General features: G+C 67.9%; 53 protein-coding genes and 1 pseudogene (1 of these 54 running past the window's edge). 30 read left to right on the forward strand and 24 right to left on the reverse strand.

Annotated features, from left to right (window positions below; translation table 11 throughout):
* On the reverse strand, positions 1-405 hold a 405-nt coding region (gene mftE, locus ON20_RS15340), incomplete at its 3' end, for a mycofactocin biosynthesis peptidyl-dipeptidase MftE (RefSeq protein ID WP_040836388.1).
* 100 nt (positions 406-505) lie between these two features.
* Between mftE and mftR the strand changes: the two genes are divergently transcribed.
* The 7 genes from mftR to ON20_RS15375 all read left to right on the forward strand — a co-directional run bounded on the left by mftR (position 506) and on the right by ON20_RS15375 (position 6,491).
* Positions 506-1,099 (forward strand): mycofactocin system transcriptional regulator MftR, encoded by a 594-nt coding sequence (gene mftR / locus ON20_RS15345; RefSeq protein WP_040836282.1) that lies wholly within the window; start codon positions 506-508, stop codon positions 1,097-1,099.
* Positions 1,100-1,224: 125 nt separating this feature from the next.
* Positions 1,225-2,127, forward strand: coding sequence for an STAS domain-containing protein (locus tag ON20_RS15350; protein ID WP_040791003.1), 903 nt, complete (start codon positions 1,225-1,227; stop codon positions 2,125-2,127).
* Between the two features lie 13 nt (positions 2,128-2,140).
* On the forward strand, positions 2,141-2,530 hold the full coding sequence (locus ON20_RS15355) for an STAS domain-containing protein (protein WP_040836283.1): 390 nt from the start codon (positions 2,141-2,143) through the stop codon (positions 2,528-2,530).
* Positions 2,531-2,534: 4 nt separating this feature from the next.
* Positions 2,535-2,933 (forward strand): anti-sigma regulatory factor, encoded by a 399-nt coding sequence (locus tag ON20_RS15360; protein ID WP_040836391.1) that lies wholly within the window; start codon positions 2,535-2,537, stop codon positions 2,931-2,933.
* The gene (locus tag ON20_RS15365; protein WP_040836284.1) at positions 2,926-3,555 is read left to right on the forward strand and encodes a SpoIIE family protein phosphatase; all 630 of its coding nucleotides are present in this window, start codon (positions 2,926-2,928) and stop codon (positions 3,553-3,555) included. The genes ON20_RS15360 and ON20_RS15365 overlap by 8 nt, the downstream gene beginning before the upstream one ends.
* Before the next feature lie 16 nt (positions 3,556-3,571).
* Entirely contained in the window at positions 3,572-5,887 is a 2,316-nt protein-coding gene (locus ON20_RS15370) for a SpoIIE family protein phosphatase (protein ID WP_040836286.1), read from the forward strand.
* Positions 5,888-6,152: 265 nt separating this feature from the next.
* Complete coding sequence (locus ON20_RS15375; protein WP_051162549.1) at positions 6,153-6,491, forward strand: STAS domain-containing protein; 339 nt, start codon at positions 6,153-6,155, stop codon at positions 6,489-6,491.
* 116 nt (positions 6,492-6,607) lie between these two features.
* Here ON20_RS15375 and ON20_RS15380 read toward each other — a convergent pair whose 3' ends face one another.
* Positions 6,608-7,648 carry an LLM class F420-dependent oxidoreductase gene (locus ON20_RS15380; protein ID WP_040836393.1) on the reverse strand — a complete coding sequence of 347 codons (1,041 nt, stop codon included), beginning with the start codon at positions 7,646-7,648 and terminating at the stop codon, positions 6,608-6,610.
* Between the two features lie 124 nt (positions 7,649-7,772).
* Here ON20_RS15380 and ON20_RS15385 point away from each other — a divergent pair, with 124 nt between their 5' ends.
* From ON20_RS15385 to ON20_RS15430, 10 genes and pseudogenes are all read left to right on the forward strand, one after another.
* Entirely contained in the window at positions 7,773-8,435 is a 663-nt protein-coding gene (locus ON20_RS15385) for a cyclodeaminase/cyclohydrolase family protein (protein ID WP_040836288.1), read from the forward strand.
* A 254-nt stretch (positions 8,436-8,689) separates the two neighbouring features.
* Positions 8,690-9,064, forward strand: coding sequence for a hypothetical protein (locus tag ON20_RS15390; RefSeq protein WP_157228865.1), 375 nt, complete (start codon positions 8,690-8,692; stop codon positions 9,062-9,064).
* 280 nt (positions 9,065-9,344) lie between these two features.
* Positions 9,345-10,508 carry a glycosyltransferase family 4 protein gene (locus ON20_RS15395; RefSeq protein ID WP_051162577.1) on the forward strand — a complete coding sequence of 388 codons (1,164 nt, stop codon included), beginning with the start codon at positions 9,345-9,347 and terminating at the stop codon, positions 10,506-10,508.
* 2 nt (positions 10,509-10,510) lie between these two features.
* Positions 10,511-12,622 carry an amylo-alpha-1,6-glucosidase gene (locus tag ON20_RS15400; RefSeq protein ID WP_040836396.1) on the forward strand — a complete coding sequence of 704 codons (2,112 nt, stop codon included), beginning with the start codon at positions 10,511-10,513 and terminating at the stop codon, positions 12,620-12,622.
* A gap of 103 nt (positions 12,623-12,725) precedes the next feature.
* Positions 12,726-13,481 (forward strand): L,D-transpeptidase, encoded by a 756-nt coding sequence (locus tag ON20_RS15405; RefSeq protein WP_040836291.1) that lies wholly within the window; start codon positions 12,726-12,728, stop codon positions 13,479-13,481.
* 431 nt (positions 13,482-13,912) lie between these two features.
* A complete protein-coding gene (locus tag ON20_RS33165; protein ID WP_157228866.1) occupies positions 13,913-14,788 on the forward strand; it encodes a DUF8176 domain-containing protein in 876 nt (291 codons plus the stop codon).
* Positions 14,789-14,937: 149 nt separating this feature from the next.
* Complete coding sequence (locus tag ON20_RS15415) at positions 14,938-15,930, forward strand: Acg family FMN-binding oxidoreductase (RefSeq protein WP_051162553.1); 993 nt, start codon at positions 14,938-14,940, stop codon at positions 15,928-15,930.
* Positions 15,931-16,006: 76 nt separating this feature from the next.
* Complete coding sequence (locus ON20_RS15420) at positions 16,007-16,873, forward strand: universal stress protein (RefSeq protein ID WP_040836292.1); 867 nt, start codon at positions 16,007-16,009, stop codon at positions 16,871-16,873.
* 53 nt (positions 16,874-16,926) lie between these two features.
* Positions 16,927-17,579, forward strand: a pseudogene (locus ON20_RS15425) (ATP-binding cassette domain-containing protein); the annotation flags it as partial.
* Positions 17,580-17,716: 137 nt separating this feature from the next.
* A complete protein-coding gene (locus ON20_RS15430; protein WP_040836293.1) occupies positions 17,717-18,211 on the forward strand; it encodes a hypothetical protein in 495 nt (164 codons plus the stop codon).
* 7 nt (positions 18,212-18,218) lie between these two features.
* Here ON20_RS15430 and ON20_RS15435 read toward each other — a convergent pair whose 3' ends face one another.
* From ON20_RS15435 to ON20_RS15500, 14 genes are all read right to left on the reverse strand, one after another.
* Entirely contained in the window at positions 18,219-19,484 is a 1,266-nt protein-coding gene (locus ON20_RS15435; RefSeq protein WP_245547253.1) for a cytochrome P450, read from the reverse strand.
* Positions 19,485-19,789: 305 nt separating this feature from the next.
* Positions 19,790-21,016 carry a cytochrome P450 family protein gene (locus ON20_RS15440; RefSeq protein ID WP_040836294.1) on the reverse strand — a complete coding sequence of 409 codons (1,227 nt, stop codon included), beginning with the start codon at positions 21,014-21,016 and terminating at the stop codon, positions 19,790-19,792.
* A gap of 11 nt (positions 21,017-21,027) precedes the next feature.
* The gene (locus tag ON20_RS15445; protein WP_438803414.1) at positions 21,028-22,149 is read right to left on the reverse strand and encodes a cytochrome P450; all 1,122 of its coding nucleotides are present in this window, start codon (positions 22,147-22,149) and stop codon (positions 21,028-21,030) included.
* Between the two features lie 146 nt (positions 22,150-22,295).
* Positions 22,296-22,916 carry a GTP-binding protein gene (locus ON20_RS15450; protein ID WP_040836295.1) on the reverse strand — a complete coding sequence of 207 codons (621 nt, stop codon included), beginning with the start codon at positions 22,914-22,916 and terminating at the stop codon, positions 22,296-22,298.
* Positions 22,891-23,238 carry a DUF742 domain-containing protein gene (locus ON20_RS15455; protein WP_040836296.1) on the reverse strand — a complete coding sequence of 116 codons (348 nt, stop codon included), beginning with the start codon at positions 23,236-23,238 and terminating at the stop codon, positions 22,891-22,893. The genes ON20_RS15450 and ON20_RS15455 overlap by 26 nt, the downstream gene beginning before the upstream one ends.
* Positions 23,235-23,666 (reverse strand): roadblock/LC7 domain-containing protein, encoded by a 432-nt coding sequence (locus ON20_RS15460; protein ID WP_051162555.1) that lies wholly within the window; start codon positions 23,664-23,666, stop codon positions 23,235-23,237. Before ON20_RS15460 ends, ON20_RS15455 begins: the two co-directional genes overlap by 4 nt.
* A complete protein-coding gene (locus ON20_RS15465; protein WP_040836298.1) occupies positions 23,666-25,243 on the reverse strand; it encodes an ATP-binding protein in 1,578 nt (525 codons plus the stop codon). The genes ON20_RS15460 and ON20_RS15465 overlap by 1 nt, the downstream gene beginning before the upstream one ends.
* 1,027 nt (positions 25,244-26,270) lie before the next feature.
* A complete protein-coding gene (locus ON20_RS15470; RefSeq protein WP_040836299.1) occupies positions 26,271-26,657 on the reverse strand; it encodes a metal-sulfur cluster assembly factor in 387 nt (128 codons plus the stop codon).
* Positions 26,654-27,139: a Fe-S cluster assembly sulfur transfer protein SufU gene (gene sufU / locus ON20_RS15475; protein WP_040836300.1), complete on the reverse strand. Its 486-nt coding sequence runs from the start codon at positions 27,137-27,139 to the stop codon at positions 26,654-26,656. The genes ON20_RS15470 and sufU overlap by 4 nt, the downstream gene beginning before the upstream one ends.
* 3 nt (positions 27,140-27,142) lie before the next feature.
* A complete protein-coding gene (locus ON20_RS15480; protein WP_040836301.1) occupies positions 27,143-28,396 on the reverse strand; it encodes a cysteine desulfurase in 1,254 nt (417 codons plus the stop codon).
* Position 28,397: 1 nt separating this feature from the next.
* Positions 28,398-29,168 (reverse strand): Fe-S cluster assembly ATPase SufC, encoded by a 771-nt coding sequence (gene sufC, locus ON20_RS15485; protein WP_040836302.1) that lies wholly within the window; start codon positions 29,166-29,168, stop codon positions 28,398-28,400.
* Positions 29,169-29,205: 37 nt separating this feature from the next.
* On the reverse strand, positions 29,206-30,384 hold the full coding sequence (gene sufD / locus ON20_RS15490) for a Fe-S cluster assembly protein SufD (RefSeq protein ID WP_040836303.1): 1,179 nt from the start codon (positions 30,382-30,384) through the stop codon (positions 29,206-29,208).
* Entirely contained in the window at positions 30,384-31,844 is a 1,461-nt protein-coding gene (gene sufB / locus ON20_RS15495) for a Fe-S cluster assembly protein SufB (RefSeq protein WP_040836304.1), read from the reverse strand. Before sufB ends, sufD begins: the two co-directional genes overlap by 1 nt.
* A complete protein-coding gene (locus tag ON20_RS15500; RefSeq protein WP_438803416.1) occupies positions 31,841-32,719 on the reverse strand; it encodes a helix-turn-helix transcriptional regulator in 879 nt (292 codons plus the stop codon). The genes sufB and ON20_RS15500 overlap by 4 nt, the downstream gene beginning before the upstream one ends.
* Before the next feature lie 294 nt (positions 32,720-33,013).
* Here ON20_RS15500 and mptB point away from each other — a divergent pair, with 294 nt between their 5' ends.
* The 4 genes from mptB (at position 33,014) to ON20_RS15520 (ending at position 37,514) form a co-directional block, all read left to right on the forward strand.
* Positions 33,014-34,717, forward strand: a complete 1,704-nt coding sequence (gene mptB, locus ON20_RS15505; RefSeq protein WP_498043795.1) for a polyprenol phosphomannose-dependent alpha 1,6 mannosyltransferase MptB — start codon at positions 33,014-33,016, stop codon at positions 34,715-34,717.
* 26 nt (positions 34,718-34,743) lie between these two features.
* Positions 34,744-35,646 (forward strand): ABC transporter ATP-binding protein, encoded by a 903-nt coding sequence (locus tag ON20_RS15510; RefSeq protein ID WP_174361892.1) that lies wholly within the window; start codon positions 34,744-34,746, stop codon positions 35,644-35,646.
* Positions 35,643-36,434 (forward strand): ABC transporter permease, encoded by a 792-nt coding sequence (locus ON20_RS15515; RefSeq protein WP_040836306.1) that lies wholly within the window; start codon positions 35,643-35,645, stop codon positions 36,432-36,434. The genes ON20_RS15510 and ON20_RS15515 overlap by 4 nt, the downstream gene beginning before the upstream one ends.
* A gap of 75 nt (positions 36,435-36,509) precedes the next feature.
* A complete protein-coding gene (locus ON20_RS15520) occupies positions 36,510-37,514 on the forward strand; it encodes a COX15/CtaA family protein (protein WP_083864941.1) in 1,005 nt (334 codons plus the stop codon).
* 25 nt (positions 37,515-37,539) lie between these two features.
* Here ON20_RS15520 and ON20_RS15525 read toward each other — a convergent pair whose 3' ends face one another.
* On the reverse strand, positions 37,540-38,772 hold the full coding sequence (locus ON20_RS15525; RefSeq protein WP_040836307.1) for a PucR family transcriptional regulator: 1,233 nt from the start codon (positions 38,770-38,772) through the stop codon (positions 37,540-37,542).
* A gap of 159 nt (positions 38,773-38,931) precedes the next feature.
* Positions 38,932-39,285: a hypothetical protein gene (locus ON20_RS15530; protein WP_040836405.1), complete on the reverse strand. Its 354-nt coding sequence runs from the start codon at positions 39,283-39,285 to the stop codon at positions 38,932-38,934.
* A gap of 126 nt (positions 39,286-39,411) precedes the next feature.
* Here ON20_RS15530 and ON20_RS15535 point away from each other — a divergent pair, with 126 nt between their 5' ends.
* Positions 39,412-40,386 (forward strand): quinone oxidoreductase family protein, encoded by a 975-nt coding sequence (locus tag ON20_RS15535; RefSeq protein WP_040836308.1) that lies wholly within the window; start codon positions 39,412-39,414, stop codon positions 40,384-40,386.
* Between the two features lie 77 nt (positions 40,387-40,463).
* Here ON20_RS15535 and ON20_RS15540 read toward each other — a convergent pair whose 3' ends face one another.
* Positions 40,464-41,453 carry a heme o synthase gene (locus ON20_RS15540; RefSeq protein WP_040836309.1) on the reverse strand — a complete coding sequence of 330 codons (990 nt, stop codon included), beginning with the start codon at positions 41,451-41,453 and terminating at the stop codon, positions 40,464-40,466.
* Between the two features lie 534 nt (positions 41,454-41,987).
* Between ON20_RS15540 and tkt the strand changes: the two genes are divergently transcribed.
* From tkt to ON20_RS15575, 7 genes are all read left to right on the forward strand, one after another.
* The gene (gene tkt / locus ON20_RS15545) at positions 41,988-44,135 is read left to right on the forward strand and encodes a transketolase (protein ID WP_040836406.1); all 2,148 of its coding nucleotides are present in this window, start codon (positions 41,988-41,990) and stop codon (positions 44,133-44,135) included.
* Positions 44,136-44,141: 6 nt separating this feature from the next.
* Positions 44,142-45,272 (forward strand): transaldolase, encoded by a 1,131-nt coding sequence (gene tal, locus ON20_RS15550; RefSeq protein ID WP_040836310.1) that lies wholly within the window; start codon positions 44,142-44,144, stop codon positions 45,270-45,272.
* Between the two features lie 5 nt (positions 45,273-45,277).
* Complete coding sequence (gene zwf, locus ON20_RS15555) at positions 45,278-46,855, forward strand: glucose-6-phosphate dehydrogenase (RefSeq protein ID WP_040836311.1); 1,578 nt, start codon at positions 45,278-45,280, stop codon at positions 46,853-46,855.
* On the forward strand, positions 46,852-47,763 hold the full coding sequence (gene opcA, locus ON20_RS15560) for a glucose-6-phosphate dehydrogenase assembly protein OpcA (protein ID WP_174361893.1): 912 nt from the start codon (positions 46,852-46,854) through the stop codon (positions 47,761-47,763). The genes zwf and opcA overlap by 4 nt, the downstream gene beginning before the upstream one ends.
* On the forward strand, positions 47,753-48,511 hold the full coding sequence (gene pgl, locus ON20_RS15565) for a 6-phosphogluconolactonase (RefSeq protein ID WP_040836313.1): 759 nt from the start codon (positions 47,753-47,755) through the stop codon (positions 48,509-48,511). The genes opcA and pgl overlap by 11 nt, the downstream gene beginning before the upstream one ends.
* 212 nt (positions 48,512-48,723) lie before the next feature.
* Positions 48,724-51,027 (forward strand): thiamine pyrophosphate-dependent enzyme, encoded by a 2,304-nt coding sequence (locus tag ON20_RS15570; protein ID WP_040836314.1) that lies wholly within the window; start codon positions 48,724-48,726, stop codon positions 51,025-51,027.
* A 215-nt stretch (positions 51,028-51,242) separates the two neighbouring features.
* Positions 51,243-51,719 (forward strand): SRPBCC family protein, encoded by a 477-nt coding sequence (locus ON20_RS15575; protein ID WP_040836315.1) that lies wholly within the window; start codon positions 51,243-51,245, stop codon positions 51,717-51,719.
* A gap of 66 nt (positions 51,720-51,785) precedes the next feature.
* Here the strand turns inward: ON20_RS15575 and ON20_RS15580 are convergent, their stop codons facing one another.
* Entirely contained in the window at positions 51,786-52,751 is a 966-nt protein-coding gene (locus ON20_RS15580) for an alpha/beta fold hydrolase (protein WP_083864950.1), read from the reverse strand.
* 76 nt (positions 52,752-52,827) lie between these two features.
* Here ON20_RS15580 and ON20_RS15585 point away from each other — a divergent pair, with 76 nt between their 5' ends.
* Positions 52,828-53,676 carry an SDR family NAD(P)-dependent oxidoreductase gene (locus tag ON20_RS15585; RefSeq protein WP_040836317.1) on the forward strand — a complete coding sequence of 283 codons (849 nt, stop codon included), beginning with the start codon at positions 52,828-52,830 and terminating at the stop codon, positions 53,674-53,676.
* A gap of 19 nt (positions 53,677-53,695) precedes the next feature.
* Here the strand turns inward: ON20_RS15585 and secG are convergent, their stop codons facing one another.
* The 4 genes from secG to ON20_RS15605 all read right to left on the reverse strand — a co-directional run.
* A complete protein-coding gene (gene secG / locus ON20_RS15590) occupies positions 53,696-53,929 on the reverse strand; it encodes a preprotein translocase subunit SecG (protein WP_040836318.1) in 234 nt (77 codons plus the stop codon).
* Between the two features lie 38 nt (positions 53,930-53,967).
* A complete protein-coding gene (locus ON20_RS15595) occupies positions 53,968-55,560 on the reverse strand; it encodes an MFS transporter (RefSeq protein ID WP_040836407.1) in 1,593 nt (530 codons plus the stop codon).
* Positions 55,561-55,877: 317 nt separating this feature from the next.
* Positions 55,878-56,663 carry a triose-phosphate isomerase gene (tpiA, locus tag ON20_RS15600; protein ID WP_040836319.1) on the reverse strand — a complete coding sequence of 262 codons (786 nt, stop codon included), beginning with the start codon at positions 56,661-56,663 and terminating at the stop codon, positions 55,878-55,880.
* Positions 56,663-57,671 carry the 3' portion of a phosphoglycerate kinase gene (locus tag ON20_RS15605; RefSeq protein ID WP_040836320.1) on the reverse strand. It continues 218 nt past the right edge of the window, so only the last 1,009 of its 1,227 coding nucleotides appear in the window; the start codon falls outside the window, past its right edge; it ends in the stop codon at positions 56,663-56,665. The genes tpiA and ON20_RS15605 overlap by 1 nt, the downstream gene beginning before the upstream one ends.

Here is a 57,671-nt window from a genome sequence, read left to right on the forward strand (position 1 = left end):
GTGCAGGCGGACGTCCCGGGATTCGGCGCGCAGCAGTTCGACAGCGCGGTGCAGCGGTTCGAGGTTTCCGCCGTGCCCGTTGACGAGCAGTATCCGTTCGAAGGTGGCGGTGGCCGAGCGGCAGAGCTCCACGATCAGCAGTTCCAGCGCGCGCTGCCCAATGGACAGGGTGCCGGGAAAACCGGCGTGTTCCCCGCTCGAGCCATAGGGGATCGCCGGGGCGACCAGGACGCCGGAACGCCGCCCGGCCAGGCCGGCGCACAGCGCGACGGCGAGGTCGGTATCGGTGGACAGCGGGAGATGCGGACCGTGCTGTTCGGTCGAACCCACCGGCACCGCCAACAGCGCGTCCGCGGCCGCGGCGTGTTCACCCGCCTCCGGCCATGTGAGATCCGCCACCAACATGCGCCGAGATTAACGTCAGCGACTGACATAATCAATAGCTCGCCGCCGTTATGCCCCGAAGTCGGGTACCGGCCACCCGAAGGGCAGATAATCGACTGCCGTGACGGCACAGAGCACCCGCGGGCGCCCGCGAGGCACCACCCAACGCGAACTCGAACTCATCGCCATGCGGTTGTTCAGCGAACAGGGCTTCGACCGGACCACGGTCGAACAGATCGCCGCCGCGGCGGGAATCAGCGGACGCACATTCTTCCGCTATTTCACCGGCAAGGCCGAGGTGCTGTGGTACTCGTTCGACGACGAGGTCGCGGCTCTGCGGGCGGCCTTCACCACCGTGGCCGCCGACGAGCCCATGATGGCCGCGGTCCGTCGCGTGGTGGTGAACGCCAACCGCTACCGCGCCGAGGACGTCCCCGAACTGCGCACCCGGATGCGACTGATCGCCACGGTCCCGGCCCTGGCCGCCACCGCCGGCCCGCACTACGACGCCTGGGAACGCGCCGTCTCCGACTTCGCCGCCTCCCGGCTGGGCGAACCCGCCGACGGCCTGATCCCGATGGCCGTCGGCCGCACCACCCTGGCGGCCGCCCGCGCCGCGTTCGACGCCTGGCTGGCCCGCGCCGACGCCGACCTGACGGTCTACCTCGACCGCGCCTTGGCCGCCCTCGAGCGCGGCTTCGCGCCGCCCAGGTGAATCCCCAGTTCGGGAATACCCCCCGCAGGTTTTACCACCGCTGGTGGTGGGGTATGACTAGGCTCGGTATCGGCACGCCGCCGAATACGACGAATCACCGACCGTCCGGAAGGGGCACAAGTTTTATGTCCGAGGTGTCCATGAGCCTTTCGGCGGACTCATTGGCCGCGGAACCTGTCGACAACCTGCTGCCACAGCTGGTCGAACATCTGCGCCAGAACCGCACTGCCCTCCGCGAGGAATGGGCCCGACGCATCACCGACGCCCGCCTGCTCACCGCGATGACCCCGGAAGAGGTCTTCTCCGAAGCGACGTCGATCTACGACAACTACGTCGAGGTACTGCAGACCGGTAGCGTCGAGGCACTGCAGGCCTATGCGCGCGATCTGTCCGAGCGCATTATTCCGCGCGGTGTCGAAACCGACGAGGTCCTCGGCATGGTGCTGTTGCTGCGCGATGTGCTGGCGCGGTCGCTGTTCGAGAAGTATCAGACCAACTTCGAACTGCTCAACGCGGTACTCGACGCCTACGAACCGGCCGCCAATCGCATCGCCAACACCGTGGGTGTCTCCTTCGTCCAAGAACGCGAGCGCATCATCCGCCAGCAGCAGGAGGCCATCCGGGAGCTGTCCACCCCGGTGCTGCAGGTACGCGAGCAGCTGCTGATCCTGCCCATCATCGGCGTGCTGGACAGCCAGCGGGCGCGCCAGCTCACCGAACAGTTGCTGCGCGCCATCCGCGACAACCGAGCCAAGGTGGTCGTGATCGATATAACCGGTGTGCCGGCAATCGACTCCACCGTGGCCAACCACCTGGTACAGACCGTCGACGCGTCCGGGCTCATGGGCGCCAGCGTCATCATGACCGGTCTGTCCTCGGAGATCGCGCTCACCCTGGTGACCATCGGTCTGGACCTGTCCAAGATGAACGCGGTCGGCGACCTGCAGGGCGGGATCGAGGAAGCGGAGCGTTTACTCGGCTACGAGGTCTCCAGAGTGACCGAACGCGGCGAACGCGACAACCGGTGACCGGGCCCCAGACATGCCGGTACCCATCCTCAAACAAGGCACATATCTGATCGCGTCGGTACAGTCCGCACTGACCGATGCCGATACCGAGCGATTACAGGACGACCTGATGAAGCAGGTCAGCAAGTATCGCGCGCAGGGCATCATCGTCGATGTGACCGCCATCGATGTGATGGATTCCTTCGCCGCCAGATCGCTGCGCACCATCGCCCATATGACCCAGCTGCGCGGCGCCGAGACCGTCATCGTCGGCCTGCAGCCCGAGGTGGCCTTCGCCATGGTGCAGCTCGGGCTCACCTTCGAGGACATGCACACCGCGTTGGACCTCGAAGAGGGACTCGCCTGGTTGAACCGCAAAGTCCCCACCCGGCACCAACGGGACGGTCGTGACAGTGGCCGCTGAGAACATGGTGATCGCGGTGAAGATGTCGAACGACATCGTGACCGCACGGCAGGCCGGGCGGGAGCTGGCGGAGGAGCTCGGTTTCTCGCTCACCGACCGAACCATGATCTCCACCGCCATCTCCGAGGTGGCGCGCAATATCACCAGTTACGCCGGCAGTGGCGAGGTCCGATTACTGGTGGACGAGCGCGACGGGCGACGGGCCCTGGTGGTACAGGCCCAGGACCAGGGACCCGGCATCATCGACGTGGCCCGTGCCATGGAAGACGGATATTCGACCGGATTGGGCCTGGGTCTCGGCCTTCCCGGCGCCAAACGGCTGATGGACGGCCTCACCGTCGACTCCGCACCCGGACACGGCACGTTGGTGGAAATGTGGAAGTGGGTACCCGACAGTGCATGAGGACGGGTTCATCGGTCGAGTCGAATGGGCGATGGCGGGCCGGGCGCTACCGGGACAGGACGTGTCCGGCGATCGATGCGCGGTCTTCGACACCGGCCGCGGAACCGTGCTGTTCGCGGTGCTCGACGGACTGGGCCACGGCGCCGCCGCGGCCGCCGCGGTCGACCGCGCCACCCGGGTGCTGTCCCAGAACCGCACCGCACCCTTGGACGAGCTGATGGTGCTGTGCCACCGCGCCATGGCCGATACCCGCGGCGCCGCGGTCTCGCTGGCGCTGTTCGGGGCGCAGGAAACCCAGTGGCTCGGCGTGGGCAATGTGGAATCGCAGGTGCTCACCGCCGGACCGACCGGGCCGACGGTGCGGGCCACCGCGCTGCTGAACGGCGGAATCGTCGGCTACCGACTACCCGCGAACCTCCAGCCGCAGACCATACCGATACGGCCGGGCGATCTGCTGCTGATGTCCACCGACGGGGTGGTCACCGAACCGGGCGAGGGGGTGGACCTGTCCAGGTCGACCGCGGATATCACCATGGATCTGCTGGACCGCAACGCCAAGGACACCGACGACGCCCTCGTACTCGCCGCCCGGGTGCGCGGTACGTCGAACGGAACGCCGTGATCGCGGGCGGTATGCGATGAGCGCCGTACTCGCGGCATTCCTCGACGACTACACCGACGCGCTGCGCCGGCATCTGGCCTCGCCCGCCCTCGACGGGCTCGCCGAGGGCCACGAACTGGGACGGCGGGCGCTGGTCGAGGGCATCAGTCTGCTCGATCTCACCGAGCACCACTTCCGCGTCGTCAAACAGGTGCAGGCCGAGGATGCGAAGACCCGCGCCGACCGCACGGTTTCCGAGGCCGGAACCGAGCCGGACAGCGGCATCGAGGAGAACGCGCTCGAATTCCTGCTGCAGACCCTCATCACCCTGGATGTCGCCACCCGTGGTTACCTCGACGGCACCCGACGTTACGAACAGCAGCGTTCCCGCGCCGACGACCTCGGCCGACGCGACGCGTTCCGTACCGCGCTCGTCGAATCCCTGCAGGACGGCTTCTTCGTCGCCGACGGTCGCGGCACCATCGTCGAGGTCAACACCGCGTTCGGGAAGATAACCGGCTACGGCGCCGCCGGGGTCCCCTATGCGCTGCCGCATCCGTGGTCGATACCCGCCGGCCCGCGCTACCCCGATCTGGGTACCGAGGCACTGCGCTTCGTCCTGCCCATCCGGCACCGCGACGGCCGCCAACGCTGGCTCGGGGTGAGCACCAGTGCCCTGGTCAAACCGGACGGGGTCGAGCAGATCTTCGTCGGTACCGTGCGCGATGTCACCGCGGAACACGATGCGCAGGCCCGCGACCAGGCGGCGTCCCGGCTGGCCACCGCGGTCGCCTCGGCCACGAGTGTCGCCGAGGTGCTGGAGGTGGGCCTGGACGAGCTGCGCCGCACGGTCGGCGCCGAGACCGCGGTGGTCTCGGTGTGGACCGGCCGGCACACCGACCCCGAGGTCTATATCTCCGGCGCGGTGGTGGACAGCGAAACAGTGGCCACCGGCACCGCCCGGTCCATTCTCGACGCCCCCACCCAGGCGCTGCTGGACCGCGCCCGGCTGCGGCCGGGACGGACCCTCATCGCGATCCCCGAGGGCGCGGAGCTCGCGGAGGGGATGGTGGCCCCGCTCGGCGAGACCGGCGATGCCGCGCTGTGGTTGCGCTTCGCCGCGCCGCGGGTCGTCGACGCCGCCGACTGGACCCTGTTCTCCCTCCTCATCGGACATCTGAGCCTGGCGGTACAGCGGGCCCGGCATTTCGACCAGGCCCGGTCGACCTCGCTCACCCTGCAGCGGGCCATGCTCGGGCCGATCGATCTCCCGCCGCGGTTCTCGGTGCACTACGAACCCGCGCTGCCACCGCTGGAGATCGGCGGCGACTGGTACGACGTGGTGCCGCTGCCGGACGGGACCATCGGCGTGGTGGTGGGCGACTGCGTCGGCCGTGGCCTGTCCGCCGCGGTCGTCATGGGACAGTTGCGCACCGCCGCCCGGGCGCTGCTGCTGCGCGGCGCGGGCCCGGCCCAGCTGCTCACCGAGTTGGATCCGGTGGCGGCCCGAATTCCCGGCGCGGTGTGCACCACGGTGTGCGCGGCGGTACTCGACCCGGTGCGCGGGCTGGTGCGCTACAGCAACGCCGGTCATATGCCGCCCATACTGGCCGATGCGCGGGCCACCGGACGGATTCTGGAGGGTGGCCGATCGGTGCCGCTGGCGACCTTCGAGATCCCGCGGCGCCCCGAGGCCACCACTCCCCTGCCTCCCGGCTCGACCCTGGTGCTGTTCACCGACGGACTGGTGGAGCGGCGTGGTGAGGACATCGACGACGGTTTCGCCAGAATCGCCGCGGTGCTGGCCGAGACCCCGGAACGGCTGCCGCGGGAGGTCGCCGACGCCGTCTTGTCGGAACTGCGTCCGGCCGGCGGATACGACGACGACATCGCCATGGTGGTCTACCGACAACCACCCGCCCCGCTGCACCTGGATCTCCCGGCGCGACCGGAGCAGTTGGCCGCCCTGCGTCGCACGCTCATGGCCTGGCTGACCGCCGCCGCGGTGCCGTACGATCTGGCCGGCGATCTGGTGTCGGCCACCAACGAGGCGTGCAGCAACAGCATCGAGCACGCCTATCGCGGCGCCGACGACGGGCGGGTGGAGCTCACCGCGGAATGCGACACCGAGACCGTCGTCATCCAGGTCACCGATACCGGCGTCTGGAAGCCGCGCTCCTCCGACCCGGGGCCCCGCGGGCGCGGGATCGATATGATGCGTGCCCTCACCGAGGATCTCGAGATCGACCACGGCGATACCGGTACCCGGGTACGGATGTCGGTGACCTTACCGGCGATCACGTTCCCGGTGGCCAATGCGCTGCGCGGGACGCCGCAGCGGAGTTCGGTCTGACGGGATATCGACCGGGCCGCTACCCGGCGGGCTGCGCCGCACGGCACAGCTTCCGAAGGGGGCGTCCTCGTATACCCGCTCCGGTGTCTCGGTGGGCCCGCGACCCTTCCACCAGGGCGGATTCATCCGATGACTCGCGCCCGACCGTACCATCCGACCGGCCGGCACAAACTGTGCACCCGCCGAGCTTGCGATTTCGCCGTCATTTGTGTGTTGTGAAGATGTGACGAACACATCCGGAGACGCGTATCCCCTCACGGACACAATGACCACATCCGTCGCGGACCACGACGGCGCGACCGTGCTCACGGTGACCGGGGAGGTCGACCTCGCGACGGCCCCGGCACTGGAGACCGCGATCGACGCGGCGCTCGGCGCAGAGCCCGCCGGACTCATCATCGACCTGTCCGCGGTCAGCTTCCTCGCCTCGGCCGGAATGGCCGCGTTGGTCGCGGCGCATCAGCGGGCGGGCGAGGCGACGAAGATCGCCGTGGTCGCCGACGGACCGGCGACCAGCCGCCAGCTCAAGATGACGAGTCTGGACAAGGTATTCGCGCTGTACCGCACCCTGGACGAAGCCCTGACCGGTTTCCGCGACAACTGACGGGCCCGAACCGAGGTCACCACCCCGGCCGCTCCGCCGATACCCGACACCTCGGGGCCACCGAACACCTCGGCGGCCCCGAGGCGAGACCTTGGACGTCGCCGAGGCCCGAGCGGTCAGTCGCAGAGCGTACGCAGCCGTTCGATCAATTCCACCCGCTCGGCGGGCGTGGCGGCCAGCGGCGAGACGTTCAGCACGGTGACACCCGCCTCCGCGAAGGCGGCGATCCGCTCCTTGACGAAGCTCTCCGGGCCCACCAGCGAGATATCGCGGACCAGGTCGTCCGGAACGACCTTGGCCGCCTCGTCCTTCTTGCCCGCCAGATACAGCTCTTGGATTCGATCGGCTTCCGCGCCGTAACCGTACTTGGTGGCCAGCGTGTGGTAGAAGTTCTTACCTTTGGCGCCCATCCCGCCGATGTACAGCGCCAGGACGGGTTTCACGAAGTCCAGCAACGGGGTCACGTTCTCGCCGATGGCCAGCGCCGGCCCGGCGTACACGTCCAGCGGGCCCAGGGCCGGGTCACGGAGTTCGAGGCCGGCGCGCAGCGAATCACCCCAGATCTGCTCGGCCTTTTCCGGCAGGAAGAAGATCGGCTGCCAGCCCTCGGCGATCTCGGCGGCCAGTCGGACGTTCTTGGGGCCGAGCGCGGCGAGCAGCACCGGAATCCGCTCCCGAACCGGATGGTTGATCAACTTCAGCGGTTTGCCCAGGCCGGTGCCCTGTCCCTCGGCCAGTGGGATCTGATAGTACCTGCCCCGGTATTCCAGCCGCTCCCGCCGCCACACCGCGCGGCAGATCTCCACGACCTCTCGGGTCCGTCCGATCGGCGCGTCATAGGGGACTCCGTGGAAGCCCTCGATCACCTGCGGCCCGGAGGCACCCAAACCCAGGACGAAGCGACCGTCGGAGACGAAGTCCAGACCGGCCGCGGTCATGGCGGTCAGGCTCGGAGTGCGGGTGTAGAGCTGCATGATGCCGGAGGCCAACTGCAGGCGCGTTGTCCTGGCCGCGAGATAGCCCAACGCGCTCACCGCATCGAACGAGTACGCCTCGGGCACGAACACAATGTCCAGCCCGGCGCGTTCGAGGTCGGCCACCTCGGCCGCCGCCTCGGTGAACCCGCCCGAATAGTTGAGACCCAAACCGATACGCATAGCGATCAACATAACCGCGGTGAGGAGGTGACCTTACACCGGCCACGCCGTCGGAGCGGGTAGGTTGAATTCCGAGCCCTATTGAGGCTAATACTGAGCTAATGAAATAGAGAAAGGCCAGACCGTGTCGCAGCCCACCGCGCCGCCGCAGCAGACGTCCACCGCGTTCGGCAGCAGGCCGCTCGGCGACTACCTGGGCGAACTCGCGGCGAAGGTCCCCGCCCCCGGTGGCGGCGCGGTCGCCGCCCTGCACGCGGCGCAGGCCGCGGCCTTGGTCGCCATGGTCGCCCGTTACACCATGCGCGCCAAGGATGCCGAACACCGGGAGGCCGTCGACCGCGTCGTCGCCGCCGCCGACGCCGCCCGGGAGCGGTCGCTGGCCCTGGCCGACGCGGACGCCGCCGCGTTCACCGCCGTCGGCGCGGCCTACCGGCTGCCCAAGGACACCGAGGCGCAGACCGAGCAGCGCTCGGCGGCGATCACCGCGGCACTGCTCGAGGCGGCCCGCGTCCCGGCCGCGGTCGTCGATGAGGCCGACGAGGTCCTCACCCTCGCCGCGGAACTGTTGCCGATCGGAAACCCAAATGTGGTAACCGATATCGGCGCCGCCGCCGACGCCGCCCGCGCCGCGGCCACGAGTTCCCGACTCAATATCGAGATCAATCTCGTATCCCTGCCCGATGAGCACGGTTCCGAGTTCACATCCACGCTGGACCGAATCGAACAAATCAGCGCACGGGCCGATGCCCTCCATGCGGATGTATTGCATGCGGTACGCGGCGATTGAGTCACGGTCGGATTACTCGGCCGAAAACGCAATTGACGGAACGCGATCGGGGCGATTACCAACGGCCCGGCAGGCGGGGAATTCGGCGTAGAATGGGCCCCGGTCCCCTGACCACACATTTCGCATTGTTCGACACGACCAGTTCCACCGAGCAAGACGAGTTACCAGCTGGATGCGTCACCCGCTGTACCGGTCGAGCGCAGTACCGTCGGCCGGAGCTGTTTGCCCCAGCTCTACAAGTGCAGGAGGTAACGGTGAGGATCGGGTATACATCGGTGCCGGACACGTTCGAGCCGGACGAACTGATCCACGAGGCGCCCGACGCCGCCGACACGGGAGAGGACGACACCTCGGTGGCGACACTCTCCCCGAAGGACGGATTCTCCTGGGCGCAGAGCGACGAGCAGGGGATCGATGCCGTCTCCGAGCGAAAGGTCTTTTCCAATATCGCGGATTGTTCCGCCGACCCTGGAGTGTTGACCTTCGGACAGGCGTATCGCGCCCACGACATCCATCGCTACTGTTCCTCGGAATGTCAGGTCCGCAGACGGGCCGTGTCGACCTTGACCGCGGCCGAAAGACCAGGTTTCGACATTTCCCCGGGCGTTCCCGCTCCCACTGTCGATTGATTTCGTCTTCGGCGCGTTATCTGTTTGCGCTGCCGCTTTCTTCGCCATCATGCCGGATATTCCGGTGTCGGGCGGTCGGTCCCACCGGCCCGCCGCTTCATCGAATGTGATCCATCGCTTCACCGAATGGTTCTTATCAGCTCCACCCTTGGCCGGGCGGCGATTTCGGCGTGCCGTATGGCCACCAGTAGAGGAGGAAAAGTTGAGTACCATTTTCACGCGCGAGCCGGTTGAATCGAATATTTCCGCACGAAAACCCAGGCATGCCCGGCTCGGTGGAATCGGCCGCAACCACCGGCTCAATATCGTGCTGGTGGCCCCGCCCTACTTCGACGTTCCCCCCGCCGGTTACGGCGGTGTCGAGGCAGTGGTGGCCGAACTCGCCGACACCCTGGTCGCCCGCGGGCACCGGGTGACCTTGTTGGGAACCGGGAAGCCGGGCACCGCAGCGGAATTCGTCCCCGTCTGGGAGCATATCCAGGCCGACCGACTCGGTGACCCGTTCCCCGAGGTCGTCAACGCCCTCAAGGTGCGCCGAATCGTGGAGAAACTGGCCCGCTCACGGCATATCGACATCATCCACGACCACACCTTCGCCGGACCACTCAACGCCCCCGCCTACGAAGCGCTCGGCATCCCCACCGCCGTGACCGTGCACGGCCCGGTCGACAACGATATGTGGGAGTACTACGGAGCCCTGGACGAACACACCCGGCTCATCGCGATCAGCGACCGGCAGCGGGAACTGGCACCGAATTTCAACTGGATCGCGCGGGTGTACAACGCACTGCGCCCCACCGAATGGCCTTTCCGCACCGAGAAGAAGGACTACGCGCTGTTCCTCGGCCGCTATGCGCCGTACAAGGGACCGCATCTGGCGTTGCGCGCCGCGCATGAGGCCGGTGTGCCGCTCATCCTGGCGGGCAAATGCAACGAACCTCCGGAGAAGGCGTTCTTCGCGCAGGAAATCGAGCCGCTGCTCACCGAGAACGACACCGTCTTCGGCGAAGCCGACGCGGTGGCCAAGCGGGAACTGTTCGCCTCCGCGCGCTGCCTACTGTTCCCGATCCAGTGGGAAGAGCCCTTCGGCATCGTGATGATCGAGGCGATGGCGTGCGGTACGCCGGTGGTGGCCCTGCGCGGCGGCGCGGTCGAAGAGGTGATCGAAGACGGCGTCACCGGCATCATCTGCGACGATCCATCCGAACTGCCCGCGGCCATCGCCCGCGCGAGCGAACTCGATTCCCATGCCTGCCGACGCCGGGTCGAGGACTATTTCGGAGTCGATCAGCTGGGCGCAGGCTATGAAGCGGCCTACTATCGCATACTCGAAGCGTGGGACGAAGCCCACGCCAGGGCACAGACACTGACCGCGACCGGCCTACGTCACAGCGGACTACTCGGTATGCGAACGGAGGCCGGCACGACCTCGTTATGGAGCTGAGCATGAGTGAACCGCCGCGAGTGCTGAACTCCGGCCAGCCCGCCGCCATCAACGGTGGCGGCGGGACCGTCACTTTGGTCGAAGCGAGTACGTTCTGCCTATCCGACCACCTCGGCGATATCCATTCCGGGACATCGCAGGGGCTGTTCTTCCGGGACGCCCGTGTGCTCTCGCGCTGGGAGCTACGGTTGGACGGCCAGCCTGCCGAACATTTGACCGTCCTCACTCCGGAGGCGTTCAAGGCCCGGTTCGTCATGCGCAAACCTCCGCGTCAGGGGGTGGCGGACAGCACGGTACTGGTGGTGCGCCGACGCCTCATCGGTGACGGTCTCAAAGAGTCCATCACCGTGCGCAATCTGGGGCACGAGGACACCGCGATAACCATCACCCTGTTCGCGGACGCCGATTTCGCGGACCTGTTCGCCGTCAAGGAGGGCCGCAACCACGGTGGCAGCGCCGAAGCCGTCGCCGTGGACAACGAACTGCTTCTCACCGATCGCAACGAGCCCGGCCGTGGCCTGACCATCAGCGCCACGGGCGGGCCGGTCATGTTGCCGGGCAGTGTGAACTGGCAGGTGGTCGTGCCCGCCCGCGGCCAGTGGCATACCGAGATCGTGGCCCAGCCGGTGCTGTCGCACCGGCGGGTGCAGGTGGCGTTCGGCGACGACGAAGACAGCCCGATCAGCCGGATCAAGGCATGGCGGGCCACGGCGACGGACCTGACCGCCGGCGATCCCAATCTCAGCGAGGTCCTGCAGCGCACCGAAGGCGATCTGGGCGCACTGCGTATCGACGGGCGTGAGGACGGCGCCCCGGCCTATGTGGCCGCCGGGGCGCCCTGGTTCATGACCCTGTTCGGCCGGGACAGCCTGCTCACCTCGTGGATGGCCCTGCCGCTCGACTCCGCGCTGGCGGTCGGCACCCTGCGCAGGCTGGCGGCGCTGCAGGGCACGAAGGTCAATCCGATCACCGAAGAGGAACCGGGCCGCATCATGCACGAGATGCGCCACGGCCCGGCCGGCGATCAGGTGCTCGGCGGCACCGTGTACTACGGATCGGCCGACGCCACGCCGCTGTTCGTTATGCTGCTGGCCGAATGCTGGCGCTGGGGCGCCGACGAGAAGGCCATCCGGGAACTACTCCCCGCCGCCGACGCGGCCCTGACCTGGATCGACGAATACGGCGATGCCGATGGCGACGGATTCGTCGAATACCGGCGCAAAACCGACCGCGGGCTTACCAATCAGGGCTGGAAGGACAGTTTCGACGCCATCAACGACGCCGCCGGACATCTGGCCGAGCCGCCCATCGCGCTGTGCGAGGTCCAAGGCTACGTCTACGCGGCGCGGATGGCGCGCGCCCAGCTCGCCGACCATTTCGGCGATACCGCCACCGCCGCCCGGCTGCGAGAGCAGGCCGAGGACCTGAAGGCCCGCTTCGACGAGGCATTCTGGGTGGCGAAGAACGGCTGGTACGCGGTCGCGCTGGACGGCCAGAAGAACCAGGTCGATTCGCTGACCAGCAATGCCGCCCAATGCCTGTGGACCGGTATCGTTTCCGACGAACGGGCCGCCGAACTGGTGCAGCGGCTCGCCGACCCCAGTATGGACTGCGGTTTCGGGTTGCGCACCCTGGCCTCGACCATGGGCGCCTACAACCCGATGAGTTATCACAACGGTTCGGTATGGCCGCACGACACCGCCATCGCCGTGGCCGGTCTGCTGCGCTATCGGCATATCCCGGGTGCGAGCGAACTCGCCGAACGGCTCGCCACGGGGCTGCTCGACGCAGCGAGCGAATTCGGCGGCCGACTGCCGGAGTTGTTCTGTGGCTTCGGGCGCACCGAGTTCCGTTCGCCGGTGCCCTACCCCACTTCCTGCTCCCCGCAGGCCTGGGCCAGTGCGGCGCCGCTGCTGCTGGTGCGATCGTTTCTCGGTCTCGCCCCCTGTGTCCCGCACCGCATCCTGCGGGTCGCCCCGCAACTGCCGCGGGAATGGGGGAAGCTGGTCCTCACCGATCTGCGGCTGGGGCCGGCGACGGTCAGTATCCATGCCGAAGGCACGGCCATGCACGTGCACGGGTTGCCGCAGGACTGGCAGTTGGTCACGGAGTAGCGCCGAGGTGAGACCCGGGAGAAATCCTCTCGTGTGATCCAGTTGATCATGGTCGCCTAATATGGACAGCTGTCCAACATATTGTCCATAAGAGGTGGCGCCCATGAAAACGGTCGCTCGACATCTGTTTCTCGCGGTCGCGGTCGTACTCCTGGCGGTGCTCGCCCCCGGCGGGGCGAACGCCATGCTGATCGACCCGGCCGATACCTCTCCTCCCGTGGCAGCGGTATCCCCGACGGACGGCGTCGAAGTCGGTATCGCGCATCCGGTGACCATTCGGTTCGCCGAGGATGTCACCGACCATATCCGTACCGAACGCTCGGTACGGATCGGGGCCGGCGAGCCGTTGGCGGGCCATTTCTCCTGGAACGGCCCCCGGGAGCTCACCTGGACACCCGCCGGTTTCCTGCCCGCCAACGCCCTGATCGACGTGACGGTGGGTGAACGTCGAACCCGGTTCCAGACCAATGCCGGTGTCCTCGCCGACGCGGATATGTCCGCCCACACCTTTACCGTCAGCATCGCCGGACAGGTGGCGCGGACGATGCCGGCATCCATGGGCAAACCTGGTTGGGAGACCCCGGTCGGTACCTTCCCGATCCTGGAGAAGTTCCGCCATATCGTCTTCGACTCCCGGACCATCGGCATCCCGCTGGACTCACCGGAAGGCTATCTGATCGACGGCGAATGGGCCGAACGGCTCACCTGGGGCGGGGTGTTCGTCCACTCGGCGCCCTGGTCGGTCGACGACCAGGGCAATTCCAATGTCAGCCACGGCTGCGTCAACCTCGCTCCCGACGACGCCGCCTGGTACTACGAGAACGTCGGTATCGGCGATCCGGTGCACGTGCACTGGTAGCCCGGCGGTATCCCCACCCCGTCGATCCGGGCATACTCCGGCGATGTCGTCGCGCGGCGGGCCGGCATCCGCTAGAAACAGGGGTAGAACACCGGCAGTGGACCGACGAAGGGCGAGGCGCGATGGACCGATCGGATTCCTTCTCCGAACCGGAAGGTGATCCGTATCCGACGGTGCCCATTCCTGTTTCGGGAATCGTCGGATACCCCACCATGCCCCTGCGGCGTCCGGCACCGGCTTCCCCGCCCGGTGTGCCGCCGCGTCCTCGTCCGGGCAATTCCGGTCAACCCCCATCGACCCCGTACGCCCCCATGCCCGGCCCTTCGGCGCCGGCCGCCCCGTATCCGTGGGCCCCCCTGGACGCATTCGTCACGGAGCCGCTGCCGGTACTCCGGCCCCCGGCATCCTTCCCGGCCGGCGGGGAGTACTCCGTGCCCACCGGGGGGCTGCCCGTACCTCCCGGATACCTGGCCTATGAGGGCGCGTGGTCGGACTGGGTGGACGGCCGGACCGACCCGGCCTCGTATCCCGCCGGCGTGCCCGGCCCTCCCGCCCGGCCGAACTCGGCAGCCGTGCCGAACACCACGGCCGCCCCGGCTACGCCACCGGGTCCCTACACCGTGGAGGCCTTCTCCCGACCGTCCGAATCCGCCGACACATCGGAGTCGACTCCCGCTCCCACCGAAGCACCGACCGCCCGGGAAAGGCTGCGCCGGCGGCGTGAGACGATCCTCCGGGTACCCGCGGCTCCACCCCGGCCCCCCCGGCAGCCGGGACGGACGCGCTGGGCGACGGTCGTGTCGACCGCGGCCGGGATTGCGGCGCTCGCCGCCGCGGCCTACGTGCAGTTCATCGTGATCGGCTCCGGTGACCACGCCCCACCGCCCCGGCCCTCCGCCCTGTCGGCCGCACCGGTATCGGCCCCCACGTCCGGCGACTGCCCGATGGAGCGGATCGGCAGCACCGTTCGCGGCAACGGGCCGGGCGGCGATGCCTCCGGTCCGGAGGCCATCCTCGCTTTCCAGCACGGCTACTACATCGCCCGCTCCGGAGAACAGGCCAGAAACGTGGTCGCCCCCGACGCCACGGTGCCCTCGGCGGCCGACATCCAGCGGGGTATCGACACCATTCCCGCCGGGACCACGCACTGCGTCACCATCACCCCGGGTGCCTTCGTCGGCCAGTACACCGTGGTCATCACCGAATACCGCCCCGGCGCACCGCCACTCAGCTACAACCCCCAGCTGGTCACCGCCGTGCAGATCGGGAACCGGACGCTCATCACCGCCATCGGTCCGATGCCCTGACCGGTCCCGGCCCGACTCGGCGGCCGGGTGGCTTCCCATTCGAACCGATCCGCCACATGCCGGACCGTGACCGAACGGGAACCCTATCGACACGGCCGAGATCCGCGAACTGCCTGGTCGTCCGACATGGACCGGGGGAGACTCGAGAGATGGACGATATCGGCACAGCCGTGGTTCCGGACCATCCGACGATACTGGCCGTGTTCGGTAAGGCCGGGCGGGCGCCATCGGTGCACAACACCCAACCATGGCGCTGGGTGTTCGACGGCTCCCGGCTGCACCTCTATCGCGATATCAGCCGCCGGCTGACCTCGGCCGACGCCCAGGGCAGGCAGTTGGTGATCAGCTGCGGTGCGATACTCGACCATGTCCGGACCGCCTTCGCCGCCGCCGGCTGGCACACCGACATCACCCGGCTACCCGATACCGCCGCCGATCATCTCGCCATCCTCGACCCGCGTCCCTGGCCCGATCCACCCGCCGAGGCCGAGGCACTGACAGCGGCCATGGACCGGCGCTATACCGACCGGCTACCGATGCTGCCGCCCCACGATTGGGACCGGATACTGGGGGCGGCACAAGATGCTGCCCGCCGCCACGAGATCTCTGTGGAAGTTCTCGACGAGTCCACCCGGCCGCGCCTGGCCGCCGCCTCCGAACGGGCCGCGGCGCTGCGCCGCTACGACCCGCAGTACCAGAACGAACTGCGCTGGTGGGCCGGACACGACTCCCCCGCCGACGGGATCCCGGTATCCGCGCTGGTATCCGAGGCGGAAATGGCCCAGGTCGGAGTGGGCCGCGCCTTCCCGGCGGGGCCGCCGTCCGGGCGGCGTGACGATATCACCGACCGGTCTCGGCTGCTGGTACTCGGAACCGACACGGATACCGAGCGGGACTGGCTGCGCACCGGCGAAGCGCTGTCGGCGATCCTGCTCGAATGCACCGTCGCCGGGCTGTCCACCTGCTCGCTGACCCATATCACCGAACTACCCACGAGCCGACGGATCGTCGGCGGTCTGCTCCGGCGGCCGGCGCTGCCGCAGGTACTGGTCCGGGTCGGAACCACTCCGTCGGAGACAGAACAGCCGCCGACACCGCGCCGCGCGATCACCGATTTCCTCGATCTGCACCATACGGTCTGACAATGGCGGTGCCGGGGATGCGGCCGAGCCGACCACACCGACTCGCGGCGATGTTGTCCGGAAGGTGGCGATAGCGATGTCCGCACCAACCACAGCACCCGTCCTCGTCGGCACCGACGGCTCTGACTCCGCGCTGCACGCCGTGCGGTGGGCCGCGCAGGTGGCGGCCCGGCAGAGCGCCCCACTGCATATCGTCCATGCCATCGGCATACCGATCGACATGGGCCCGACCCTCGACTACACGCTCATCGAGGGCGAGACCTATCGGTCGGCCGCACAGTCCACGGTGGACGACGCCCGTGCGGCCGCCGTCGATGCCGCGGCGCCGATTCGGCGGATCGAGATCGAAATCTCGGTCTCGGACGAGGCCCCCATTCCGCTGCTGCGGGACCTGTCCGCCGATGCCCGACTGTTGGTCGTCGGCACCCGTGGCCTCGGCGCCCTGCGCCGCGGACTGCTCGGCTCCGCCAGTACCTCCCTGGCCCGGCACGCCCGCTGCCCCGTCGCGGTCGTCCCGGAGGACCCGCCCGCCGAGGGCCCGGTGGTCGTCGGGGTGGACGGATCCGGCTGCAGCGTCCGAGCCATCGAGATCGCTTTCGAACAAGCGGCCGGTCGGGGTACCGACCTTGTCGCGGTGCACACCTGGTCGGAGTTCTATCGGTACCTGTCACGCGACGACCTGCGGCAGGAGGCGGAGAGCCTGCTCTCGGAGAACCTGGCCGGCTACTGCAGGCAGTACCCCGATCTGCGGGTTCATCGGATCGTTCGGGAAGACCGGTCCGCCCGCGCCATTCTCGACGCAGCCGCGGACACCGATGCACAGCTCATCGTGGTCGGCAGCCACGGGCGCGGCGGCTTCGTCGGAATGACCCTGGGATCGGTGAGCCAGGCGGTCCTGCACTCCTACGACCGGCCCGTGATCATCGCCCGAGAAGGCACCTGAGCCGATGGCCGCCGCTGCGAAAACCCGGCCCACCGGACCTTCCAGGGCTACCGGTGAGCCGTAACTGCCGGCATCGATATTTCGGGCCGGGTCAAGACTTCGACCGTACCCAGGCCCTCGATGGACTCGGTCTGAACGTCGCCACCGGTGAGGTGCACGGCTTCCCTCGGCCCCCACTGCTCCGGGAAGTCCACCACCGTGCGTGCTGCTGGGGTTCCGCGCCGACAGCGGAACGGTACGGCTGCTCGACGGGGATCCGTGGACGAGGCGGCCGACCTCCACCGGCGGCCGGTCTATGTCCCGGGGGAGGTGACCCTGTGACCGGCCCTCATGGGCGGCGAGGCGATCGATCTGCTCGCACGGCCGCGCGGCGGCCTGGACGAGCGACGGCGCGCCGAACTCGTCGAATGGTTCGACCTCGATCCGACGAAGAAGGGCCGCACCTATTCGAAGCGAAACCGACAGAATGCCGCGCTCGTGGCGGCGCCGGCCTCGAGCTCTGCCGGACGAGCCCACATCCGGCCCGGAGCCGTTGATGGAGGCGGTTTTCCAGGAGTGTGTGGAGGAGGCGAAGCGCACCGTCCCACGGTCCAGCCATATCCTCGCCCAGGTGGAGGCGCTGTGCGATCGGGTGACCATCATCCGCCACGGGAAGGCCGTCGAATCGGGCACCCTCACCGACCTACGACATCTCACCCGTACCTCGTCCCTTGTCGGCGCCCTCGGTTTCCGGCGTCGGGATCTCCGAACGAACTGATCCGCCCGCGTCCGGGGCATCGACCGTACCGGGCGCACGACCCCGGCTACTTCCCCGACAGATACACCGGAAGCCGTCGGTGCCCCTTGGCCACGCGGCCGGACACCTTGCCAAGTTCCGAGGAGGGCGATGGCCAAGCGCATATCCGGGAAACGCTGGAAGATCGCGGGCAGCGCCACCACCGCTTCCAACCGGACCGGCGGTGCGTCCAGGCAGTGATGCGCCCCGTAGCCGAAGACCGCATGGTCCTTGACCTTGCGGGTCATATCGAATTCGTCGGCGGCGCCGCCGTACAGTTTTGGACCGTGGTTGGCCGCCGCATACGAGGCGAGGATCGCATCGCCCTCGGCGATCAGTATATCCTCCACCGCATAGCGCAGCGGCACATGCGGGACCGGCGACTCGACCCGCAGGGTTTCCTCCACCAGGTCCGACCAGGGAATGCGGCCCTCTCCCAGATCTTCCCGCTGCCGCGGACGGGCCGGCGGCGCGAAGGTGGCCTGATCGAGCAGGTTCACCGTGATCTCATGGCCGGCGCTGATAACCGGCAGCAGGGTGTCGATCGGCTCCTGCTCTTCTGATTACCGACTACATATTCAGTGGAGGCGCTTTCGGGAAGGTGACCGGCAGGGATACCAGCGAGCGATGCCACGGTCCGGGGCGCCACGCCAGCTGATCCGCCGGAATGGCCAGCTCGATTTCGGGCAACGCGTCGAGCAGCTGATCGATGGCGTCCTGCACCGTCAGGTGCGCGACCGGGCGGGCGGGGCAGGCATGCGGACCCACACTCCACGCCAGATGCGAACGGTTGTCGGTGAAGTCACCGCCTCGGATCGCCGGATCGTTGTTGCACGCGGACATGCTGACGACCACCGGCTGATGGGCGGGTAGCCAGACACCGTCGATGAAAACAGGTTGGCGCGGATAACTGATGCAGTAATTCGCCATCGGCGGGTCGGTGAACAGCACCTCCTCCAGTGCGTCCCGGGTGGCCAGGCTGCCGTCGAGAATGTTCGAAGCGAACCGATCGTCGGTCATCATCAGCAGCAGGGCGTTGACGATCAGGTTCTGCACCGGCTCGATCCCGGCTCCGTAGATCGTGATCAGCTGATGGATCATCTCCTCGTCGGTCAGCTCGTTGGGGTGCCGGAGCAATCGGGAGGTGACGTCGTCGCCGGGGTCGGCGTGCTTGCGCTGGGTGAGCTCGAGCGCGGCGTCGGCGAGCATCGCATTGCCCTTGGTCGCGTTGATACCTTCGAAAATGGCTGCCATACCGGTAGCGGCCTGCTGGCCCAGGTCGGCCGGACAACCGAGGATGGCGTTGATCACCGCGAATGCCAAGGGGAACGCGTACTGGCTGACCAGATCGGCGTAGCCGTCCTCACAGAAGGTGTTGATCAAGGGGATGGCGATCTGCTCGACAGTACTGTGCATGGCGTGCAGGTCGACCCCGTTCAGGGCGAACAGGTTGGCGGCCCGGTACCGGGCATGGTCGGCGCCCGCGCTGCGAATCGGGTTGGGCCGCCATTCCATCATCGGCCGCACCGGGCAATCGGCGGGAATATTCTTCTCCCAGGCACGTGGATCCGCCGGAAAATGCTCCGGGTCATTCAGGATCCGCACAGCGGTGTGATAGCCGATCACCAGGGTGGCCGGAACACCCGGTGCCAACTCCACCGGCGCCAGCGAACCGAACTGTTTCCGCATCTCTCGATACACCCGATGCGGATCGGCGGCGTACTCCTCGGTGTATATGGCGACACGCGGACCGTTGGCATCGAGAGGCGACCCGTGCGTGAACGGGGAATCCGCGGGCACAGACAGCGGCTGATTGCTGTGCGGTGATGTGGTCAAGTGATGTCACTCCAGGTGATGAGAGGATTCGGCAGTCGAAACACACGACCGGCCCCGGTGTGCTCGACAGAGACTGCGACCACACCGGAAGCCGTGGAAACAGAGCCGACCGGAAGCTCCTCACTTCTACCACTAACCGCAGTTTCCGAGGGGCAAACTCCGAAAATCGGACGATGGACAGCCATCCACCGCCCGAAATAAACTCACCACCTGAATAATTGGACCGCTATCACGGCCCTAAGCAACGATTCCGCCCACCGACACGGATACGACAAGGTTCACAGTGTCCGCGGTCTCCCGCTGCGCTACCGGACATCCCCCAGGTACACGGGCAATTGCTGATGGCCGTTCGATACAAAGCTCACGACCGACACCAGTTCGCTCGGCTCCACCGCCAACCGCATATTCGGGAATCGCCGGAACAACGCGGGCAGCGCCAGTTCACCCTCCAGCCGCGCCAACGGCGCCCCGATACAGTGGTGCGCACCGTGCCCGAACGCGATATGGTCCTTGACGGCACGGGCGGGATCGAAGATATCGGTGGTCGCGCCGTGCACCTTCGGGTCACGGCTCGCCGCCGCGTACGAGGCGAGAATGGCCTCGCCCTTGGCGATACGCAGTCCATCGATCTCGATATCGTCCACGGCATAGCGCAACGGCAGGTGCGCGACCGGCGCCTCGTACCGCAGCGTCTCCTCCACCACGTCGGTCCAGCCCACCGTGCCCGCCAATGCCGCCTCCCGCTGCTCGGGATGGGTGAGCAGTGCGACGATGGCCTGGTCCAGCAGGTTGACCGTGGTCTCGTGTCCGGCGTTGATGACCAGCATCAACGTGTCCACGAGTTCCTTCTCGGTCAGCTGCGAACCGTCCTCGTCTCGGGTCGTGATCATCACGCTGGTGATGTCCTCGCCCGGGTTCTCCCGCCGGTACGCGACGAGCTCGGTGACCAGGCCGTACATTTCGACGTAGTTGGCCTGCGCCTCATCCTGGCCGATGGTGGTGTCGAAATACCGGTCGACGCAGACACGCAATCCGGTGGCGAGGAAGTCGGGTACCCCGAGCAGCTCGGTGATCACCTGAATCGGGACCGGGTAGGCATAGCCTTCGCGCAGATCCGCCACCTGTCCCGGGGGTGTCGTCGCCAACCGGTCGAGCAGTTCGGTGGTGAGCGCTTCGATCCGGGGGCGCAGGGCCAGGGTGCGCCGATGAGTGAACGCGGGCGAGACCAGTGTGCGCAGACGGCGGTGGTCGGCCCCGTATGCGGTGAACATATTGTCCACCGCGATCCACGGCAGCAGCGGCCAGTCTTCGGTGATCTCACCGTTGATGAAGGCCGTCCAGTGCTGTCGGGGGTCCTTGGATACCCGTGAATCGGCCAACAGGCTCTTCAGTACGGCGGCATCGGTCACGGCCCAGGCCGGAACACCACCGGGCAGTTCCACCAGAGCGGCGGGACCCTGGCCACGCAAGCGGGCCGTCTCCCCGTGGAGATCGGCGCCGGCCATATCCAGGACGATGGTTTCGCGCTCCAACGAAAAACTCCTTAGACAACGTTCAACGGCGGAGACGGAGGGAAGACGACAGGCAGCGCGGCCAGCGCTCGGTGCCACGGTCCGGGGCGCCAGGACAACTGCTCCGCGGGCACCGCCAATTCCATCTCCGGAAGCGCGTCGAGCAACTGATCGATCGCTTCCTGAACGATCACGAGCGCCGGCGACTGCGCGGGGCACGCATGCGGCCCGATACTCCACGCCAGGTGCGAACGGTTGCCGAGGCGGTCACCGCTACGGACGGCCGGATCGTTGTTGCACGCGGACATACTGATGACCACCGGCTGGTGCGCGGGTAGCCAGGTGTTGCCGATGAGAATCGGCTGCCGCGGGTAGGTGGTGCAGAAATTCGCCATCGGCGGGTCGTTGAACAGCACCTCGTCCAGCGCGTCGCGCGTGGACAGGTTGCCGCCGAGGATACCGCCGCCGAGCCGGTCGTCGGTGAGCATCAGCAACAGGGTGTTGATGATCAGGTTCTGCTCCGGTTCCAGCCCGGCACCGTAGAAGCTGATCAGATTCGACAGCATTTCTTCGTCGTTCAGCTTCGACGAATGGTGCACCAACCGGGAGGTGACATCATCGCCGGGCTCGGTCCGTTTCGTGGTGATGAGCTCCATCAGCGCCTCGCTGAGGTAGTTAATCCCCCATTCGGCATTGACCGTGTCGAATAGGGCGGCCATCCCCTTGGCGACCCGCTCCCCCAGTTCGGGGGTGCAGCCGACCATCCGGTTGAGCACCTCGAATACCAGGGGAAACGCGTACTGGGTGACCAGATCCGCCGAACCGGCCTCGCAGAACGAGTTGATCAGCGGGATCGCGATCTGCCCCACCGCCTGGTGGAGTTCGTGCAGATCGATACCGTCGATGGCGGCCACATAGGCATGGCGGTAACGCTGGTGCAGCTCCCCGCTGTTGCGCAGGGCGTTCGGGTACCATTCCATCATCGGCCTGACCGGTGAGTCGGGCGGAATACTGGTCTGCCAGACACGCGGATCGGCCGGGAAACGCTCCGGATCGTTGAGAATTCGGACGGCCGCCTCGTATCCGATCACCAGCGTCGCCGGAACATCGGGAGCCAGATCGACCGGAACGAGCGAGCCATGGCGGTTTCGCATCTCACGGTAGGTACCGTGCGGGTCGGCAGCGAATTCCTCCGAATACAGCGAGAAACGCGGGCCGGTTCCTCCATTGGGGTCTCCCTGGGCGACCGGACGCCCGGCAAATGGAGGTTGTTGTTGCGAAACCAGGTGGTACTGCGTGCTCAAAGACGAGACTCCAAACGGTGGAACAGGTATTCGACCAGCGTGATGAGCGACTGCAGACAGGTACGCCGATCGCGGGCGTCGAGAGCCGTCAGCGGAGTGTCCTCGGTCAGGTCGAGCGCGTCCCGGATCTCCGAAAGCGGAAACCGGTTCGCGCCCTCGAACTCGTTGACGCCCACCGCATACGGGACGCCACGTTCCTCGAGTACCGCCAGCACCTCATCGGACTTCTCGATCCGCCGGGTATCGACCAGAACGAGGGCGCCGAGCGCACCCCTGGCCAGTTCCTCCCAGAGCGGAACGAACCGCTGTTGTCCCGGAGTACCGAAAAGGTACAGCGCCAGTTCGGGGTTCAGGGTTATACGACCGAAGTCCATGGCGACCGTGGTCTGCGTTTTCGAACCCAGCCCCGCCAGATCGTCGACGCCGATACTGGCCTCGGTAATGGTCTCCTCGGTACGCAGTGGCTTGATCTCCGACACACTGCTGACGAAGGTGGTCTTGCCGACGCCGAAATTACCGGCCACCAGCAGTTTCACCGAGCGGGTCACGGTCTCCGGCACATAATCGACGGCGCGGCGTTCCGCGGGCCGGTCAGGCCGGGAGAGCACGGAGCCCATTGAGTACCTCCTCGAGCAGGGCTATCTCCGGCAGTTTCTCAGCCGGGATCGGGATGTTCAGATGTCCGCTGTCCAGCAGGTCGGAAACAATGATCGTCACCACGGACGGGGGCAGGTCGAGATAAGCAGCGACCTCGGCGATCGACAGGGCACCGTGACTACAGACGTCGACCACCCGGCGCACGTCGGGGGCTGCCCCGGGCGCCGGGTCCTTGGCGGCGATGACCAGTGTGACCAGGTCCAGTTCACGGGTCGGACGCGAGCGTCCGCCGGTCCGCACATAGGCGCGGACCAGGTCCGGATCACGCCGTGATCCACTCACCGCAGATCGCCGCCGGGTCGTCTGCGCGGTTCGGAGCCGAGTTCGTGGCCGACACGTGCGGCGAGCTCGTTCATCCGGTGCGCGATGAGACCCACATCGATATCCGGCATGGTCGACACCCCCAGCAGGGCACCCTCACCCGCAGCGGTGATGAGGATCATGCCTTCGCCGTATTCGGTCATGTTCTGCCGGACATCGTTTCCGGAGCCCCCGCAGAACTCACCGAGCGCCTTACCGAGCGACCGGAGGCCCGAGGCCGCGGCGGAGAAGCGTTCGGCCTGATCCCGGCTGATACCTGTCGAATGGGCGATACGCAGACCGTCCTCCGACAGCAGGACCGCGAATCGGACGCCGGGAACCTCGAGATCGTTCAGTAACCAGCCCAGCTTGTTGCTGTTGTCGGTGACCACAGTTCTCGGTGAGCCCATCAGGATGTCATCCCTTCGGTGTGTTCGGAAGCGGCAGCGCGACCACTCTTGGAGCCGTTCTGCCACGCTGCTGCGATTTCGGGACGAGGCTGTCCCGCTTCGGACCGGATGCGCCCGGTCTGGACGGAGGGCACGGACGACGCCGCACGGCGTCGCCGTTTGGGCAGGCCTCCACTGGTGATGTCGTGGACCGTGGACCGCTGGTCGTTGTCGGTCTGCTCACCCACTCCGCTCATGGTGTCTCCCCCCGTCATCGCCATACCACTCGGTGTCGTCACGCCGGTCAGCATCGAGGAGCCGGATGTCGTTCCGATGGACGAGGAGGCTCCGGACGCCGACGGGGCCGCGGAAACCGCGGGCGCCCCGACGGGGGAGACACCGGACGACCCGGAGGCATTGCCGCTGCCCACCGCCGCGAGCTCGCGCGCGGCATGCGCCCCGCCGGAGCTGTCGCTCTCCTGAGCCGTGCGGGGCGCGACCAGCAGGGCCTCGGGAATGTAGACCATGGCGCGCATACCGCCGTAGGCGTTGGGGCCGTCGATGTAGACGGTGAAGCCGTAGCGGCGAGCCAGGGCGGCGATACCGGGGAAACCGACCTTGGGGGACGGGCCCAGCTGGTGGATGTCGACCGGCCGCTCGCCCGCGAGGATCTGCCGGGCCTCCTCCATCTGCTCGGCGTTCATCCGCACACCGGCGTCGTCGACGATCACGGTGACGCCGTGATGACCTTCCTGGAAGGTGACATCGACGTACGAGGTGGGCGGCGAGTACCGCAGGGCGTTATCGATGAGCGAGGCCAGGGTGTGCACCAGCGGCTCCACCGCACGGCTGATGACGATCCGGTCGAGCTGGGTGGAGCGCACCCGCAGGTAGTCGCGGACACGTCCGGTGGCACCGCCCACGACGTCGGTGAGCGACTGGGCGGGCCACCGTCGACCGGGCAGACCGCCACAGACGATCACGTAGGACTGCGCCTGGCGGATCATCTGCTGCACGGTGTGGTCGATGCGGATGAGGGTTTCGTAGACGCGGTCGTCACGGTGTTCACGCAGCGCGGCGCTGACCACCTGACCGACGTCGGCGCCGAGACTCACCACGGAGGTGCCGAAGGAGCGCACCGCGGCGCTGGTGGCCTCGCGCGAGGTCGACTCGACCTGCGCCCGGGACGACTCCTCCTCGGCGCGCACGGCCTCTTCGGCCGCGGCGATCGCCTGTCTCAGTTTTTCTTCGTTCTCACGGGTGAGGGTGTCCTGGGTCTCGGTCTGCACCGCACCCAGGTCTTCGGTGAATCGCTCGACGATCCAGCGCAGGCATTGCGCGAAACGTGAGTTCTCCAGACCCGGCGGCACTTCGGGACCCGCGGTGGGTTGTTCGAAGCGGCGAAGCGAGTCCGATAGCGCGGGTAGCGTACTGGCCGCGAGATTTTCGAGGGCGTCCTCGCGTACCCCCAGATCACGCTCCAGGACGTCTATTCGGCTCTGCAGCCCGCTTACGGTCCGAACGGCGTACCACGCCACGCCGAGCACCAGAACGGGGGCGAGGATCCAGGGAAGCAGCACGGCGGTATTCAGGTTCATCAGCTTTCTCGTCGTTGACGGGGCTCGAGGGTGCGCCACGCGATGCCACAGCATTCTTCTGCCACAGCGCTCGTCTCGCCTTCCTCGCGACGCCGACCATGATTGCCCCTGGCCGGATGAGGTCCTCGCCGGGTACCGGCGGTGATCACCGACCACCCATCCCGGCGTCCACTCACGATATTCCAAAGTGGCCGGAGGACAAGGTGATCGACCGATCACGGAACCATCGGAACACCTTCGTCCCATGGCCCAGAACCCGACGACTCGCCCACACTAGCAGTATTTCCGGCCGCATGTTCAATATCCGACAACTATTAATTTGTCCCGCATCCGGCAACAGCGTGTCGACCTCGTGAATCACAGAATTATTGAGCTGCTTGGGATCCCGACGGCGTCCGGCCCGTACCCTCGGCGGGCCCATTTCGGCGACCGCCGGCCTACCCGACCGCACCGCCAACCCCCCTGCGGGCAAAACGAACCGAGTAGTCCCCACCTGGTCAGTGCGACCACGGAGCGGGCGCCGGGACATCCCCAAATTGCTTCGCCGGACCGACAAGTGCTATAAGAGCGACCGTGCCGTCACACGAAACCGCAAGGGCCGTACCGTTCTTCGAGAGCGGTAGGGCAATCATGTCCGGACCCGACCCGGAAAGACGACCCCGGAGGGCGAATGATCTTCGGCAAAGCCCCGAAAGACCGGAAAGGGGTCTGTAACGGCGTATAACGCCACTATTACAGACCAATCAACACGGCGGTGGCGGAAAGCGTTCGAGTCAAGCTTTCCCGACCCGCCGGCAGGGCGCCATCACATTCCGAAACATCAATGCACCACACGGACAATGGCATCCGTTATCACCGGCACACGATACGCGACCGCCATCATGGGACCGCTGTCACGGGGGCTTCACCACCCCGACGGGAGCCGCCCACCCCTTCACGGTCGATAGCGTACAGGTATGATTCCTGAATATGACGGTGCCCCGGGACATCTGCCCCGGGGCACCGTCGACGTATCGCGGAACGCGTCCTAGACCGTGAAACCGAGGGCGCGCAACTGTTCTCGACCGTCTTCGGTGATCTTGTCCGGTCCCCACGGCGGCATCCACACCCAGTTGATCTTCAGATCATCGACCAGGCCACTGCGCACCAACGCGTTGCGGGACTGGTCCTCGATCACATCGGTGAGCGGGCAGGCGGCCGAGGTCAGGGTCATATCGAGAACGGCGGTCCGATCCTCGAGCTTCAAGCCGTACACCAGCCCCAGATCGACGACGTTGATCCCCAGCTCGGGGTCGACCACGTCGCGCATGGCCTCTTCGATGTCCTCGAGCTGCCTCAGTTCCTCCGCCGACAGCTCGGCCGGTGTGGGCTCGGCTGCCTGGTCCGTGATCTCGGTGGACGGTGTATCGGTCATGCTGTTTCCCCGTTTCCTGCCGTACGGCCGATCGTATGGCCGGTGGCGCCGTCGATCCGGACCACGGCATCCTTGAACGCCATCCAGCCCAGCAGCGCGCATTTCACCCGCGCCGGATACTTGGCAACGCCTGCGAAGGCTATCCCGTCGCCGATGACGTCCTCATCGCCTTCGACGGTACCCCGGCCGGCGACCATCTCGTTGAACGCGTCGACCACCTTCAGCGCCTCCGGCAGCGGCAACCCGATCACCTGGTCGGCGAGCACCGAGGTGGAGGCCTGGCTGATCGAACAGCCCTGCCCGTCGTAAGAGACGTCGGCGACCTCGCCGCCTTCGCCGATATGAACACGCAAGGTCACCTCGTCACCGCAGGTGGGGTTCACATGGTGCACTTCGGCACCGAACGGCTCCCGCAGTCCGCGGTGGTGCGGATGCTTGTAGTGGTCCAGGATGACTTCCTGGTACATCTGCTCCATGCGCATGGTCTATACAACCCCGAAGAAGCTCTGGGCCTTCCGCACCGCGGCGACCAACTTGTCCACTTCGTCGAGGGTGTTGTAGACCGCGAAGGACGCGCGGGCGGTCGCGGCGATCCCGAACCGCCGGTGCAGCGGCCAGGCACAGTGGTGCCCGACCCGGATCGCCACGCCCTCGTCGTCGAGGATCTGGCCCACATCGTGCGCGTGGATCCCGTCCACGACGAACGCCACGGCACCGCCGCGATCGATGTTCTCGGTCGGACCGACGATCCGCACGCCGTCGAGCGCGCCGAGCCCTTCCAGGGCGGCGTCGATCAGGGTGTGCTCGTGTGCGGCGATGACATCCATGCCGAGCTCGCCGAGATACCCCACGGCGGCGCCGAGTCCGACCACCTGCGAGGTCATCGGCACACCGGCCTCGAACCGCTGCGGCGGCGGGGCGTAGGTGCTGCCCTCCATGGTGACCATCTCGATCATGGAACCGCCGGTGATGAACGGCGGGGTGTCCGCGAGCAGCGATCGCCGCCCGTACAGTACGCCGACCCCGGACGGGCCGAGCATCTTGTGCCCGGAGAAGGCCGCGAAATCGATGTCCAGGGCCCGGAAGTCCACCGACATGTGCGGAACCGACTGACAGGCGTCCAACACCACCACGGCGCCGACCTGGCGGGCGCGGCGCACCAGTTCCGCCACCGGGGCGATCGCACCGGTGACATTGGACTGGTGGGTGAAGGCGAGCACCTTCGTCTTCGGTGAGAGCTCATGCGAATCGAGATCGATCCGACCGTCGTCGGTGACGCCGTACCAGCGCAGGGTCGCCCCCGTGCGCCGGGCCAGTTCCTGCCACGGCACCAGATTCGCGTGGTGTTCCAGTTCGGTGATGACGATCTCGTCGCCCGGCCCCACCCGGTAGGGGAACCGGTCGTCGGCGAACGAATAGGTCACCAGGTTCAGCGATTCGGTCGCGTTCTTGGTGAACACGATCTCGTCGGCGTCGACCCCGACGAACCGCGCGATATCGGCGCGCGCACCCTCATAGGCGTCGGTGGCCTCCTCGGCCAACTGGTGCGCGCCGCGGTGGACGGCCGAGTTGCGGTTGAGCAGGAAGTCGCGTTCGGCGTCCAGCACCGCCACCGGCCGCTGCGCGGTCGCTCCGGAATCCAGATACACCAACGGCTTCCCATCCCGGACCGTGCGGCTCAGGATGGGGAAATCGGCCCGGATCCGGCCGATATCGAGGGTGCGGACGGTTGCGGTCATATCACGCTCCGGCGATCGCGGACTGGGTAAAACGAACGTAGCCGCCTGCGTCGAGTTCCTCGGCCAGTTCCGAGCCGCCCTCGGCGACGACCCGGCCGCCGACGAACACGTGCACGAACTGCGGCTGGATATAGCGCAGAATGCGGGTGTAGTGGGTGATCAGCAGAATGCCGCCGTTTTCCCGCTCCTTGTAGCGGTTCACGCCCTCGGACACGATACGCAGGGCGTCCACGTCCAGACCGGAGTCGGTTTCGTCCAGGATGGCGATCTTCGGCTTCAGCAGACCCAGCTGCAGGATCTCGTGGCGCTTCTTCTCACCGCCGGAGAAGCCCTCGTTCACGCTGCGCTCGGCGAAGGCGGAGTCGATATCGAGGTCGTCCATCGACTCCTTCACCTCCTTCACCCAGTGCCGCAGCTTGGGGGCCTCACCGCGTACAGCGGTGGCGGCGGTGCGCAGGAAGTTCGACATCGACACACCCGGCACCTCGACCGGGTACTGCATGGCCAGGAACAGCCCCGCCCGGGCGCGTTCGTCGACGGACATCTCCAGCACGTCCTCGCCGTCGAGGGTGATGGACCCGGAGGTGACGGTGTATTTGGGATGTCCGGCGATGGCGTAGGACAGGGTGGACTTGCCGGAGCCGTTGGGACCCATGATGGCGTGCGTCTCACCGGACTTCACGGTGAGGTCCACGCCCTTGAGGATCTTGACGGTCTCCCCGTCCGGGGTGGCGACCTCGGCGTGCAGGTCCTTGATTTCCAGAGTGGTCATAGGTGTCGGGATTCCTTTGTGGGCTGGGAGTTCGGGGTCAGGCGCCGATGGCGGCGAGTTCGGCCTCGATGGCCGCCTCCAGCCGCTGTCGGACCTGCGGGACAGCGATCTTCTGAATGATCTCGCCGAAGAAGCCGCGAACCACCAGACGGCGGGCGATATCCTCCGGGATACCGCGGGCGCGCAGGTAGAACAGCTGCTCGTCGTCGAAACGGCCGGTGGCCGAGGCATGGCCGGCGCCGACGATCTCGCCGGTCTCGATCTCCAGGTTGGGCACCGAATCGGCACGGGCGCCATCGGTGAGTACCAGATTGCGGTTGGTCTCGAAGGTGTCGGTGCCCTCGGCTTCCGCGCGGATCAGCACATCGCCGACCCACACCGTGCGGGCATCACCCTTGGACGAGGCGGGATCACCCTGCAGTGCGCCCTTGTACAGCACCGTGGACTTGCAGTGCGCCACCGCATGGTCGACCAGCAGCCGCTGTTCGAAATGCTGACCCGCGTCGGCGAAGTAGAGGCCGAGCAGTTCGGCGTCACCGCCGGGACCGGCGTAGCGGACGGTGCCGGTGAGCCGCACCAGATCGCCGCCGAGGGTGACGGCGGTATGCCGCAGAACGGCGTCGCGGCCCAGCGTGGCGTGGTGCGCGGCGGCGTGGACGGCATCGTCGGCCCAGTCCTGGATGGCGACGACGGTCAGCCGGGCACTGTCGCCGAGCACGAATTCCACGTTCTCGGCGTAGGTTCCACTGCCCTTCTGGTCGATGACGACAGTCGCGTTCGCGAATGCGTCCAGCCGGATCTGCAGGTGGCCGAAGGCCGTCTTCCCCTCGCCGGGACCGGTGACGGTGACGGTGAACGGCTCGGCGACCTCGATCTCCTTGCCGACCGACACCACCGTGGCCCGTTCGAAGCCCGAATACGCCTGGGCCGCGACCCGGTCCGCCGGGACACCGCCGGTGCCGAGGCGGGGATCGGTGCGGTCCACGGTCTCCACGGTCACGCCCTCGACCGGCGTGGTCTCGACGGTGATGAAACCGTCGGCGACGGCGGTGCCGTTGTGCAGGCCGCGCAACCGGCGCAGCGGGGTGAACCGCCACGCCTCGTCCTTGGCCGTGGGTACCTCGAAGGCGTGCACATCGAACGAGGTGAAGACCTCGCCCTTGTTGATCGCCGGGGTACGAGCCTCAGCGGCTTCGGCAACGTTCTCGACGGCCATCAGCCGACGGCTCCTTCCATCTGCAGTTCGATCAGGCGGTTGAGTTCGAGCGCGTACTCCATCGGCAGTTCCTTGGCGATGGGCTCGACGAAGCCGCGGACCACCATGGCCATGGCCTCGTCCTCGGTGAGCCCACGGCTCATCAGGTAGAACAGTTGGTCCTCGGAGACCTTGGAGACGGTGGCCTCATGCCCCATGGTGACGTCGTCCTCGCGGATGTCGACGTAGGGGTAGGTATCGGAGCGGCTGACGGTGTCCACCAGCAGCGCATCGCATTTCACGGTCGACTTCGACCCGTGCGCACCCTTGTTCACCTGCACCAGGCCGCGGTAGGAGGCCCGGCCGCCCCCGCGCGCCACCGACTTCGACACGATGGTCGAGGAGGTGTGCGGTGCCAGGTGCAGCATCTTCGCGCCGGTGTCCTGGTGCTGGCCGGCGCCGGCGAACGCCACCGACAGCACCTCGCCGCGGGCGTGCTCACCGGTCATCCACACGGCCGGATACTTCATGGTGACCTTGGAGCCGATATTGCCGTCGATCCACTCCATGGTCGCGCCCTCTCCGGCCTTGGCCCGCTTGGTGACCAGGTTGTAGACGTTGTTCGACCAGTTCTGGATGGTGGTGTAGCGGCAGCGGCCGCCCTTCTTCACGATGATCTCCACCACCGCGGAATGCAGCGAATCCGACTTGTAGATCGGCGCGGTGCAGCCCTCGACGTAGTGCACGTAGGCGTCCTCGTCGACGATGATCAGGGTGCGCTCGAACTGGCCCATGTTCTCGGTGTTGATCCGGAAGTAGGCCTGCAGCGGGATATCGACGTACACCCCCGGCGGCACGTAGATGAACGAACCTCCCGACCACACGGCGGTGTTCAGCGCGGAGAACTTGTTGTCACCGGCCGGGATCACGCTGCCGAAGTACTGCCGGAAGATCTCCGGGTGCTCGCGCAGACCGGTGTCGGTGTCGAGGAAGATCACGCCCTGGGCCTCCAGATCCTCGCGGATCTGGTGGTACACCACCTCGGACTCGTACTGGGCGGCGACACCGGCCACCAGCCGCTGCTTCTCCGCCTCCGGGATACCCAGCCTGTCGTAGGTGTTGCGGATGTCCTCGGGCAGGTCCTCCCAGCTGGCGGCCTGCTTCTCGGTGGAACGCACGAAGTACTTGATGTTGTCGAAGTCGATGTCTTCGAGGTTGGAACCCCAGGCCGGTATCGGCTTGCGCTCGAAGATCCGCAGGGCCTTGAGGCGGGCCTCGAGCATCCACTCCGGCTCGTTCTTCTTCGCCGAGATATCGCGGACGACCTCCTCCGACAGGCCACGCTGCGCGGCGGCACCGGCCTCGTCCGAGTCTGCCCAGCCGTAGCCGTAGCTGCCCAGGGCGGCAATCGTCTCTTCCTGGGTCAACGGCGTCGGCCTGGTGGTGGCGGATTCGCGGGCGTCCGCGGCGGTCGTCGTCATTCGGCACTCCTTCCGGAGTCGTTCGTTATTTCCATTGCGGGCTGTGCAACGGCTGATGGGGAGGCTGTATTCGGTTGGGTCACGGTCCCGGCGGACGATGCCTCGATCGGCAGCACCGCCAGCGGTACATGGGTTGTACAGGCACAGTCGCCGTTGGCGATCGTGGCCAGACGCTGCACATGGGTGCCGAGCAGCTCGCGGAAGGCCTCGAGCTCCGCCTCGCACAGTTGCGGGAATTCCTCGGCGACATGGGCGACCGGGCAGTGGTGCTGGCAGATCTGTACGCCCGCACCCACCGGCCGGGTACTCGCCGCGAAGCCCGCGCCGGACAGCGCAGTGGCGATCTCCTGGGCCTTGGCCACCGTCTGGTCGGAGGTCACCGCGGCGGTGTCCGCGCTTCGGGGCCGATGCGCGTCCGCACCCTGCGGGCGGTGCGCCGGAAGCGGTTCGATCCCGGCCACGACCGTCCGCGCGCGTTTGCGGGCGAACTCGGTGACCGCCTGTTCACCGCCGATTTCGCGCAGTTGGCGGATCGCCGCCCCGGCGAGATCGTCGTAGGCGTGGCCGAGCATGCTCCGTCCCGCAGCGGTGAGCCGGTACTGCTTGGCGGGTCGGCCACGCCCCTTCTGCTGCCATGGCGCAGAACGGCTTGCCCGTGCCTGGCCGGATTCGATGAGCGCGTCCAGATGCCTGCGCACCCCGGCCGGCGCCAGGCCCAGGGCGGCGCCGATGGCGGTCGCGGTGATCGGACCCTGCTCGAGCAGCAGCCGGACGATCTCGGCCCGGGTGCGTCCCTCACCACCGGCCGCGGGCACGGCAGCGGACGCGGTGCCGGCCCGACGGCCGGCCCTTTCGTCTACGTTCGGCAAACCCACGGTTTTCACAACATCAGTGTGGCGGAATTACTTCCCGAAATCTAATAAGGCTGCCCTGACCTGCGACACCCTTGCCCGGCGCCATCCGGCGTACGGGTGGACCACACCGCCTCTACCACTGTTTTCAGCGAAACCCGCAGGTAAGGCCGAGCCGTGGGCGGTGCGGAGTGAAATGGATCACTCACGGCCGCCCCACCCTCTACCGGTCCGAGACCGCCGCATGTCCGGCCATGCCTACTAGGCTGCCTGACCGTGGCAATAGGGGAAGGCGCGCGGCGAACAAGGCCGGCGGCGGTGCGCCGCACCGTGGTGCGGCTGGGGCGACGGGCGCAGACGCTGGGCCGGCGCGTCCTCGGGTTGGACGTGCCGGCCACCGAGCACACGGTCGCGGTCCTGCATCGCGACGAGTCCGAGGTGCCCGGCCTGGACAGCAGGGAGCTGACCCAGCTCGACCGGATCCGGCTGATGGGCGCCACCGGCACCGTCCTCATGGCCATCAGCGCGCTCGGGATCGGCGCCCAGCCGGTCCACCAGAACCCCACCTCCGGGATGCGGGTGCTGGGGATCTTCGCCCGCGCGCACACCGGGTCGCTGGCCATGTGCATGGTCGGCACGGTGACCGTGGTGCTGGCCTGGCTGCTGCTCGGCCGGTTCGCGGTCGGCGGGATCGGCGGGGTTCCGGTGCACCGACTGTCCCGTGTCCAGTTGGACCGCACCCTGCTGCTCTGGATCATCCCGCTCAGCGTCGCACCACCCATGTTCAGCAATGACGTCTACTCGTATCTGGCGCAGAGCGAGATCGCCGCGCGCGGTATCGACCCGTACAAGGAAGGTCCCGTGGCGGGACTGGGCATCGATAACGTGCTCACCAACAACGTTCCCACCATCTGGCGCGACACGCCGGCCCCGTACGGGCCGCTGTTCCTGTGGATGGGGCGCGGCATCGCCCATCTCACCGGCGAGAACATCGTGGCCGGGGTCTGGGTACACCGACTGCTGGCGCTGGCCGGGGTGGCGCTGATCGTCTGGGCCCTGCCCAGGCTGTCGGTGCGCTGCGGGGTGGCGCCGGTGAGCGCGCTGTGGCTGGGCGCGGCCAATCCGCTGGTGCTGTTCCATCTCGTCGGCGGGGTGCACAACGACGCCCTGATGCTCGGACTGATGCTGGCCGGTCTGGAGTTCGCGCTGCGCGCCGTGCACGGCGCCGCCGACGCTGTCGCACCACCGCCCCTGGACGCCCACGGCTACCTGATGCTGATCGCCGGGGCCATCACCATCAGCCTGTCGTCGTCGATCAAGATCACCTCGATTATCGCCCTGGGATTCGTCGGAATGGCGCTGGCCAAACGCTGGGGCAACGGTCTGCGCGCGCTGTGCCTGTCGGCGGCGCTGCTGGGTGGCATCGCGGCCCTGACGACACTGCTGGTCAGCATGGCGAGCGGGCTCGGTTTCGGCTGGGTGCACACCCTCGGCACCGCGAACGCGGTACGCAGCTGGATGTCGCTGCCGACCGCGCTCGGCATCATCACCGGCTTCGGTGGCGTACTGCTCGGGCTCGGCGACCACACCACGGCGCTGCTGAGCATCACCCGGCCGATCGCCGCGGCGGTGGCCGCGGTCATCACGGCGCGGATGCTGGTCGCCACCTGGACCGGGCGACTGCATCCGGTGGGGGCGCTCGGGGTCTCGCTGGGCGCCATCGTGCTGCTGTTCCCGGTGGTACAGCCGTGGTATCTGCTGTGGGCGATCGTGCCGCTGGCGGCCTGGGCCACCCGACCGGCGTTCCGGGTTCCCGCGGTCGCGTTCTCCGCGGTGGTGAGCGTGATCCTGATGCCGCGCGGCGCCGACCTCGAGGTGTTCCAGATCGTCGGGGCGGCCATCGCCACGGTTGTCGTCGCGGTGCTGTTCCTGGTGGTCACCCGGAACTCCCTGCCGTGGCGGGAGCAGCAGGGGGTGTCGGCTTCCTCACAGTCGACCACGGCATACCGTGTCACATCGTGAGCGCAACCCGCGAACCCGCCGTACAGATGGACGACGTCGTCAAACGCTACGGCGACACCACGGCGGTGGACGGCATCGGATTCACGGTCGAACCCGCACAGGTATTCGCGCTGCTCGGTCCGAACGGGGCCGGTAAGACCACCACGGTGGAGATGTGCGAGGGCTTCGTCACCCCCGACGGCGGCCGGGTGCGGGTACTGGGGCTGGACCCGATCGCGGACTCGGAACGTCTGCGCCCTCGGATCGGTGTGATGCTGCAGGGTGGTGGGGCGTATCCGGGCGCGCGGGCCGGGGAGATGCTGGAACTGGTCGCCTCCTATTCGGCCGATCCGCTGGACCCCGACTGGCTGCTGCGCACCCTCGGCCTCGCCGACAGCCGACGCACCCCCTACCGTCGCCTTTCCGGCGGTCAGCAGCAGCGGCTGTCACTGGCCTGCGCGCTGGTCGGACGGCCCGAGATCGTCTTCCTCGACGAGCCCACCGCCGGAATGGACGCCCAGGCGCGGATCATGGTGTGGGAGCTGATCGACGCGCTGCGCCGTGACGGGGTGGCCGTCCTGCTCACCACCCATCTGATGGACGAGGCCGAGGAACTGGCCGACCAGCTCGTCATCATCGATCACGGCCGAATCGTGGCCTCCGGCACCCCCGCCGAGGTGACGGCGCACGGCGCGGCCGGCCAACTGCGGTTCTCGGCCCCGCCGCGCCTGGACCTGACGCTGCTGGAGCGGGCACTGCCGGAGGGTTTCGCGCCGCGCGAGGCGAGTCCGGGCTCATATCTGGTGGAAGGCGAGATCGACCCGCAGGTGCTGGCCACCGTGACCGCGTGGTGCGCGCGGGTGAACGTCCTGGCCACCGATATCCGGATCGACCAGCGGCGGCTGGAGGATGTGTTCCTGGAGTTGACCGGACGGGATCTGCGCACATGACGAAACCGGATATCACCGCCAACCGCTTCGCACCGGGGACCTTCACCCCCGCGCCCCGGCCCAACGGCCGCGCCGCGATGCTGTTCGCGCAGACCCGTCTGGACCTGCTGCTGTTGCTGCGCAACGGGGAGCAGTTGCTGCTGACCATGTTCATTCCGATCACCCTGCTGGTCGGGCTCAGCCTGCTGCCGTTCGGGGAGATGGGCGAGCACCGGGTGGACCGGATCGTGCCCGCGGTGATGATGGTGGCGGTCATGTCGACAGCGTTCACCGGACAGGCCATCGCCGTCGGTTTCGACCGTCGGTACGGGGCGTTGAAACGGCTGGGCGCCACCCCGTTGCCGCGCTGGGGTGTCGTCGCGGGCAAAAGCGGTGCCGTCCTGCTGGTTGTGGTACTGCAGGCGGTGATCCTGGGCGCTATCGGGACGGCACTGGGCTGGCGGCCGAGTCCGCTCGGGCTGGTGCTGGGGGCGCTGCTGATCGTGCTGGGCACCGCCACCTTCGCGGCCATGGGTCTGCTGCTCGGCGGGACGCTCAAGGCCGAGGTCGTATTGGCGCTGGCGAATATTCTCTGGTTCGTCATGCTGGGCGTGGCGAGTGTTGTATTCGCCACCGACGATCCGCACGCGGCGGTGCAGATCGTGGTGCGGTTGGTCCCCTCCGGCGCCCTCGCGGTGGCGCTGGAAGACGCGGTGGACGGCGGTATCGACTGGTTCGGTGTAGTGGTGCTCGGGCTCTGGGGCGCGGGGGCGGGACTGCTCGCGACCAGGTTCTTCCGCTTCGACTGAGACCGCCCACTCGGCAACGACGAGTTGTAGTAGTCCGGCTGCGGACCCCGCGCGATCGACGGCTACCATCGGGACGTGCTCTATCGCGCGTTCCTGCGACTCGTCGACCGACTGCCGATGCCCTCCCGCCGCGTCCAGCTGTGGCTCGCGGCCGCGGTCATCGCCTCCCAGGCCGGGATCGCCGTCACCGGCGCCATTGTGCGCGTCACCGCCTCCGGACTCGGCTGCCCCACCTGGCCGCAGTGCTTCCCCGGCAGCTTCACACCCGTCGGGGTGTCCGAGGTCGCCGTGGTGCATCAGGCCGTAGAGTTCGGCAACCGGATGCTGACATTCGTGGTCACCCTGTGCGCGGCGCTGATCGTCCTGGCCGTTACCCGGGTGCGGCGGCGACGCGAAGTGCTGGTGTACGCGTGGCTCATGCCGGGCGGCACCGTATTGCAGGCGGTGATCGGCGGCATCACCGTGCTGTCCGGGCTGCTGTGGTGGACGGTTGCCATACATCTCCTGGCGTCGATGCTCATGGTGTGGGTGGCCGCGGTGCTGTACTCGAAGGTCGCGGCACCCGACGACGGGGTCGAAACAGTCCGCGCCCCCGCGCCGCTGCGGTGGCTGACCGGCCTCGCCGGGATCGCGCTGGCGGGGGTGCTGGTCGCGGGCACCCTGGTGACCGGGGCGGGACCGCACGCCGGGGACAAGAGCATCGACCGACAGGTGCAACGCCTCGAAGTGGAGATCGTCCCCCTGGTGCATCTGCACGCCCAACTGCTGGTCGGTTACTTGGCGCTGCTGGTCGGGCTGGCCTTCGGCCTCTACGCGGTCGGTATCACCGCGCCCGTTCGCAAACGCCTGTTCGTGCTGCTCGGTCTGGTGCTCGCGCAGTCGCTGGTCGGCGTGGTCCAGTACTTCACCGATGTGCCCGCGGTCCTGGTGGCCATCCACGTGGGCGGCGCGGCGCTGTGCACCGCCGCCACCGCCACCCTGTGGGCCTCGCTGCGTACCCGGGAGCCGGTGCCGGTGGTCACCGGCACCGGCGATACCGAGCCTGCGGCCGCCGCGGCACCGGCCGCCCGGCCCGCCTAGAACCGGCGGCGGGCCGCCCGCCCGCTCAGGCCGGTTCGGGTCGGGTGCGGTAGCTGCGGGCCACCAGGGCCGAGGTCAGATACCACAGCCCCGACGGCACCGTCGGGTCGAAACCGGTCAGCAGCCGCACCCGTTTGAGGCGGTAGTCGAGGGTGTTGGTGTGCATATGCATCAGTCGGGCCGTGCGCTGCCGGTTGAAGTTGTTGGCGATATGCCGACGCAGGGTTTCCAGCAGCTCCGGGTGGTCGTCGAGGGGGTCGAGGATGGCGCTGAGGTGATCGCGGGCCGGGCCGGGCCGGGTGATCTGGAACTCCAGTGCCAGATCGGCGAAACGGTGCAATCCCCCGCCGCCGGTGAGCTGTTGCACCGTGTCGAGGAGTTCGTGCGCCTGATCGGTCGCGTCCGGGATCTCGGCCGGTACGGCGGCCACCACGGTGGCGGTGATCTGTACATGGGCCGCCTCCGCCAACCCCTCGATCACCGCGTCGAGTGTTTCGTCGGGGAAGGTGTCGGCGGGCAGCAGCAGGGTGCCACCGTCCACGCTGAGCAGCGACAGCGCCCGGTCGCCGCAGCGTCTGGCCAGCTCCGCCTGTACTCGGCGGAGTTTGCGGCGGGCCACGATGCGTCCGTCCACATCGGGGGTGGATTCGTCCGGATGCGGCGGTATGGCCAGGGCCAGCACCTGGTACGACTCGGCGATCTCGATCCCGCATTCCCGCGCCATGGTGGAGGTGCTGTGTCCGCCGAGCAGTGCCGAGGCCAGGGTATGCACCGCGGTGTGATGCTCGCCGACCACCATGCGGTGTTCGCGCATGTAGGACATCGCCACCGCGGAGGTGATGGTGTCGAGGATCTCCAGCAGGCGGCGCGCGGTGGCGATCAGGGTGGCCGAATCCGATGGGCTCGCGTTCGACAGGATCCGGTCGAAACCGAGTTTGAAGCCTTCGTGGATGGCGTGGTTGATGGTGTCGATCGGAATACCCTCGCGCGCCCATTCGGCCGCCGCGTCATGTACCCGCTCGATCTTCTCCGGCAGTTCCCGGCCGTCCAGATGGCTCAGGGTGATCTCGAGGCAGGCTCGCGTCACCGCGGTGACATCTCCCTGCAGGGCATCTCCGGGCAGAGTGCCGCAGGGTGCGACGTTCTCGACGAAATGGCCGACCATCTGCTGCGACAGGCTCGAAACGTCCCTCAGATGAGTCGAAATCGGACGGCCGGACACCGTGAGTCTCGGACGGGTCGGACCTATGACCGTCATATCGGCTCCTTCTATCTCCCTACCCCCGGGGGTCGATTTCGAGAAGCCACGGTATCGCGAACTGGTTACCCGTCAGTAGGTTTCGCTCGAAACTGTATACCGCCACCAGCCCGCCACGCGACGCGATGTGAGAACGCACAGCGGGCCCGGCGGCCCTGCCTACTTCTTCTCGTTGCGGGCGAGCGGAAAGCGCGCCTGCTTGGCCACCCAGCCCGCCATCTTGGCCCAGTGACCGGTGCGCGGGGTGGCCCGCGAGGTCAGATCCCGATCCCACTCCTCGGCGGCGGTGAGCCCGTCGACGGCCTCGACCAGCGCCCTGGCGATAGCGAGATCGTCCACCATCCGATCGCCGAGGACATCATCCGCCCCGACCAGTGTGACGCGCACCCCCTGCCGGCCGACCGGTTGGAGCACGGCGGTCGCCGAGCCGCCGTGTTCGGCGACGAATCCGCGCACCGAGTCCACGACGGACTTCGGCGCGGTGACGGTGGAGGTAGCGGTATCTGCACTCATACCGGCGAGTTTACCGGCGAGTAAGGACACCGTTGTCCATGCCGTACCGCCCGGTTGCGAACGACACGGGACCGGGCGCGGCGCCGCAGCGCGGGCAACGACATCGGACCGGTGTAGAACAGACCCATGCGTGCCATCCAGGTATCCGAACACGGCGGTCCCGAAGTCCTGAAATACACCGAGCTTCCCGATCCGCAGATCGGGCCGGGCCAACTCTTGGTCGAGACCGAGGCCATAGGCATCAACTACATCGACACCTACTTCCGCACCGGCGCCTACCCCCGCCCGGTCCCCTATGTTCCCGGTCAGGAGGGCTCCGGCGTGGTCGTCGAGATCGGTGCCGAGGTCACCGAGTTCGCAGTGGGTGACCGGGTGACCTGGGCGAGCGCACCGGGCAGCTACGCGTCCCGGGTCGCGGTGGACGAGGCCGTGGCGGTGGCCGTTCCCGAGGGCGACGAGCGGATCGACGCCCCCGTCGCGGCCTCGGCGCTGCTCCAGGGGATGACTGCGCACTATCTGATCGAATCGGTGTACAAACCGGAACCGGGCGAGACGGTGCTGGTCCACGCGGGCGCCGGCGGGGTGGGACTGCTGCTCACCCAACTGGCCACCGCGCGCGGTATCCGGGTGATCACCACCGTGTCCACCGACGAGAAGGAAGCCCTGTCACGGGGCGCCGGCGCCTGGGAGGTACTGCGCTACGGCGACGACCTGGCCGAGCGGGTCCGCGCGCTCACCGACGGGGAAGGTGTGGCCGCCGTCTACGACGGGGTCGGCGCCCCGACCTTCGACGCCGGTCTCGCCTCGCTGCGGGTGCGCGGCATGCTGGCACTGTTCGGCGCGGCCGGCGGTCCGGTTCCGCCGGTCGATCTGCAGCGGCTGAACACGGCCGGTTCGGTCTTCGTCACCCGTCCCAGCCTCGCCCACTACACGCGCGATCGCGACGAACTGAAGTGGCGGGCCGGCGATATTCTGTCGGCCATCGCCGATGGGTCATTGGCCGTTCGGATCGGCGCGACCTATCCCCTGGCCGAGGCCGAACGCGCCCACCGCGACCTCGAGAACCGCAGGACCACCGGATCCATCGTCCTGCTGCCCTGAGCACGGCCGGTCGGGTCGCTCGCTCACCGCGACCGAGCGACCCGACCGGATGGGCGGTACCCGCCGTACGAACCCGATCAGCCGAGCAGGACTTCGCCGATGGTGGTCCAGCCCAGGACCGAGTCCACGGCCAGGCCGCAGAACACCACCGCCAGATAGTTGTTGGACTGCAGGAACAGGCGCAGCGGTTTCACCGATTCGCCGCGCCGCACCCCGGCGTAGAGCTGATGCGCCATCAGCAGGAACCAGGCGCCGGCGACCAACGCTACGGCCGCGTAGATCACCCCGGTGGCGGGGACCAGGGCCAGCGTGGTCAGCACGGTGAGCCAGGTGTAGACGACGATCTGCCTGGTCACCACCCGCTCGGTGGCGACCACCGGCAGCATCGGCACCCCGGCCGCGCGGTAGTCCTCCTTGTAGCGCATGGCCAACGCCCAGGTGTGCGGCGGCGTCCAGAAGAAGATCACCCCGAACAGCACCAGCGCGGGCCACCCGATGGCCCCGGTGACCGCGGCCCAGCCGACCAGGGCGGGCATACACCCGGCGGCACCGCCCCACACCACGTTCTGTGAGGTACGGCGTTTGAGGCCCAAGGTGTAGACGAAGACGTAGAACAGGATGGTGGCCACCACCAGCACCCCGCTCAACAGATTCGCCTGCCACCACAGCCAGGCGAACGAGCCCAGCCCCAGCAGCACCCCGAACACGAAGGCGTGCGGGGTAGGCACGGCCTCGCGGGCCAGTGGACGTTTGGCGGTGCGCCGCATCACCTTGTCGATATCGGCGTCGGCGACGCAGTTGAGGGTGTTCGCGCTTGCCGCGCCCATCCAGCCACCGAACAGGGTGGCCAGGACGAGTCGGATGTCGACTTGGCCGCGGTCGGCCAGCAGCATGGTCGGGATGGTCGCCACCAGCAGCAGCTCGATCACCCGCGGTTTGGTGAGCGCGATATAGGCCAGTGCGCGACGCAGGAACACGGCCGTTACCCCGGTGCCGGTGATCCGGTCTCCGAGCGCCGGCGCGGAATCGTGTGCGCTACCGACTCCCGGCTGTTGACCGATCCGCACTGTTACTCCTCGCACGCTGTCGAACGGGCGCAGCCGGATGCCGATCCACCCACAGCCGCGCCGGGCCGGGGCCGGAGGCAGCTGCGCATCGCGTCCGGCTGGGGAACGAGCAGCGCGCGGCTGCGGCGCGGCCACTACTACAGACGATGGTAGACCCACGCCGGCCACGGTCGGTCCCGCGCCCCTCGTGTTCCGGGTTACTCGACTTCGCCCTGTTCCGAAGAAGCAGGCCCACGCACCACGTTTTCCGACCACACCGGCCGGTCGGGCTGCCATCCGCGGTCGACCCCCGAGACCCGAGAGACCGGAAAATCGGACGAACCGGACCTACCGGGGACCGGCTCCGGGCTCGCCGCACACACTCCCGCGTACCCGTGCCTCTGCCGCGGCCGCACGCGGGTCCGTCGGCGGATCGATGTCCGGGCGTGTCCTCTAGGGTATGGGTGTATGCGGCACCGTCGCGCAGTGGTCGCCGCGCCGTTCACCGCCCTGCCCACCACAGTCGACGCACTCAATGTCAGGAGAATCCCCGTCGTGTCAGTGACAGACGACATCCGCGCCCTCACTCAGCCGAACCACCCGGACGACTGGACGGAGCTGGACACCAAGGCGGTCGACACGGTCCGGGTGCTTGCCGCCGACGCGGTACAGAAAGCAGGCAACGGCCACCCGGGTACGGCCATGAGCCTGGCACCGCTGGCCTACACCCTGTTCCAACGCACCATGCGGCACGATCCCACCGACCCGGAGTGGGTGGGCCGCGACCGATTCGTACTCTCCTGCGGACACTCCAGCCTCACCCTCTACATCCAGCTCTACCTGGCCGGATTCGGTCTGGAACTGGATGATCTGAAGAACCTGCGCACATGGGGTTCGCTCACCCCGGGACACCCGGAGTACCGGCACACCAAGGGCGTGGAGATCACCACCGGCCCGCTGGGCCAGGGCCTGGCCTCCGCGGTCGGTATGGCCATGGCGGCCCGGCGGGAGCGCGGCCTGTTCGACCCGGACGCCGCGCCGGGCACCAGCCCCTTCGACCACTACATCTATGTGGTCGCCTCCGACGGCGACATGGAAGAGGGCGTCACCTCCGAGGCGTCGTCGATCGCGGGCACCCAGCAGTTGGGCAATCTGGTGGTGATCTACGACGACAACAAGATCTCCATCGAGGACGACACCACCATCACCTTCACCGAGGACGTGGCCGCCCGCTACGCGGCCTACGGCTGGCATGTGCAGGTCGTGGAGGGCGGTGAAGACGTCGTCGCGATCGAGGCGGCGCTGGCCGCGGCCCGGGCCGAAACCGGCAAACCGTCGCTGATCCTGCTGCGCACCGTGATCGGCTATCCGGCGCCGAACAAGATGAATACCGGCAGCGCGCACGGCGCCGCTCTCGGCGATGACGAGGTGGCGGCCGTCAAACGGGCACTGGGCTTCGACCCCGAACAGAGTTTCCAGGTCGACGACGACGTCATCGCACACACCCGCAAGGCCGCCGAACGCGGCGCGCGGGAGCATGCGGACTGGACCGTCGAATTCGAGGCGTGGGCGCAGCGCGCCCCGCAGGCCAAGGCACTGTTCGACCGGCTCTACCACGGGCAGTTGCCGGACGGCTGGACCGACGGTCTGCCCACCTGGGAACCGGACCCCAAGGGTCTGGCCACCCGCAAGGCGTCGGCGAAGGTGCTCGCCGCGGTCGGCCCGACCCTGCCCGAACTGTGGGGCGGTTCGGCCGACCTCGCCGAATCCAACAACACCACCATTCCGGAGTCGACGAGCTTCGGCCCGGAGGCGATCTCCACCGGTATGTGGAAGGCCCACCCGTACGGGCGCACCCTGCACTTCGGGGTACGCGAACACGCCATGGGAGCGATCCTCAACGGCATCGTGCTGCACGGCCCCACCCGCCCCTACGGCGGCACTTTCCTGGTGTTCAGCGACTACATGCGGCCCGCCGTCCGGTTGGCGGCGCTCATGCGGGTGCCCGTCACCTACGTCTGGACCCACGATTCGATCGGTCTCGGCGAGGACGGCCCCACCCACCAGCCGATCGAACACCTGGCGGCCCTGCGCGCCATTCCCAACCTGAGCGTGGTGCGGCCGGGTGACGCCAACGAAACCTCCCACGCCTGGCGTTCCGTGATCGAGAAGCATAGCGGCACACACAATTCGCCGTATGTCTCCGCCGACGCGGTGGGTACCGGTGGCCCGGCGGCGCTGGCGCTGACCCGGCAGAACCTGCCGGTATTGGAGGGCACGGCCGATGCCTACGAGGGTGTGTCCAGGGGCGGTTACATCCTGGCCGAGGCGTCCACCGGTATCCCGCAGGTCATCCTGATCGGCACCGGTTCGGAGCTGCAGATGGCCGTCGCCGCGCGCACTACGCTGGAGGCGCAGGGTATCGGGACCCGGGTGGTCTCGATGCCGTGTGTGGAGTGGTTCGACGCGCAGGACAAGGCCTACCGCGACGAGGTGCTGCCGCCCGCGGTCGCTGCCCGCGTGGTTGTCGAGGCCGGTATCGCCATGCCGTGGTATCGGTTCACCGGCGATGCGGGCGAGATCGTGTCCATTGAGCACTTCGGCGCCTCGGCCGACTACCAGACCCTGTTCCGCGAGTTCGGTTTCACCGAGGAGGCGGTGGTGGCCGCCGCGCAGCGCACGCTCGACAACGTGAAGGGGTAACAGAATATGGCACAGAACGAGAACATCGCCGCCCTGACCGCGGCAGGTGTATCGGTGTGGTTGGACGACCTGTCCCGGGACCGGATCGAATCCGGTCATCTGGCCGAGCTGATCGCCACCCGCGGCGTCGTGGGGGTCACCACCAATCCGACGATCTTCCAGGGTGCGATCGGCAAAGGGCACGCCTACGACGAACAGGTGCGGGCACTGGCCGCCCAGGGCATCGATACCGAGGCCGCGGTCCGCACCATCACCACCGATGACGTCCGCGCGGCCTGCGACGTCCTGACCGAGACGTTCGAGAACACCGGCGGCGTGGACGGGCGGGTCTCCATCGAGGTCGATCCCCGGCTCGCGTTCGACACCGAGGCCACCGTGGCCCAGGCGGTCGAACTGTGGAAGATCGTCGACCGGCCCAACCTGTTCATCAAGATTCCGGCCACCGAGGCGGGCCTGCCCGCGATCACCTCGGTGATCGAACAGGGCATCAGCGTCAATGTCACGCTGATCTTCTCGGTGCAGCGCTATCGCGCCGTCATGGGTGCCTACCTGGACGGGCTGCGCAAGGCCAAGGTCGCCGGCCACGACCTGGCCAAGATCCATTCCGTGGCGTCGTTCTTCGTGTCCCGGGTGGACACCGAGGTCGACAAGCGGTTGGAGGCCATCGGCACCCCGGAGGCACTGGCACTGCGGGGTAAGGCCGCGCTCGCCAACGCCTGTTCGGCCTACGCCGAATACCAGGACGTCTTCGACGGCGGGGCGCACACCTCGACGTATCTACATCTGGCATCGGCCGGCGCCAACCGGCAGCGGCCGCTGTGGGCGTCGACCGGCGTGAAGAACCCGGACTACCCGGACACCCTGTACGTCACCGAACTGGTGGCCCCGAACACGGTGAACACGCTGCCGGAGAAAACTCTGGAAGCCGTCGCCGACCACGGCGAGGTGCGTGGCGACACCGTGTCCGGAACCGCCGAACAGGCGCGGCAGGTATTCGACGACCTGGCGGCGGTCGGTATCGATCTCGACGATGTCTTCGCGGTGCTCGAGCGCGAGGGCGTGGAGAAATTCGAGAAGTCGTGGGAAGAACTGCTGTCCGCCACGGCCGTCGAACTGCAGGATAAGGGAGGTAACTGACCCCGATGGCCGGCTTCGCGGATCACGCGACCATGCACCGGTGGCGCAACCCGCTGCGGGACGAACGGGATAAACGGGTACCGCGTATCGCGGGTCCGTGCAGCATGGTGATCTTCGGCGTCACCGGTGATCTGTCCCGGAGAAAACTGATGCCGGCCATCTACGATCTGGCGAACCGGGGGCTGCTGCCCCCGGGCTTCGCATTGGTCGGCTTCGCCCGCCGGGATATGGCGGATGAGGATTTCGCGGCGATCGTGCGGCAGGCGGTCGCGGCCCATTCCCGCACCCCGTTTCGACAGGAGGTCTGGGACCATCTGGCGGAAGGATTCCGCTTCGTCCAGGGCACGTTCGATGACGACGACGCGTTCGCGCGGCTGACGCGGACTCTGGCGCGGCTGGACCTCGAACGGGGCACCGGCGGTAACCACGCCTTCTATCTGTCGATTCCGCCGGACACCTTCCCGGTCGTCCTGGATCAGCTCGCCCGGCACGGCCTGGCCGCGACGACCTCCGCCGCGGCGGCATCCGATGGCCGCTCCCCGTGGCGCCGGGTGGTGATCGAGAAACCGTTCGGACACGACCTGGCCAGCGCTCGCGAACTCAATGCCCTGGTCAACCGGGTGTTTCCGGAGGAAACCGTCTTCCGCATCGACCACTACCTCGGCAAGGAAACGGTGCAGAACATCCTGGCGCTGCGGTTCGCCAACCAACTGTTCGATCCGATCTGGAACGCCAACTACGTCGACCATGTGCAGATCACCATGGCCGAGGACATCGGCCTCGGCGGCCGCGCCGGCTATTACGACGGTATCGGCGCCGCCCGCGACGTGATCCAGAACCATCTGCTGCAACTGCTGGCACTCACCGCGATGGAGGAGCCGATCAGTTTCGAACCGACGCAGATGCAGTTGGAGAAGATCAAGGTGCTCTCGGCGACCAAACTGGTCGAGCCACTGGACGAGACCACCGCGCGCGGCCAGTACTCGGCGGGCTGGCAGGGCGGCGAACGGGTCGTCGGCCTGTTGGACGAGGAGGGTTTCGACCCGGATTCGCGCACCGAGACCTATGCCGCGATAACCCTCGCGGTCGATACCCGACGCTGGGCGGGGGTGCCGTTCTATCTGCGTACCGGGAAACGCCTCGGCCGCCGGGTGACCGAGATCGCGGTGGTGTTCAAACGGGCCCCGCATCTGCCGTTCGACCAAACCATGACCGCGGAACTCGGGGAGAACGCGCTCGTCATCCGGGTGCAGCCGGACGAGGGCATCACCATGCGGTTCGGGTCGAAGGTGCCCGGTTCCGGGATGGAAGTACGCGATGTGAACATGGATTTCAGCTATGGCGAGTCGTTCACCGAGTCCTCGCCGGAGGCCTATGAGCGGCTGATCCTGGACGTGTTGCTGGGCGAACCATCGCTGTTCCCGGTGGACGAGGAGGTCGAACTGTCCTGGCGCATCCTCGACCCGGTGCTCGCGCACTGGGCGGCCGGCGGTAAACCCGAGCAGTACGAGGCGGGCACCTGGGGTCCGGACTCGGCCGCGGAGATGCTGGCCCGCACCGGCCGGGAATGGCGGCGCCCGTGATCGTCGATATGCCCGACACCACCACCCGCGCCGTGACCAAGCGCCTGGTGCAACTGCGGGAGAGCAACGGCGTCATCACCATGGGACGGGTGCTGACCCTGGTGGTGTGCACCCTGGACAGCTCCGAGGCCGAGGACGCCATCGAGGCCGCCAACGAGGCCAGCCGCGAACACCCGTGTCGGGTGGTCGTGCTCGCACGTGGCGACCGGTCGGCGCCCACTCGGCTGGACGCGCAGATCCGGGTCGGCGGTGACGCGGGTGCCGCCGAGGTGATCGTGCTGCGGCTACAGGGCGAGTTGATCAGTCACGAAAGCAGTGTGGTCGTCCCCTTCCTGCTGCCGGACACGCCGGTGGTCGCCTGGTGGCCGCGGGGCGCGCCCGCGTTCCCCTCGCAGGATTCGGTGGGCCGGCTGGCGACGCGCCGCATCACCGACGCCACCTTCGCCGCCGATCCGCAGGCGACGATCAAACAGCGGCGCGGATCCTACGCGCTCGGCGACACCGATCTGGCGTGGAGTCGGATCACCTACTGGCGGGCGCTGCTGGCCGCCGCCATGGACGAACCACCGTACGAGTCGGTGGATTCGGTGGTCGTGTCGGGCCTGCGTGAGGAACCGGCGCTGGATATGCTCGCCGGATGGCTGGCCGCGCGGCTCGACTGCCCGGTACACCGGCGCACCGGGCAGCTGCGGGTGGAACTGCGCCGCCCCACGGTGTCGATCGCGATCGCCCGCCCGCAGAAAGGGGTGACCGCGACCCTGACCCGCACCGGCGAACCCGTTCAGCGGATCGCGCTGGCGCGGCGGGGAACCCGGGACTGTCTGGCCGAGGAACTGCGCAGGCTGGACGCGGACGAGATCTATGCCGAGGCATTGGCCGGAATCGAAAGGGTTCGCTATGACGGGTAATACCGACTCCGAGTTCCCCGCCGACACCGTGGAGGTCCACCCCGACACCGACGCGCTGCTCGCGTCCGCGGCGGCCCGTTTCGTCGGGGTGGTGGTGGCCGCCCAGGCCGAACGCGGTACCGCCTCCGTGGTGCTGACCGGCGGCGGCACCGGAATCGCACTCCTCGAACGGGTCCGTAAGGCACCGGGCGCGATCGACTGGTCCCGACTCGACGTGTTCTGGGGCGATGAGCGGTTCGTCCCCGCCGGCGATCCCGACCGCAACGAACTCCAGGCCCGCAAGGCGCTGCTCGACCATGTTCCGGTGGACCACACCCGGGTACATCCCGTCGCCACCTCCGACGGGGAATACCCGGACCCGGTGGAGGCCGCCGCCGAATACGCCACGGCGGTGCGGGCGCACCTCGCCGAATACGGCGGCTTCGACCTACATCTGCTCGGTATGGGCGGAGAAGGCCATATCAATTCGCTGTTCCCGCATACCGACGCGGTGCGTGAGGATCACGAGTTGGCCGTCGCGGTCACCGATTCCCCCAAACCTCCATCGGTCCGGGTCACCTTGACCCTGCCCGCGGTCCGTCGGTCCCGCCACGTCGTCCTCGTTGTCTCGGGCGCCGGCAAAGCGGATGCCGTCGCCGCTGCCGTCAACGGTGCCGATCCGGTGGAGGTCCCGGCCGCCGGTGCCCACGGCACCGAATCCACCACCTGGCTGCTCGACGAGGAGGCCGCCGCGGGGCTGAGGCGGTAGACCGCGGCGCGGATCCGACGGCGCCACCGCTGGTCGCACTGCCGCAACGCAGACCCACCGACGACGAAGTGCACCAGATCGCGGCCGAGATGCCGAACCCGCCGGCGCATCCACTGGACCGGACCGATATCCAGGTGATGATCGACACGGCCGGCCGCGATCGGACCGGATTCGAGCTCGGGCGAGTTTAGGCTGATCACCGTGGTGGTCCGATGAGCGCGCAGGAGGCCGATCAATTTTTCCGGGCCGAGATCGCGGTGCTGCGCGCCGCGCCCGTCGCCCCGCCCGACCGGGAATTGGCATCCGGAATCACCGGACAGGAATGTCTCGAACTGTTCGAGTCCCAGGTGACGAGCAGACAGTTGGACTTGGCGGCGCGCCGGCTCGGTGCGGCGGGCCGCGGCTACTACAGCATCGGCTCGTCGGGGCACGAGGGCACCGTGGCCCTGGCCGCGGCCACTCGGATCACCGATCCGGTGCTGCCGCACTACCGTTCGGGGGCGCTCTTCGTCCAGCGGGTGCGTCGTGCGGGCGGAGCCGACCCGATTCGGGACGTTCTGCTCGGTGTGGTGGCCGCCGCGGCGGACCCCATCTCCGGCGGCAGGCACAAGGTATTCGGGAGCGCGGCGGCGAACGTCATCCCGCAGACCTCCACCATCGCCTCACAGTTACCGCGCGCGGTGGGACTGGCGTTCGCCCTGGCCCGGGCGGTACGGCTCGGCGTGAGCTGCCCATGGCCCGCCGACGCGGTGGTGCTGTGCGGTTTCGGTGATGCCTCGGCCAACCATTCCACCGCGGCGGGTGCGATCAATACCGCGGTGCACACCGCCCACCTCGGGGTCGCCATGCCAATCCTGTTCCTGTGTGAGGACAACGGGATCGGGATCAGCGTGCCCACCCCGCCCGACTGGATCGAATACGCCTACGGGCACCGTCCCGGCCTGCGTTTTTTCACCGCAGACGGCTGCGACCTCCTGGACGCGCTGACCACCGCGACCGCGGCGGTCGACTGGGTCCGCACCCACCGTCGTCCGGCGTTCCTGCACCTGCGTACCGTGCGGCTGTTCGGGCACGCCGGCTCCGACGTGGAGACCGCCTACCGTGATCCCGCCGCCGTCGCGGCCGACCTGCGGCGCGATCCGGTGACGGCCACCGCCCGCCTGTTGGTCGCCGCCGGGGTCTGCACCCCGGCGGAAATACTCACCCGCTACGAGGCCATCGCCACCCGGGTCGCCGCGGTCGCCGAGCAGGTGTGGCGGGAACCGAAACTTGCCTCCGCCGAGGCGGTCACCGCACCACTCGCACCGTCGTGTCCGAATCTGGTGCGCGCCGATGTCCTCGGCCGCGGTCGCCCATCCGGGCCGGTTTCCACCCCGGGGCCGCACGCGGAGACCAGTGCGCCACTCGTGCACGCGGACCGGCCCGAAATGAGTACGCCGGCACGAGAGAGCGGTTCCGACCCGCACACGGACACCGCCGATCATCGCCGGCCGCTACCGCCGGAGCCGGTGACCCTGGCCCGAGCAATCAACCACACTCTCGCGGCACTGCTCGCCCGAGACCCCGATGTACTGGTGTTCGGCGAGGACGTGGCCCGTAAGGGTGGTGTCTACGGGGTGACCAAGGGGCTGCGACAGCGATTCGGGGCGCGGCGGGTGTTCGACACCCCGCTCGACGAGCAGAGCATCCTCGGCACCGCGCTCGGAGCCGGCCTGGCCGGGTTCGTACCGATCCCGGAGATCCAGTACCTGGCCTATGTGCACAATGCCCTGGACCAGCTGCGCGGTGAGGCTGCGACGCTGTCGTTCTTCTCCTCGGGGCGCTACCGCAATCCGATGGTGGTCCGCATCGCCGGATATGCCTACCAGCGGGGTTTCGGCGGGCACTTCCACAACGACAACTCGGTGGCCGCGCTGCGCGATATCCCCGGTGTCGTGGTGGCCTCCCCTTCCCGCGCCGATGATGCCGCCGCCCTGTTGCGCACCTGTGTCTCGGCCGCCCGGGTGGACGGACGGGTATGTGTTTTCCTCGAGCCCATCGCCCTCTATCACACCCGTGACCTGTACGAACCCGACGACGGCCGGTGGGCGGCGACGGTCGGCGAGGCCGAGCACGTACCGATCGGGCGGGCCCGGCTCTACGGCACCGGCACGGATCTGACGATCGTCGGCTTCGCCAACTCGGTGCCGATGAGTCTGCGGGTCGCTCGCCGCCTCGCCGGCCGCGGTATCGGTGCCCGGGTCCTGGATCTGCGCTGGTTGTCTCCCCTGCCGACCGAGGATCTGCTGCGGCATGCCCGGGCCACGGGCCGGATCCTCGTCGCCGACGAAACACGCCGCGGTGGGGCGGTATCGGATTCGGTACTCGCCGCCCTCGTCGATGCCGGATTCGCCGGACGTATCGCCCGGGTCACCAGCGTCGACAGTTTCGTTCCGCTCGGCCCGGCCGCCGAGACGGTGCTGCTGGGCGAGCAGGCGATCGAGACCGCGGCGGTCGGCCTCGTCTCCGACCGCTGACAGCGCGACGCAACGGGGCGGCCGGGCACCGTGGTGTTCCGGCGCACCACGCCGGATTCCGGACGCCTGTACCGGCACCATCCGCAGGAGACCCGGGTCGTAACGCCGCAGTGACCACCGTGCCCGCGGGCGGCGTTTTCGACGCGAACCGGTTGGGACGCGCGATCCGGGCAATACAGTGAGCAGTAACGGCGACCTGCGGCGGAGGTGCGGCTATGACGGTGATGTCCATGCTGGGCGAGGTACGGCCGGAGCACGACTGCTCCGACGATCTGGTACTGCTGCATTACCAGCGCTCGTATCCGCGGCCGGTACTCGAGGTATGGACAGCCGCGACCGAGCCGCGGCAGTTGGTGCACTGGTTCGGCACGGTCACCGGTTCCGGGAACGAAAGAACCGTCCAACCTCCGGCCGACGGTCCGTTATCCGCTCCGTTGGAGGTGCGGATCGAGCGGTGCGTGGCCCCGCACGAACTCCGGGTGCGGATCGACGACGCCCTGCTGGAACTGCGCTTGAACCAGGTGGGCGTGGTCACCACGCTCGAGCTGGTGCGCCGGCATGTGACCCCGACTCACGCGGCCGCGATCGGCCCACGCTGGCAATTCCTGCTGGACCGGTTCACCGCCTATCTGGAACGCCGGCCGATACCGGATTGGCCGGCGTATCCCGATCTGGCCACCGAATACCGGTAACCCGGCCCGCATCGGGAAGCTCGACCGATGCGGGCCGATCACCGCTCGGCGGGATGAGCCGAACAGTCAGGCGATCGCGTCACTCCGCGCGCCGGCCGGCTCGGCCAGGGCACGCAGCAGGAAAGCGTTCACCTCGGCGGTGCGTTCCAACTGGACCAGATGGCCCGCACCGGCCACCCGCTCGACGGTGTGTAGGTCGGGCAGCAGGGCCCCCATCGTGTCCAGGGGGTTTCGGCCGCTGAAACCCTCCATATCGGGATCGTTCTCGCCGTACAGGAAATGGACCGGTACCCGGGGCACGGCGGCCGCGTACTCTGCGGTCAGCTCCCAGTTGCGGTCCAGCACCCGATACCAATTCAAACCGCCGGTGAACCCGGTGCGTTCGAAGTCCGCGGCGAGGGTGTCGAATTCCTCGGTGGACAGCCACGGCCAGGGCAGCGGCGGCGCTTCCGGGAGCGCGTCGAGGTAGCGGGTGCCCGGCGGGTTCTTCCAGGTATCGAGGTAGTGGTAGTCGCCACTGAGCGCGTAGTAGACACGGGCGAGGAATTCGCGGGGCCGCGCGGCCAGGTCGGCGTCGGCCACACCGGGTTCCTGGAAGTACTGCATATGCAGGAAATGCCGTGCGGCCATCTCGGCCCAGTAGTACGACGGTGGCCGGGGCGGGCGGGGAGTGAACGGGTTGTTCAGCACCACCAACCGGCTCACCCGGTCGGGTTCACGTAACGCCAGCTCCCAGATCAGCGCCGCGCCGAAGTCCACCCCGACGAAGACGGCCCGCCGCGCCCGCAGATCGTCGAGCAGGGCGAGCAGGTCGCCGATGACGGCGCGATTGGTGTAGTCGTCGAGGCCGGCCGGGGCGTCGGTGCGTCCGGACCCGCGCAGGTCCGGCGCGACGGCGCGGTACCCGGCCGCGGCGACCACGGGCAGCTGACGATGCCAGATATATCCGGTGTGGGGAAAACCGTGGCAGAACACGACCGGATGACCCTGCCCCTGCTCGGTGACATGCATCCGGACCCCGTCGGTCGTCATGAACCGATGTGTCGCCTCCACCGAACCTCCCATTTGGATAGAACGTGTTTCGTTTTCACGGTAGTGTCCCGGAAATGTGAGCGAAATACCCAGCACTCTGAAGGATCGGATCGCGGTGGTCACCGGTGCCAGCCGTGGTATCGGCAAAGGCATCGCGTTGGAACTCGGTGCGGCAGGCGCGACCGTCTACATCACCGGCCGATCGACCACCCCCGGGTGGCTACCCGGGACGGTGCACGATACAGCGGCCCGGATCGATGAACTCGGCGGAACCGGGATCCCGGTCGTCTGTGACCACCGCGACGACGATGCGACTGCGCGCCTGTTCGAGCGGATTCGCGACGAACACGGGACCCTCGACGTATTGGTGAACAATGTCTACAACTCTCCCGCGGCGGCTCAATGGCTGGGCAAACCGTTCTGGGAGGTCCCGCCGACGGCATGGGACGAAACCTTCGATATCGGCGTGCGGTCGCATTACGCGGCGAGCGCGTTCGCCGCGCCGATGCTTCGGGAATCCGGCGGTCTGATCGTCAATATCTCCTCCGCCGGCGCGCAGCGGTATGCCCACAACGCGGTGTACGGGGTGGCGAAGGCCGCACTGGACCGGCTCACCGCGGATATGGCGCACGATCTGGCCGACTCCGGGGTCACCGTGGTCTCCCTGTGGCCGGGCTTGGTGAATACCGAACTGCTTCAAATGGTGCCTACCGACGCGGAAGGTAAACGGCAGGTGACGCTGCCCGGTGAGGGGACCTTCGACCTGGCAGAAGCGGAAACCCCCCGTTTCGCCGGTCGCGCGGTGGTGGCGCTGGCCGGTGACCGCGACAGACAGCGGCGCTCGGGCCGCCCCTGGCAGGTCGCCGATCTGGCCGAGGACTATGGATTCACCGACGTGGACGGCCGGATCCCCCGAGTCTACTGATCGGGGACCCACACGCCGATCAGGAGAATTTGATCTCCAGGCCGATACCGAGGATGGCGATCAGCCAGATGAGCCCGGTGAACACGGTGAGGCGGTTGAGGTTCTTCTCGGCGACGGTCGACCCCGACAGGCTGGACTGCATCCCGCCCCCGAACAGGCTGGACAGGCCCCCACCCTTGGCCCGGTGCAACAGCACCAGCAGCACCAGCAGCACGCTGGTGATGATCAGGAGGATATCCAGGAACATCCGCATGGGCGACAGTGTATGCGGCGGGTACGGCCCGGATCGAATCAGGTGCGCGGCACCACCGACACCAGGTGGATGGTGCGCTCGCTCTGCGCGTACTCGGCGACCGCCTGCTCCCGCAGCCGGTCCTGCGTGGTCAACCGCACCTGATGCTGGTGCATATGCTCCGACCAGGACCGCACCAGGAATGCCTCCACATACTTGTCCGCCGCGCCGATATCACGGAACAGCCGCCACTCCATCGCCCCCGTACGCTGCCGGGAACGGCCCAGGTACACCATCGCGTCGAGGAACGCGGAAACATTCTCCGCCGGGACCAGGTATTCGTGCAGCACCATCACCGGGCCGTCGTCGGATTCCGGTTCCACCACCAGATCCGGCTCCGGCCAGTACATCTGCGGGGTGAGGTCGAGCGTGTCGACGTCGTGGCGGATCGGCAACCAGGCAGTACTCACCGCGCACACCGCCAGCAGCGCCGCCGCGGCCAACAGTGCCGTAACCGTCCCGAACGCCCCGGCGACCAGTCCCCACACCAACGAACCGATGGCCTGGCCGCCCATGAAGACCAACATATATACCGACAGTCCCCGTGCCCGCACCCAGGCGGGCAGCAGCAGCTGCATGGTGGCGTTCAGCGTGGCCAACGACAGCAGCCAGGCCGCACCCGCGAACACCAGCAGGACCAGAACCGGGGCGACCGCCTTCACCAGGGCGGCACCTGCCGTCGCCGCGCCGAAAACCACGGCCGCGATCGCCAACATCCGGGTGGGGGTCAGCCGCGCACGCACCCAGGCCAGCGCCAGCGCACCGAGCACCGCCCCGACACCGAGCGCGCCCAGCATCACCCCGTAACCCGACGAGCCGAGGCCCAGTCCACTGTTGGCGACCACCGGCAGCAACGCCCACACCGCGCTGCCGGGACCGACGAACAGTATCGACCGCGTCAACACCCGGCGGATCGCCGGGGAGGCGCGAATGAACCGGGTCCCGGCCTGCAGCGCGGCCAGCGGACGCTCGCTGGGCAGGGTGCGTTCCGACACCTGCCGACGCCACAGCAGCAGAGCGACGACGATACCGCCGAACGACAACGTGTTGAGCGCGAACACCAGGGTGGGACCCGACAGGGCCACCAGTACGCCGGCGAGCGCCGGCCCCACGGCACGGCCGATGTTCATACTCATACTGCCGAGCGCGGAGGCGGACGGGATCTGTTCCCGGGGCACCAGCTCCGGTTGGATGGCCTGCCAGGCCGGGCCGGTGACCGCCTGCCCGCAGCCGAGCAGGAACAGCAGAGTCAACAGCATCTCCGGGGTAGTGTGCCCGGTGGCGGTGAACAGAGTGAGGGCCGCGGCCAACAGTGCCATGACGGACTGCGCGCCCAACAGCAACCGGCGCCGGTCGAGCAGATCGGCCAGCACCCCGGACGGTATGGACAGCAGCATCACCGGTAACGTCGTCGCCGTCTGCACGAAGGACACCAGCGCCGCAGCGTTGGGCTCGCCGACCATAATCCACTGCGCACCGACGGTCTGCATCCAGGTGCCCAGATTGGAGACCAGCTGGGCGGTCCACAGCGCCCGATAGACCCGCGACCGCAACGGCGCCCAAGTGGACGGTTTCGGCGTGGCTCGCGTCATCCGCTCGAGCATAGCCGGAAAGCACCGAAAGCCCGGCGGCGCACAGCCGGCCTCGGATCGGCCGCATCGGAACCGGCCGCATCGGAACCGGCCGCATCAGGACCAACACCACCGGACCGACCCGGCACCGAACCACCCGGATGGTCACGGCTTCCGGTTCTTCGGCCGGTGGGGCCCTCCCCTGTCCTGGTGCTCGATGGGGAGCCGGCCGACGCTACCGGCTCATATGTGGCGTGAGCGGACACCGATCGTGCGAGACGGAAAACGCCGAGGCCCACCGGTCGTGGAACCGGTGGGCCTCGGCGACCTTCCTTCGCTCAGGGCAGCGGCCCGCCCGCCGCGATGGCGGACAGGGTGGCGAATTCGTCGCCCTTGAGCGAGGCCCCGCCCACCAGGGCACCGTCGATATCGGGCTGTTTGACCAGTTCACCGACATTCTTGGCGTTCACCGAGCCACCGTAGAGCACCCGCACCGCCGCGGCGACCTCCGGAGAGGCCAGCTGTTGCAGTTCGTCCCGGATGGCACCGCACACCTCCTGCGCGTCGGCGGGGGTGGCGACCTTGCCGGTGCCGATGGCCCAGACCGGTTCGTAGGCGATGACGACCTTCGAGACCTCCTCGGCCGACAGCCCCTTCAGCGAACCGAGCAGCTGTTCGAGGTTGTACTCGACATGGGTGCGCGCCTCGCGGACATTGAGGCCCTCGCCGATGCACACGATCGGGGTGATCCCGTTCTTCAGTGCCTGCTTGGCCTTGGCCAGCACGGTGGCGTCGTCCTCGTTGTGGTACTGGCGGCGTTCGGAATGCCCGACCACGACGAAGGTGCAGCCCAGCTTGGCCAGCATGGACGCGCTGACCTCGCCGGTGTAGGCGCCCGCATCGTGGGCGGACACATCCTGCGCGCCGTAGGTGATGCGCAGTTTGTCACCCTCCACCAGGGTCTGCACACTGCGGATGTCCACGAACGGCGGGATCACCGCCACGTCGACCCGGTCGAAATACTTCTCCGGCAGCGCGAAGGCGATCTTCTGCACCAGGGCGATGGCCTCGAGGTGGTTGAGGTTCATCTTCCAGTTGCCGGCAATGAGTGGGGTACGGGCCATCACACGCCCTCCGCCGCATCGTCGAGCACGCTGATCCCCGGCAGTTCCTTGCCCTCCAGGTATTCCAGCGACGCGCCGCCGCCGGTGGAGATATGCGAGAAACCATCCTCCGGCAGACCGAGCGCCCGCACCGCCGCGGCCGAATCGCCACCGCCGACGACGGTGAACGCGCCCTTATCGGTCGCGGCCGCGATGGCCTCGGCCACACCCCGGGTGCCCGCGGCGAACTTCTCGAACTCGAACACGCCCATCGGCCCGTTCCAGAACAGCGTGCGCGCCTGGGTGAGCAGGACGGCGAACCGGTCCACCGATTCCGGGCCGATGTCCAGACCCATCCACCCGTCCGGGATCTCGTGGGCCGGCACGACCTTCGCCTGCGCGTCGGCGGAGAAGGAGTCGGCGACGACGATATCGCGCGGCAGGTGGATGACATCGGCGTAGCGGTCCAGCAGCCGTTTGCAGGTGTCGATCATCTCCTCCTGCAGCAGCGACGAACCCACCGACAGCCCCTCGGCGGCGAGAAAGGTGAAGCACATACCGCCGCCGATGACCAGGGTGTCCACCTTGGGGGCCAGCGCCTCGATCACGGCCAGTTTGTCCGAGACCTTGGAACCGCCGAGCACCACCGCGTACGGGCGGTCGGTGGTTTCGGTCAGTTTGGCCAGCACCTCGGCCTCGGCCGCCACCAGCGTGCCCGCGTAGTGCGGCAGCAGCTTGGCCACGTCGTAGACGGAGGCCTGTTTGCGGTGCACCACACCGAAGCCGTCGGAGACGAACGCGCCGTCGTCGCCGACCAGGTCCACCAGTGCCGCGGCCAGTTTCGCCCGCTCGGAATCGTCCTTGCTGGTCTCGCGCGGATCGAAGCGGATGTTCTCCAGCAGCAGCACGTCGCCGTCGGTGAGCCCTTCCGACCGGGCCAGCGCGTCCTGGCCCACCACATCACCGGCGAGCTGGACGTTGCGGCCCAGTTCCTCGCTCAGCCGGGCGGCGACCGGGGCCAGCGACAGC

The sequence above is a fragment of the Nocardia brevicatena NBRC 12119 genome (genome assembly GCF_000308495.1).
Taxonomy (GTDB): Bacteria; Actinomycetota; Actinomycetes; order Mycobacteriales; family Mycobacteriaceae; genus Nocardia; species Nocardia brevicatena.

Bases quoted from the DNA above. Each gene is read 5' to 3' on its own strand.
- ON20_RS15470 (WP_040836299.1), bottom strand. From the start codon at position 26,657: ATGACCGATACACCGTCCACCGAGATCACGGACCAGGCAGCCGAGCCC.
- ON20_RS15525 (WP_040836307.1), bottom strand. From the start codon at position 38,772: ATGACGGTCATAGGTCCGACCCGTCCGAGACTCACGGTGTCCGGCCGT.
- ON20_RS15445 (WP_438803414.1), bottom strand. From the start codon at position 22,149: ATGCGAAACCGCCATGGCTCGCTCGTTCCGGTCGATCTGGCTCCCGAT.
- ON20_RS15535 (WP_040836308.1), top strand. From the start codon at position 39,412: ATGCGTGCCATCCAGGTATCCGAACACGGCGGTCCCGAAGTCCTGAAA.
- sufC (WP_040836302.1), bottom strand. From the start codon at position 29,168: ATGACCACTCTGGAAATCAAGGACCTGCACGCCGAGGTCGCCACCCCG.
- ON20_RS15580 (WP_083864950.1), bottom strand. From the start codon at position 52,751: ATGACGACCGACGGGGTCCGGATGCATGTCACCGAGCAGGGGCAGGGT.
- ON20_RS15405 (WP_040836291.1), top strand. From the start codon at position 12,726: ATGAAAACGGTCGCTCGACATCTGTTTCTCGCGGTCGCGGTCGTACTC.
- ON20_RS15570 (WP_040836314.1), top strand. From the start codon at position 48,724: ATGAGCGCGCAGGAGGCCGATCAATTTTTCCGGGCCGAGATCGCGGTG.
- ON20_RS15465 (WP_040836298.1), bottom strand. From the start codon at position 25,243: ATGAACCTGAATACCGCCGTGCTGCTTCCCTGGATCCTCGCCCCCGTT.
- ON20_RS15510 (WP_174361892.1), top strand. From the start codon at position 34,744: ATGGACGACGTCGTCAAACGCTACGGCGACACCACGGCGGTGGACGGC.
- ON20_RS15530 (WP_040836405.1), bottom strand. From the start codon at position 39,285: ATGAGTGCAGATACCGCTACCTCCACCGTCACCGCGCCGAAGTCCGTC.
- ON20_RS15420 (WP_040836292.1), top strand. From the start codon at position 16,007: ATGTCCGCACCAACCACAGCACCCGTCCTCGTCGGCACCGACGGCTCT.
- sufU (WP_040836300.1), bottom strand. From the start codon at position 27,139: ATGCGCATGGAGCAGATGTACCAGGAAGTCATCCTGGACCACTACAAG.
- tal (WP_040836310.1), top strand. From the start codon at position 44,142: ATGGCACAGAACGAGAACATCGCCGCCCTGACCGCGGCAGGTGTATCG.
- ON20_RS15450 (WP_040836295.1), bottom strand. From the start codon at position 22,916: ATGGGCTCCGTGCTCTCCCGGCCTGACCGGCCCGCGGAACGCCGCGCC.
- ON20_RS15360 (WP_040836391.1), top strand. From the start codon at position 2,535: ATGGTGATCGCGGTGAAGATGTCGAACGACATCGTGACCGCACGGCAG.
- ON20_RS15515 (WP_040836306.1), top strand. From the start codon at position 35,643: ATGACGAAACCGGATATCACCGCCAACCGCTTCGCACCGGGGACCTTC.
- tpiA (WP_040836319.1), bottom strand. From the start codon at position 56,663: ATGGCCCGTACCCCACTCATTGCCGGCAACTGGAAGATGAACCTCAAC.
- secG (WP_040836318.1), bottom strand. From the start codon at position 53,929: ATGCGGATGTTCCTGGATATCCTCCTGATCATCACCAGCGTGCTGCTG.
- ON20_RS15480 (WP_040836301.1), bottom strand. From the start codon at position 28,396: ATGACCGCAACCGTCCGCACCCTCGATATCGGCCGGATCCGGGCCGAT.
- ON20_RS15350 (WP_040791003.1), top strand. From the start codon at position 1,225: ATGTCCGAGGTGTCCATGAGCCTTTCGGCGGACTCATTGGCCGCGGAA.
- ON20_RS15355 (WP_040836283.1), top strand. From the start codon at position 2,141: ATGCCGGTACCCATCCTCAAACAAGGCACATATCTGATCGCGTCGGTA.
- ON20_RS15575 (WP_040836315.1), top strand. From the start codon at position 51,243: ATGACGGTGATGTCCATGCTGGGCGAGGTACGGCCGGAGCACGACTGC.
- zwf (WP_040836311.1), top strand. From the start codon at position 45,278: ATGGCCGGCTTCGCGGATCACGCGACCATGCACCGGTGGCGCAACCCG.
- pgl (WP_040836313.1), top strand. From the start codon at position 47,753: ATGACGGGTAATACCGACTCCGAGTTCCCCGCCGACACCGTGGAGGTC.
- ON20_RS15400 (WP_040836396.1), top strand. From the start codon at position 10,511: ATGAGTGAACCGCCGCGAGTGCTGAACTCCGGCCAGCCCGCCGCCATC.
- sufB (WP_040836304.1), bottom strand. From the start codon at position 31,844: ATGACGACGACCGCCGCGGACGCCCGCGAATCCGCCACCACCAGGCCG.
- ON20_RS15380 (WP_040836393.1), bottom strand. From the start codon at position 7,648: ATGCGTATCGGTTTGGGTCTCAACTATTCGGGCGGGTTCACCGAGGCG.
- ON20_RS15460 (WP_051162555.1), bottom strand. From the start codon at position 23,666: ATGGGCTCACCGAGAACTGTGGTCACCGACAACAGCAACAAGCTGGGC.
- ON20_RS15415 (WP_051162553.1), top strand. From the start codon at position 14,938: ATGGACGATATCGGCACAGCCGTGGTTCCGGACCATCCGACGATACTG.
- ON20_RS15375 (WP_051162549.1), top strand. From the start codon at position 6,153: ATGACCACATCCGTCGCGGACCACGACGGCGCGACCGTGCTCACGGTG.
- sufD (WP_040836303.1), bottom strand. From the start codon at position 30,384: ATGGCCGTCGAGAACGTTGCCGAAGCCGCTGAGGCTCGTACCCCGGCG.
- ON20_RS15595 (WP_040836407.1), bottom strand. From the start codon at position 55,560: ATGACGCGAGCCACGCCGAAACCGTCCACTTGGGCGCCGTTGCGGTCG.
- ON20_RS15370 (WP_040836286.1), top strand. From the start codon at position 3,572: ATGAGCGCCGTACTCGCGGCATTCCTCGACGACTACACCGACGCGCTG.